Annotated in this window: 54 protein-coding genes, 2 tRNA genes and 4 pseudogenes; 27 read left to right on the top strand and 33 right to left on the bottom strand. The window is 68.1% G+C overall.

The features are described from left to right. Positions 1 to 73: transfer RNA gene (locus ACTOQ2_RS36740), tRNA-Arg, on the bottom strand. A 1,113-nt stretch (positions 74 to 1,186) separates the two neighbouring features. Between ACTOQ2_RS36740 and ACTOQ2_RS36735 the strand changes: the two genes are divergently transcribed. Further along, positions 1,187 to 2,266, top strand: coding sequence for a D-alanyl-D-alanine carboxypeptidase family protein (locus ACTOQ2_RS36735; RefSeq protein ID WP_440105517.1), 1,080 nt, complete (start codon positions 1,187 to 1,189; stop codon positions 2,264 to 2,266). Between the two features lie 55 nt (positions 2,267 to 2,321). Here the strand turns inward: ACTOQ2_RS36735 and ACTOQ2_RS36730 are convergent, their stop codons facing one another. The 5 genes from ACTOQ2_RS36730 to ACTOQ2_RS36710 all read right to left on the bottom strand — a co-directional run bounded on the left by ACTOQ2_RS36730 (position 2,322) and on the right by ACTOQ2_RS36710 (position 4,541). Then, on the bottom strand, positions 2,322 to 2,522 hold the full coding sequence (locus ACTOQ2_RS36730) for a DUF397 domain-containing protein (RefSeq protein ID WP_440105516.1): 201 nt from the start codon (positions 2,520 to 2,522) through the stop codon (positions 2,322 to 2,324). Between the two features lie 27 nt (positions 2,523 to 2,549). Further along, the gene (locus tag ACTOQ2_RS36725; RefSeq protein ID WP_440072472.1) at positions 2,550 to 2,747 is read right to left on the bottom strand and encodes a DUF397 domain-containing protein; all 198 of its coding nucleotides are present in this window, start codon (positions 2,745 to 2,747) and stop codon (positions 2,550 to 2,552) included. 19 nt (positions 2,748 to 2,766) lie between these two features. Then, positions 2,767 to 3,615, bottom strand: a complete 849-nt coding sequence (locus ACTOQ2_RS36720; RefSeq protein WP_440105561.1) for a helix-turn-helix domain-containing protein — start codon at positions 3,613 to 3,615, stop codon at positions 2,767 to 2,769. Between the two features lie 140 nt (positions 3,616 to 3,755). Beyond that, positions 3,756 to 4,019 carry a winged helix-turn-helix domain-containing protein gene (locus tag ACTOQ2_RS36715; RefSeq protein WP_440105514.1) on the bottom strand — a complete coding sequence of 88 codons (264 nt, stop codon included), beginning with the start codon at positions 4,017 to 4,019 and terminating at the stop codon, positions 3,756 to 3,758. 321 nt (positions 4,020 to 4,340) lie between these two features. Continuing rightward, the gene (locus tag ACTOQ2_RS36710; protein ID WP_440105512.1) at positions 4,341 to 4,541 is read right to left on the bottom strand and encodes a hypothetical protein; all 201 of its coding nucleotides are present in this window, start codon (positions 4,539 to 4,541) and stop codon (positions 4,341 to 4,343) included. A gap of 373 nt (positions 4,542 to 4,914) precedes the next feature. On the opposite strand from ACTOQ2_RS36710, the gene ACTOQ2_RS36705 reads away from it, so the two are divergent. Further along, entirely contained in the window at positions 4,915 to 5,154 is a 240-nt protein-coding gene (locus ACTOQ2_RS36705; RefSeq protein ID WP_440105511.1) for a hypothetical protein, read from the top strand. Then, positions 5,151 to 5,468, top strand: a complete 318-nt coding sequence (locus ACTOQ2_RS36700) for a hypothetical protein (RefSeq protein WP_440105509.1) — start codon at positions 5,151 to 5,153, stop codon at positions 5,466 to 5,468. Before ACTOQ2_RS36705 ends, ACTOQ2_RS36700 begins: the two co-directional genes overlap by 4 nt. A 66-nt stretch (positions 5,469 to 5,534) precedes the next feature. Here the strand turns inward: ACTOQ2_RS36700 and ACTOQ2_RS36695 are convergent, their stop codons facing one another. The 5 genes from ACTOQ2_RS36695 to ACTOQ2_RS36675 form a co-directional block, all read right to left on the bottom strand. Further along, complete coding sequence (locus tag ACTOQ2_RS36695; RefSeq protein WP_440105507.1) at positions 5,535 to 6,140, bottom strand: RcpC/CpaB family pilus assembly protein; 606 nt, start codon at positions 6,138 to 6,140, stop codon at positions 5,535 to 5,537. A 373-nt stretch (positions 6,141 to 6,513) separates the two neighbouring features. Beyond that, positions 6,514 to 7,323 carry an S-methyl-5'-thioadenosine phosphorylase gene (locus ACTOQ2_RS36690; protein ID WP_440105505.1) on the bottom strand — a complete coding sequence of 270 codons (810 nt, stop codon included), beginning with the start codon at positions 7,321 to 7,323 and terminating at the stop codon, positions 6,514 to 6,516. Between the two features lie 114 nt (positions 7,324 to 7,437). Further along, entirely contained in the window at positions 7,438 to 7,806 is a 369-nt protein-coding gene (locus ACTOQ2_RS36685) for an FmdB family zinc ribbon protein (RefSeq protein ID WP_440072479.1), read from the bottom strand. 119 nt (positions 7,807 to 7,925) lie between these two features. Then, entirely contained in the window at positions 7,926 to 9,431 is a 1,506-nt protein-coding gene (locus ACTOQ2_RS36680) for a potassium/proton antiporter (RefSeq protein ID WP_440105503.1), read from the bottom strand. 338 nt (positions 9,432 to 9,769) lie between these two features. Then, a complete protein-coding gene (locus ACTOQ2_RS36675; protein ID WP_440105501.1) occupies positions 9,770 to 10,351 on the bottom strand; it encodes a 5-formyltetrahydrofolate cyclo-ligase in 582 nt (193 codons plus the stop codon). 25 nt (positions 10,352 to 10,376) lie between these two features. On the opposite strand from ACTOQ2_RS36675, the gene galU reads away from it, so the two are divergent. The 7 genes from galU to ACTOQ2_RS36640 all read left to right on the top strand — a co-directional run bounded on the left by galU (position 10,377) and on the right by ACTOQ2_RS36640 (position 15,330). Beyond that, a complete protein-coding gene (galU, locus tag ACTOQ2_RS36670) occupies positions 10,377 to 11,276 on the top strand; it encodes a UTP--glucose-1-phosphate uridylyltransferase GalU (RefSeq protein ID WP_440105499.1) in 900 nt (299 codons plus the stop codon). A gap of 5 nt (positions 11,277 to 11,281) precedes the next feature. Continuing rightward, positions 11,282 to 12,469 (top strand): molybdotransferase-like divisome protein Glp, encoded by a 1,188-nt coding sequence (gene glp, locus ACTOQ2_RS36665; protein WP_440105559.1) that lies wholly within the window; start codon positions 11,282 to 11,284, stop codon positions 12,467 to 12,469. Positions 12,470 to 12,474: 5 nt separating this feature from the next. Next, positions 12,475 to 12,969, top strand: coding sequence for a cyclic pyranopterin monophosphate synthase MoaC (moaC, locus tag ACTOQ2_RS36660; RefSeq protein ID WP_440105497.1), 495 nt, complete (start codon positions 12,475 to 12,477; stop codon positions 12,967 to 12,969). 191 nt (positions 12,970 to 13,160) lie between these two features. Next, complete coding sequence (locus ACTOQ2_RS36655; protein WP_440105495.1) at positions 13,161 to 13,634, top strand: MogA/MoaB family molybdenum cofactor biosynthesis protein; 474 nt, start codon at positions 13,161 to 13,163, stop codon at positions 13,632 to 13,634. A 55-nt stretch (positions 13,635 to 13,689) separates the two neighbouring features. Continuing rightward, positions 13,690 to 14,334: a GNAT family N-acetyltransferase gene (locus ACTOQ2_RS36650; protein ID WP_440072485.1), complete on the top strand. Its 645-nt coding sequence runs from the start codon at positions 13,690 to 13,692 to the stop codon at positions 14,332 to 14,334. A gap of 124 nt (positions 14,335 to 14,458) precedes the next feature. After that, the gene (gene sepX, locus ACTOQ2_RS36645) at positions 14,459 to 15,199 is read left to right on the top strand and encodes a divisome protein SepX/GlpR (protein ID WP_440105493.1); all 741 of its coding nucleotides are present in this window, start codon (positions 14,459 to 14,461) and stop codon (positions 15,197 to 15,199) included. A gap of 57 nt (positions 15,200 to 15,256) precedes the next feature. Then, positions 15,257 to 15,330: transfer RNA gene (locus ACTOQ2_RS36640), tRNA-Ala, on the top strand. 747 nt (positions 15,331 to 16,077) lie between these two features. On the opposite strand, the gene ACTOQ2_RS36635 is transcribed toward ACTOQ2_RS36640, so the two are convergent. The 5 genes and pseudogenes from ACTOQ2_RS36635 to ACTOQ2_RS36615 form a co-directional block, all read right to left on the bottom strand. Next, on the bottom strand, positions 16,078 to 16,512 hold the full coding sequence (locus tag ACTOQ2_RS36635) for a VOC family protein (protein ID WP_425964368.1): 435 nt from the start codon (positions 16,510 to 16,512) through the stop codon (positions 16,078 to 16,080). 28 nt (positions 16,513 to 16,540) lie between these two features. Next, positions 16,541 to 16,681: pseudogene (locus tag ACTOQ2_RS36630) on the bottom strand (IS5/IS1182 family transposase); the annotation flags it as partial. Between the two features lie 562 nt (positions 16,682 to 17,243). Beyond that, positions 17,244 to 17,732: a hypothetical protein gene (locus tag ACTOQ2_RS36625; RefSeq protein WP_440105490.1), complete on the bottom strand. Its 489-nt coding sequence runs from the start codon at positions 17,730 to 17,732 to the stop codon at positions 17,244 to 17,246. 165 nt (positions 17,733 to 17,897) lie between these two features. Then, complete coding sequence (locus ACTOQ2_RS36620) at positions 17,898 to 18,443, bottom strand: AraC family ligand binding domain-containing protein (RefSeq protein WP_440105488.1); 546 nt, start codon at positions 18,441 to 18,443, stop codon at positions 17,898 to 17,900. A gap of 334 nt (positions 18,444 to 18,777) precedes the next feature. Continuing rightward, positions 18,778 to 19,605 (bottom strand): alpha/beta fold hydrolase, encoded by an 828-nt coding sequence (locus ACTOQ2_RS36615; protein ID WP_440105486.1) that lies wholly within the window; start codon positions 19,603 to 19,605, stop codon positions 18,778 to 18,780. A 104-nt stretch (positions 19,606 to 19,709) separates the two neighbouring features. Here ACTOQ2_RS36615 and ACTOQ2_RS36610 point away from each other — a divergent pair, with 104 nt between their 5' ends. Next, positions 19,710 to 20,327, top strand: coding sequence for a TetR/AcrR family transcriptional regulator (locus ACTOQ2_RS36610; RefSeq protein ID WP_440105484.1), 618 nt, complete (start codon positions 19,710 to 19,712; stop codon positions 20,325 to 20,327). A 204-nt stretch (positions 20,328 to 20,531) separates the two neighbouring features. Here the strand turns inward: ACTOQ2_RS36610 and ACTOQ2_RS36605 are convergent, their stop codons facing one another. The 4 genes and pseudogenes from ACTOQ2_RS36605 to ACTOQ2_RS36590 all read right to left on the bottom strand — a co-directional run bounded on the left by ACTOQ2_RS36605 (position 20,532) and on the right by ACTOQ2_RS36590 (position 23,984). Beyond that, positions 20,532 to 21,659, bottom strand: coding sequence for a hypothetical protein (locus tag ACTOQ2_RS36605; RefSeq protein WP_440105482.1), 1,128 nt, complete (start codon positions 21,657 to 21,659; stop codon positions 20,532 to 20,534). 643 nt (positions 21,660 to 22,302) lie between these two features. After that, positions 22,303 to 22,911: a hypothetical protein gene (locus ACTOQ2_RS36600; RefSeq protein WP_440105481.1), complete on the bottom strand. Its 609-nt coding sequence runs from the start codon at positions 22,909 to 22,911 to the stop codon at positions 22,303 to 22,305. 46 nt (positions 22,912 to 22,957) lie between these two features. Then, a pseudogene (locus tag ACTOQ2_RS36595) lies at positions 22,958 to 23,101 on the bottom strand (IS701 family transposase); the annotation flags it as partial. A 151-nt stretch (positions 23,102 to 23,252) separates the two neighbouring features. Beyond that, the gene (locus ACTOQ2_RS36590) at positions 23,253 to 23,984 is read right to left on the bottom strand and encodes an N-acetyltransferase family protein (protein WP_440105479.1); all 732 of its coding nucleotides are present in this window, start codon (positions 23,982 to 23,984) and stop codon (positions 23,253 to 23,255) included. A gap of 186 nt (positions 23,985 to 24,170) precedes the next feature. Here ACTOQ2_RS36590 and ACTOQ2_RS36585 point away from each other — a divergent pair. Next, positions 24,171 to 24,440 (top strand): annotated as a pseudogene (locus ACTOQ2_RS36585) (IS701 family transposase); the annotation flags it as partial. Positions 24,441 to 24,535: 95 nt separating this feature from the next. Here the strand turns inward: ACTOQ2_RS36585 and ACTOQ2_RS36580 are convergent. The 4 genes from ACTOQ2_RS36580 to ACTOQ2_RS36565 all read right to left on the bottom strand — a co-directional run bounded on the left by ACTOQ2_RS36580 (position 24,536) and on the right by ACTOQ2_RS36565 (position 30,627). After that, entirely contained in the window at positions 24,536 to 25,711 is a 1,176-nt protein-coding gene (locus ACTOQ2_RS36580) for an ammonium transporter (protein WP_440105477.1), read from the bottom strand. 203 nt (positions 25,712 to 25,914) lie between these two features. Beyond that, positions 25,915 to 26,934, bottom strand: a complete 1,020-nt coding sequence (glnII, locus tag ACTOQ2_RS36575) for a glutamine synthetase (RefSeq protein WP_440105474.1) — start codon at positions 26,932 to 26,934, stop codon at positions 25,915 to 25,917. Positions 26,935 to 27,025: 91 nt separating this feature from the next. Then, entirely contained in the window at positions 27,026 to 28,660 is a 1,635-nt protein-coding gene (glsA, locus tag ACTOQ2_RS36570) for a glutaminase A (RefSeq protein ID WP_440105472.1), read from the bottom strand. A 446-nt stretch (positions 28,661 to 29,106) separates the two neighbouring features. Further along, the gene (locus ACTOQ2_RS36565; RefSeq protein ID WP_440105470.1) at positions 29,107 to 30,627 is read right to left on the bottom strand and encodes a GMC family oxidoreductase; all 1,521 of its coding nucleotides are present in this window, start codon (positions 30,625 to 30,627) and stop codon (positions 29,107 to 29,109) included. A 598-nt stretch (positions 30,628 to 31,225) separates the two neighbouring features. On the opposite strand from ACTOQ2_RS36565, the gene ACTOQ2_RS36560 reads away from it, so the two are divergent. Further along, complete coding sequence (locus tag ACTOQ2_RS36560; RefSeq protein ID WP_440105468.1) at positions 31,226 to 31,702, top strand: transposase family protein; 477 nt, start codon at positions 31,226 to 31,228, stop codon at positions 31,700 to 31,702. Positions 31,703 to 31,759: 57 nt separating this feature from the next. Next, complete coding sequence (locus tag ACTOQ2_RS36555) at positions 31,760 to 31,903, top strand: hypothetical protein (RefSeq protein ID WP_440105557.1); 144 nt, start codon at positions 31,760 to 31,762, stop codon at positions 31,901 to 31,903. Here the strand turns inward: ACTOQ2_RS36555 and ACTOQ2_RS36550 are convergent. Then, entirely contained in the window at positions 31,849 to 32,541 is a 693-nt protein-coding gene (locus tag ACTOQ2_RS36550; protein ID WP_440105466.1) for an ankyrin repeat domain-containing protein, read from the bottom strand. The genes ACTOQ2_RS36555 and ACTOQ2_RS36550 overlap by 55 nt on opposite strands. 119 nt (positions 32,542 to 32,660) lie before the next feature. After that, positions 32,661 to 32,789, bottom strand: a complete 129-nt coding sequence (locus ACTOQ2_RS36545; protein ID WP_440105464.1) for a hypothetical protein — start codon at positions 32,787 to 32,789, stop codon at positions 32,661 to 32,663. Positions 32,790 to 32,965: 176 nt separating this feature from the next. On the opposite strand from ACTOQ2_RS36545, the gene ACTOQ2_RS36540 reads away from it, so the two are divergent. Continuing rightward, the gene (locus tag ACTOQ2_RS36540) at positions 32,966 to 33,952 is read left to right on the top strand and encodes a helix-turn-helix domain-containing protein (RefSeq protein ID WP_440105462.1); all 987 of its coding nucleotides are present in this window, start codon (positions 32,966 to 32,968) and stop codon (positions 33,950 to 33,952) included. Positions 33,953 to 34,032: 80 nt separating this feature from the next. On the opposite strand, the pseudogene ACTOQ2_RS36535 reads toward ACTOQ2_RS36540, so the two are convergent. Beyond that, positions 34,033 to 34,179: pseudogene (locus ACTOQ2_RS36535) on the bottom strand (DUF4158 domain-containing protein); the annotation flags it as partial. A gap of 517 nt (positions 34,180 to 34,696) precedes the next feature. Between ACTOQ2_RS36535 and ACTOQ2_RS36530 the strand changes: the two are divergent. The 8 genes from ACTOQ2_RS36530 to ACTOQ2_RS36495 all read left to right on the top strand — a co-directional run bounded on the left by ACTOQ2_RS36530 (position 34,697) and on the right by ACTOQ2_RS36495 (position 46,610). Further along, positions 34,697 to 35,755, top strand: coding sequence for a LacI family DNA-binding transcriptional regulator (locus ACTOQ2_RS36530; RefSeq protein ID WP_440105460.1), 1,059 nt, complete (start codon positions 34,697 to 34,699; stop codon positions 35,753 to 35,755). A 61-nt stretch (positions 35,756 to 35,816) separates the two neighbouring features. Further along, the gene (locus ACTOQ2_RS36525) at positions 35,817 to 37,157 is read left to right on the top strand and encodes an ABC transporter substrate-binding protein (protein ID WP_440105458.1); all 1,341 of its coding nucleotides are present in this window, start codon (positions 35,817 to 35,819) and stop codon (positions 37,155 to 37,157) included. A gap of 12 nt (positions 37,158 to 37,169) precedes the next feature. Continuing rightward, a complete protein-coding gene (locus tag ACTOQ2_RS36520) occupies positions 37,170 to 38,084 on the top strand; it encodes a carbohydrate ABC transporter permease (protein WP_440105456.1) in 915 nt (304 codons plus the stop codon). Between the two features lie 14 nt (positions 38,085 to 38,098). Further along, positions 38,099 to 38,986, top strand: coding sequence for a carbohydrate ABC transporter permease (locus tag ACTOQ2_RS36515; RefSeq protein ID WP_440105454.1), 888 nt, complete (start codon positions 38,099 to 38,101; stop codon positions 38,984 to 38,986). A gap of 27 nt (positions 38,987 to 39,013) precedes the next feature. Next, entirely contained in the window at positions 39,014 to 40,720 is a 1,707-nt protein-coding gene (locus tag ACTOQ2_RS36510) for an FAD-dependent oxidoreductase (RefSeq protein WP_440105452.1), read from the top strand. Next, positions 40,717 to 43,224, top strand: coding sequence for a glycoside hydrolase family 2 protein (locus ACTOQ2_RS36505; protein ID WP_440105450.1), 2,508 nt, complete (start codon positions 40,717 to 40,719; stop codon positions 43,222 to 43,224). Before ACTOQ2_RS36510 ends, ACTOQ2_RS36505 begins: the two co-directional genes overlap by 4 nt. A gap of 145 nt (positions 43,225 to 43,369) precedes the next feature. Then, a complete protein-coding gene (locus ACTOQ2_RS36500) occupies positions 43,370 to 45,586 on the top strand; it encodes a hypothetical protein (protein ID WP_440105448.1) in 2,217 nt (738 codons plus the stop codon). 823 nt (positions 45,587 to 46,409) lie between these two features. Continuing rightward, positions 46,410 to 46,610: a hypothetical protein gene (locus tag ACTOQ2_RS36495; protein ID WP_440105555.1), complete on the top strand. Its 201-nt coding sequence runs from the start codon at positions 46,410 to 46,412 to the stop codon at positions 46,608 to 46,610. Positions 46,611 to 46,869: 259 nt separating this feature from the next. Here ACTOQ2_RS36495 and ACTOQ2_RS36490 read toward each other — a convergent pair whose 3' ends face one another. Together ACTOQ2_RS36490 and ACTOQ2_RS36485 are read right to left on the bottom strand one after the other, a co-directional pair. Further along, positions 46,870 to 47,556, bottom strand: a complete 687-nt coding sequence (locus tag ACTOQ2_RS36490; RefSeq protein ID WP_440072509.1) for an SDR family oxidoreductase — start codon at positions 47,554 to 47,556, stop codon at positions 46,870 to 46,872. Then, positions 47,553 to 48,194, bottom strand: coding sequence for a hemerythrin domain-containing protein (locus ACTOQ2_RS36485; RefSeq protein ID WP_440072511.1), 642 nt, complete (start codon positions 48,192 to 48,194; stop codon positions 47,553 to 47,555). Before ACTOQ2_RS36485 ends, ACTOQ2_RS36490 begins: the two co-directional genes overlap by 4 nt. Before the next feature lie 78 nt (positions 48,195 to 48,272). Here ACTOQ2_RS36485 and ACTOQ2_RS36480 point away from each other — a divergent pair, with 78 nt between their 5' ends. Continuing rightward, positions 48,273 to 48,881 (top strand): TetR/AcrR family transcriptional regulator, encoded by a 609-nt coding sequence (locus tag ACTOQ2_RS36480; protein ID WP_440105446.1) that lies wholly within the window; start codon positions 48,273 to 48,275, stop codon positions 48,879 to 48,881. Positions 48,882 to 49,237: 356 nt separating this feature from the next. Here the strand turns inward: ACTOQ2_RS36480 and ACTOQ2_RS36475 are convergent, their stop codons facing one another. Further along, on the bottom strand, positions 49,238 to 50,197 hold the full coding sequence (locus ACTOQ2_RS36475; RefSeq protein ID WP_440105444.1) for an NADP-dependent oxidoreductase: 960 nt from the start codon (positions 50,195 to 50,197) through the stop codon (positions 49,238 to 49,240). Between the two features lie 103 nt (positions 50,198 to 50,300). Here ACTOQ2_RS36475 and ACTOQ2_RS36470 point away from each other — a divergent pair, with 103 nt between their 5' ends. Beyond that, the gene (locus tag ACTOQ2_RS36470) at positions 50,301 to 50,834 is read left to right on the top strand and encodes a MarR family winged helix-turn-helix transcriptional regulator (protein WP_440105442.1); all 534 of its coding nucleotides are present in this window, start codon (positions 50,301 to 50,303) and stop codon (positions 50,832 to 50,834) included. Between the two features lie 342 nt (positions 50,835 to 51,176). Here the strand turns inward: ACTOQ2_RS36470 and ACTOQ2_RS36465 are convergent, their stop codons facing one another. After that, a complete protein-coding gene (locus tag ACTOQ2_RS36465) occupies positions 51,177 to 52,193 on the bottom strand; it encodes an FAD-binding oxidoreductase (RefSeq protein WP_440105440.1) in 1,017 nt (338 codons plus the stop codon). Between the two features lie 70 nt (positions 52,194 to 52,263). On the opposite strand from ACTOQ2_RS36465, the gene ACTOQ2_RS36460 reads away from it, so the two are divergent. Next, entirely contained in the window at positions 52,264 to 53,130 is an 867-nt protein-coding gene (locus tag ACTOQ2_RS36460) for an NmrA/HSCARG family protein (RefSeq protein WP_440105438.1), read from the top strand. 9 nt (positions 53,131 to 53,139) lie between these two features. Here ACTOQ2_RS36460 and ACTOQ2_RS36455 read toward each other — a convergent pair whose 3' ends face one another. Next, positions 53,140 to 53,712 carry a TetR/AcrR family transcriptional regulator gene (locus ACTOQ2_RS36455; protein WP_440105436.1) on the bottom strand — a complete coding sequence of 191 codons (573 nt, stop codon included), beginning with the start codon at positions 53,710 to 53,712 and terminating at the stop codon, positions 53,140 to 53,142. 84 nt (positions 53,713 to 53,796) lie between these two features. On the opposite strand from ACTOQ2_RS36455, the gene ACTOQ2_RS36450 reads away from it, so the two are divergent. Then, positions 53,797 to 53,922 carry a hypothetical protein gene (locus ACTOQ2_RS36450; protein WP_440105434.1) on the top strand — a complete coding sequence of 42 codons (126 nt, stop codon included), beginning with the start codon at positions 53,797 to 53,799 and terminating at the stop codon, positions 53,920 to 53,922. Between the two features lie 450 nt (positions 53,923 to 54,372). Here ACTOQ2_RS36450 and ACTOQ2_RS36445 read toward each other — a convergent pair whose 3' ends face one another. Further along, positions 54,373 to 54,966 carry a hypothetical protein gene (locus tag ACTOQ2_RS36445; protein WP_440105432.1) on the bottom strand — a complete coding sequence of 198 codons (594 nt, stop codon included), beginning with the start codon at positions 54,964 to 54,966 and terminating at the stop codon, positions 54,373 to 54,375. Positions 54,967 to 55,205: the final 239 nt, after the last annotated feature.

The raw sequence follows: 55,205 nt of genomic DNA, 5'->3' as shown, positions 1-55,205 counted from the left end.
TGCCCCCGGCATGATTCGAACATGCGACACCCGCTTTAGGAGAGCGGTGCTCTATCCCCTGAGCTACGGAGGCAGGGGCTCCTAGTAAGAGTAGCGAAAGTGGCGAGTGGTTGCGCGCCCTGAGGGGGAGTTGGGGGCAGAGGGTGGGTTATCGCTTCGCTGGCCTGGAGTAAAAGGGCGGCAAGTGGGCGGGTGTGGGCTGGTGGGCGAGGTTAGCGTCACGTTCCGTGATCGACAGGCGACGGAAGCGCATTCGCGGGCATCGCGCCCTGCGACCGGTGGTGCTGTGTGGTGCGATGCTGGCGCCCGCGCTTCTGGCCGGGGGGTTACTGGTGGCCGAGCTCACCGGCTACGAGGCTGCCGTTCAGATGACCGACGCCGATGGGGAGCCTGAGGGGCCTGGAGAGGCCGAAGGGCACGGAAAAGCCGAAAAGGCCAGGGAAGCCGCACAGGCGGAAGAGACGGAAGAGCTCGAAAGGTCCGAGGAAGCCGAGCTGCTTCGCGACGACGGAGGTCTCTGGGCGAAGGGCGGGGAGCGGCGGGGCTCCCCGGAGAGTGGGGGAGCTTGGACCGGTGTGGCGTCCCGGCTGGGGGCCGGGGGGCCTGGCGGGTCACCGGACGAGGAGCCGCCGGGGGACGCGGTGGCCGTGGTGCCGGTCGTAATCGGGCCCGTACGGAGCCGGATGTTCGAGGCGAGGCTGGTGCCTCCGCCATTGCGGCCGGAGCGGGTGTACGGGGGATGGGTACCCGTCGCGGCGAAATCGGGAGTGCGTCGCGCGGAGGAGGGCCCGAGTGGGTCCGGCCAGTTGGATGGTGCCCATGAGTCGAATGGGACGGATGGTGTGGATGAGCCAGATGTGGTCGTTCCCATAAAGACCCGCCCGCAAGGCTCCAGAGGGCCACGGAAGGTGGCATTGCCGCCCTCTGTGGCACCTGAGCCTCGGGGGGAGCGGACGCCGCCACTCGCGCCACCTGAGCCCCGCGACGGGTGTTCGGCGGAGTGGAAGGGGACGTGGCTCTGGGAGGTCTGCAAGAAGCGCGGGCGGCAAGAAGTCTGACTTGTCCGGTCCCAAAATGGGGTGTTCGGCGCATAACGGCTGTGGGGAGTCTGGCCCGTGCACTTGGTCAGCTGTAGTAGCGTGCGTGCCTGACCCAGGTCACGAGTTCGCAAACGGAGGGGTCGAACGTGCCACCTCGTCGATCAGCGGGTCTGATCGCCGTCGTCGCGACGATGACTTCCTTCCTGCCGGGAGCCGCTGCCGCGCAGCGGGCGCCGGCGGAGGTTCAGGCCGTCGTCGCCGCGGAGCCGGTGAATCTCACAGAACTGCGTCGCGAGGCGGAGAAGGCCGCCAAGGATCTTGAGGCCGCGACCAAGGCGCTGGAGCAGAGGCGGACCCAGATCCGCACCTCGGAGAAGGAGCTCTCCACCAAACTGCGGGAGCTGCAGGTGGCCGAGAGGGCCTTCGCTCAGGTACGGCAGCCGCTGTCGGACCTCGTCGGGGTCCTCTACCAGCAGCCGACCGGTGGGGACGTGGCCGGTTTCCTGTCCGGTGAGTCCGACACCGACACCCTGCGTGCGATGGCCGGTCTCACCCAGATCGTCGCCGAGCGCGACCTGATCCTTGAGGACAGCAGCCGCCTGCAGCTGGAACGGGAGCGCCTGGCGGGCGAGGCGCAGGAACTCCGGGCGAGCAACCTCCTCGCGGAGGCGCAGATGGGCGCCGAGATCGAGACGCTCAGGGTGCGCTCGCAGAAGATCGTGCAGTCCCTGACCAAGGCCCTGGTGAAGCTGGGCGTCAAGATCAACAAGAAGGGGCAGCCGGCGGCCGGGTGCGACCCGACCAGGGCGACCTCGATGAGCGAGTTCCCCAACGGGCTCATCCCGCAGGCGTACCTCTGCCCCCTCCAGCAGCGGGGCAACCAGCTGCGGGGGGACGCCGCGCTCGCGTTCATCAGCCTCAACGAGGCGTACAAGCGGCAGTTCGGCAGGCCGATGTGCGTGACCGACAGCTACCGGAGCCTGGCCGAGCAGCAGTCGGTCTACTACACCCGTCCAGGCCTGGCGGCGATCCCGGGCCGCAGCAACCACGGCCTGGGACTCGCCGTCGACCTGTGCGGGGGCGTCGAGCGCTTCCGCTCGGCCGAGTTCAACTGGCTGGAGACCAACGGCAAGAAGTTCGGCTGGATTCACCCCAAGTGGGCCTACGTCAGCCCCTTCGAACCCTGGCACTGGGAGTACGACCCCAAGATCGGCTCCCTGCTGTAAGGGCTTGGTCGCGGTCTCGCGGGCGCTGTACCTGCGGCCAGTGATCGGTGTCGGGTCAGAGTTCTCCGGTGCGGATGCCTGTCAGGAAGTTGTTCCAGGCCGCGGGGGTGAAGGTCAGTGCAGGACCGTATGGGTCCTTGCTGTCGCGTACGGCGACGAGTCCCGGCAGATTGGTGGCCACCTCGACGCAATCGTTGTTGGGGCCGCTGAGGGTGGAGGTGCGGAACTCGGCGCCGGACAGGTCAGGGGAGATCATGGTTGCTCCTCAACGCTCGTCGCCGGGTCAGATCTCTCCGCTGCGGATGCCTGTCAGGAAGTCGTCCCAGGCCGTCGGAGAGAAGGTCAGCACAGGGCCGAACGGGTCCTTGCTGTCGCGTACGGCGATGAGCGCCGGCAGGTTGGTGGCCACTTCGACGCAGCCGTTGCCGCCGTCGCTGAGGGTGGATTTGCGCCACGCGGGGGTAACTGCCAGGTCCGGCATCTCGGCATCCTCCGTACGTTCAGGTTGCGGTCGCAATGGCACGGAGAAAGGTGAGGGAATCATCGGGATTAAGTGCCATCGCGCATAGATGGTTGAAAACCAGGTTGTACTGGTGCACTTCGGTATCTGCTTCGATGTAGATGCTACTCGCCAGCGTCTCGATATAAACGACGTCTGGTTGGGTGCCAGGAAGGTTCAGGATTGCGAAGGGACCAACGACGGCGGGATGCGCTCCAGCATCATGCGGTAGGACCTGAATCGTCACGTGCGGCTGCCGAGCCTGAGTAAGCAGGTGGGCGCATTGCTTGCTCATCACTTCGGGATCGCCCATTACGCGGCGGAGCGCGGCCTCGTCGATGATTGAATGGATGTGCAGGGGCTCGGGTTTGCCCAACGCGGCCTGGCGGGTCATCCGAACCTCGACGCGCCGGTCGATCTCCTCGGCCGGTTTCTGAGACATCATCGTCGCCTTGATGACAGCTCGTGCGTACTCCTCGGTCTGGAGTAGCCCGTGTACGAGCTGCATGCTGTAGCACCTGATCGCGGTGGCGTCGGACTCCAGGCCGATGTAGCCCGCGTAGTCGGATGGCAGGTCATCGTAGACGTCCCACCATCCGTGCTCACGAGCTGACGCCTGCAAGGTGATCAGACTCTGACGTACTTTCCCTGATACTCCGTAAGTGTCCAGCAGGGTGATCAAGTCGGCGGCCTTCACCCGGGATGCGCAGTGCTCGATACGGCTGATCTTGGATGGCTGCCATCCGACTCGTCGCGCCGCTTGCTCCCCGGTAAGTCCTTGGAGCTCACGAAGCCTGCGCAACTCTGATGCCAGTCGGCGCTGCCGTACCGTCGGACCCGAGCCAGCCATCATGATCCAGTCTTCCGTGAAAAATAGAAGTTTCTAAAATTCTTCCGGAAATCCTAGCGTCCTGTTGTCATCGGGAGAGATGATGCCTGCGATGTAAGAATCGCGCGACGGCTGGAGGACCACTGATGCCCCCTGTCTCGTCACCCTTCCGGGCTATGTGCGTTATGTCGCCATTCGTGCTGTGGGCGTACGTACGTTCCCTTGCCGGGGATGGTGCGAATCAGGGATTCGTCTTTCAGGATGCGCAAGACCTTCTGGATCGTGGTCCTGGCGACGCCGAACTCCTGTTCCAGCTGGGTAAGGCTAGGAATAACGGATCTTTCCCGATATTGACCACTTACTATGCGCTCACGAAGGGTGCTGTAAAGCTGCTCCCAGATTGTGCGATCTTCGTCCCACTCCATGATCCGTACCGTAAAGGGCTGCACTTTGCCCTACTCAACCTGCTCAGTCTCTACCCTGCTCCACTGTGGTGCACCAGGGTAGAGCCTGCTGCTCCTTCTGCTCGTGCCTAGTAACACGAGACCCGTCCGGCGCTGCAACGACCGGACGGGTCCTTGATCAGGAAGTGAGTCCTGACCCGTGAACAACCCTAGTGCTCCGGTTCTCGACCGGGCCACGGCGAGCGGCTGCGCCTGTTTCGCCGACGTACCGCCGTTGCCGATGGGGTGTGCCGCCTGCGGGCACGCCCCCTACGCGCACGGTTGCCCCGACCAGCCCGCCGATCATGAGCACGAGTACGCGCAGCCCTCGGGCGCCTTGATGGCCATCCGTCTGGAGGCCCGCCGCACCGGGAATCGCTCCCTGTCCTGCTTCGAGCCGCTCGCCCCCGCGCGCCGGGCCGAGGCGATCTCCCCGGTGCCCGCCCAGCGGTCCGCGGAGCAGGCCCAGGTCCAGGCCCAGTCCCATGTCCAGGCCCAGGTCACTAAGGTCTCGCCGGTGCCCGTTCTGCGTCCTCCCCGGCGGGCTCGGACCGTACCGGCGCCGTCACCGTGCCGGGTGCGCGGCCGTCGTCGCCCGCCGCTCCCATCCAGGGTCGTTCTGACCCGGCCACCCCGGCCCGGTACCGGGCGTCATCGCGCGCCCCACCCAACCCGGCCACTTCGGTCCCGGGGCATCGGGCACCACCTTGGGCGAACAACCGCCCGCATCCCGTGCCGCGCGGTGCTCACTCCAGCTCCGTACCGGCCGTCCGGCCCGTACGGTCCACCCCTCCATGTCCTTCCCCGCTTCACAAGGCGGGCCCGTCCACCGCTACCAACGACCGGACGGGCCCTTGATCGGATGGAGGTCCAATCAATGGACGATGGTAAATCCAGCACACCCGAACAGGCCATCCCCGGCTGGCGGCTGATTCTCAGTGACGCCGGGCGGCTGTGGGCCAGCCGGGAGGAGCCCTTCTCGCCGGTCGCGTTCGAGGCCGGAGCCGAACGGACCGTCGACGCCGACACTTTCGATGCACTCCGGGCTGAGACCGACCGGCAGGAGACCGTCGCCAGGGAGGCCCAGGAGCAGGCCGCGGGGCGGGTGATCTCGTGATCCGCCGCGTTCCGATCAGGCGGGCCTCCGCTCGCGGGCGCCACCGCGACGGCCTGGCCACCGCCGCCGTACCCCACTACACCTGGGATCACGAGGCCCGCGCTGAGGCTGCCCTGCTGCAGATCACCTGGCCGGGGTGGGCCGTGCTCTACGGCACTGGCAGCCGCCTCTTCCACGCCATCGCCACCTGGCCCACCCCGGAACCGCTGCTGCTCTGCGACCGGACCGTCGAGGGCCTGAAAACCCAGATGCGCGAGGCCGAGATGACCGCGATCACTCGGCGTTGGGCGCTCACCGGGACCGATCGTCCCTGAGCGGGAGGTACGGCGGCCAGAGCTTCCCGGCTCAGGTCGCCGTGCCCTCACCGGTCGTCGTGAGATTCATCCCCCGCGAGGGCCGATCGTGATGGAGAGTCGCCCGCCGGCTTGGGCGGAGGCCAGCTCGGTCGCCTGGGCCGACGTGGTGGCGAGCACGACGAGCGCGCCCCGCTCCGACTCTCCGCCCGGGGTGGCCAGGACCGTGACGTCCTTGGCCGCGATGGTCGCCGGAGCATTGCCGTCCCACGTCGAGGTGGCGGCGAGCACGTCCACCACGTCACCCGGGGAGAGCAGGCGCGCGGTCTCGGGATCGGCGACGCGTACCGGGGTGGCGACCGTCCCCTCGCCGTGGGCGGCCAACAGGCCGGGGCCGAGCAGGCGGACGTCGGTCAGCGGCTCCCCGCGCCGCGCCGGACCCGTCAGGATCTTTCCCGCGTACGGCGTGCCGGGCGTCAGGGCGCCGTCGGGGACCGTACCGGGTCTCAATGGGGCCGGTGTCAGGTCGGCCGGCTCCAGCACGCCTCCGGGAAGATCCCTGGCGGCGGTCAGGACGGTCACCGAGGCGGTGTCCGGGCGCAGCGTCAGCACGGCGCATCCCATCGCCAGGGCGGCGACGGCGGTGGCGATGAGACGGTGACGGCGGTCGAGGAAGCGGCGCAGAGCGCGCATGGCTGACTCCAAGGGTGGGAGTCGGGCGGCGCGGTGCCCGTGATGGGTGGGACATTCCCGCCGAGTGGCAGGGCGGTGCCCGTGATGGGTGGGACATCCCCGCCGAGTGGTGGCGTGGTGCCCGTGGCGGGTGGGATGCCCCGCCGAGTGGCGGGGCGGTGCCTGGGGTGGGTGGGATGCCCCGCCGAGTGGCGGGGCGGTGCCTGGGGTGGGTGGGACGCCCCGCCGAGTGGCGGGGCGGGGCGGGGCGGGGCGGGGTGGATCGAGGATTCTCGACGGATCCGGGTGGCGTGGCCGGGGGAGCGGGATTCGGCCCTTCGGGGTTCGCCGGGTGATTCACCTGGCGGTGACGCCGGGGGCGCCGGCCACAGGATCAGCCGGGGAGGTCGAAGGGGAGCTTGAGGCCGTCCAGGGCGTTCTGGCAGGGGCAGGTGCGCTCTTCGGGGAGGGCGGCGACGATGTCGCCGATGAGGGAGCGCATGCGGCCGACGTTGGTGGCGAAGAAGGCGAGGACCTCGTCGTGGGTGACCCCCTCGCCCGCCTCGACCCCGGCGTCGTGGTCGGTGACGAGGGAGACCGAGGTGTAGCAGAGGGCGAGCTCGCGGGCGAGGACGGCCTCGGGGGAGGCGGTCATGCCGATGATCGACCAGCCGTTGCCGCTGAACCAGCGGGACTCGGCGCGGGTCGAGAAGCGCGGGCCCTCGATGACCACGAGGGCGCCGCCGTCGGTCACCTCCCAGTCGGCGGAACGCGCGGTGGAGACGGCCGCCGCACGGCCCGAGGGGCAGTAGGGGTCGGCGAAGGCGACGTGGACGACGCCGTCCGCGTCGTAGTAGGTCTGCACCCGGCCCGAGGTGCGGTCGACGATCTGGTCGGGGACGACCAGGGCGCCGGGGCCGATCTCGGCGCGCAGGGAGCCGACCGCGCTGGGGGCGAGGACCTGGCGGACGCCGAGGGAACGCAGTGCCCACAGGTTCGCCCGGTAGGGGATCCGGTGCGGGGGGAAGCGGTGGTCGCGGCCGTGGCGGGGCACGAAGGCGACCGAGCGCGACCCGATCCGGCCGACGGTGACGACGTCACTGGGAGGGCCGTACGGCGTGGTGATCTCGACCTCTGTGGCGTCGTCGAGCAGGGAGTAGAAACCTGAGCCGCCGATGACTCCGATGTCCGCGCGATTGACCATGGAGCCGAGGTTAGCGCCACGGGCCGGTCCCTGAGGAGCCAGGGTGACGGCCTGTGGATAACCGCGTCCCGGGGTAGCCGCTCGATCGCTTTCGGTGAACCCGGGAGACGCGGCTCAGGAGGCCGCGGCGGCCGTGCTGCTCGCGGTCTTCGTCGACGTGGAGTCCGACGAGGACGAGGAGCTCGACGACTTCGACGAGGACGAGTCGGACGAGCTCGACGAGTCGGACGACTTCGAACCGGAGGAGTCCGACGAACTCGACGAGCTCGACGAACCGTTCGCGGACGTCACCGTGCTCGACGACGAGGACCGGCTGTCGGTCCGGTAGAAGCCCGAGCCCTTGAAGACGATGCCGACCGCGGAGAACACCTTGCGCAGGTCGCCCGCGCAGCTCGGGCACTCGGTGAGAGCGTCGTCGGAGAACTTCTGGACGATTTCGAACTGGTTGTTACAGGCTGTGCAGGCGTACTGGTAGGTGGGCACGCGCTCCTCCTCGTAATGATCCGCGCCGATTGGCACTCTAGTGGCGCGACTGCTAATGGTACGCAGCCGACAAGCTTAAACGCGAGTCGGAGTCCTCGCATTCCGTAGCTGAATCCCGGTCAGGTGCCGCGTTCGCCGAACCAGCCCGCGAGCTTGCCCTTGCGGCTGATCGCGCGCATCCGGCGTTCGACCGTGTCGCGGCAGGCGGCCGTGGTCACCACCAGCAACTGATCGTCGGTCCTGATCCTCGTGGAGTCGGTGGGGACGAACGTCCGGCCGTCTCTGACGATCAACGTCACCTGGGCGTCCGTGGGCAGCCGCAGCTCGAAGATCTCCACGCCGTGCAGCTTGGACGTCGGCGGCACCCTGACCTGGAGCAGGTCGGCGTTGAGCTCCTCCAGCGGCGCCGACTCGACCTCCAGGTCGCGGGCCTCGTCAGGGGTGGACAGCTTGAGGAGCTTCGCCACGAACGGCAGCGTCGGCCCCTGCAGCAGGGTGTAGACGATGACGATCACGAAGACCTCGTTGAACACGAACTTGGCGGTGCCGTCCGGAACGGAGGTGGCGGCCCAGGGAATGGTCGCGAGCACGATGGGCACCGCGCCGCGCAGCCCGGCCCACGACAGGAAGGCCTGCTCCCGCCAGCCCAGCCGGTCGATGCGCATCAGCCGGACCAGCAGCGAGGAAACCATGATCGACAAAGGGCGGGCCACCGCGACCAGGATCAGCCCGGCCACCAGGCCGGGCACGATCGCGGCCGGCATCTCCGACGGGCTGGCCAGCATGCCGAGCATGACGAACAGGCCGATCTGCGCCAGCCAGGCCACGCCCTCGGCGAAACCCCGCGAGGACGCGCGGTGCGGCATCCGGGAGTTGCCCATGACCAGTGCCGCGAGGTAGATCGCGAGGAAGCCGCTGCCGTGCAGCAGCGTGGCTCCCGCGTAGGCGACGAACGCGAGCGCGAGCACCGCGATGGGGTACAGGCCGGAGACGGGCAGCGCGATGCGGCGCAGCGCGTACGCGCCGAGCGGGGCGACCGCCAGGCCGACGGCCGCGCCCACCACGAGTTCCAGGAGCACCTCGAACAGCGCCATCCCCAGGCTGGGCGAGGTGGCGGCACTCAGCAGCATGACGGCGATCACCGTGGGCGCGTCGTTGAGGCCCGACTCGGCCTCCAGGATGCCCGCGAGGCGCGAGGGCAGGGGCAGGCGGCGCAGTACGGAGAAGACGGCGGCGGCGTCGGTGGAGGCGAGGATCGCGCCGAGCAGGAGCGCGGTCCGCCAGTCCATGCCGAGGATGAGGTGCACCGGGATCGCGACGGCCGCGATGCTCACCCCCACGCCGGCAGTGGCGAGCACCAGGGCGGTGGGAATGGCGCCCTTGACGTGGCTCCAGGTGGTGGTCAGGCCACCCTCGGCCAGGATGATCGCCAGTGCGATCAGACCTATCTCCTGCGCGAGCTGAGGGTTGTCGAACTGCAACCCGAACCCGGACTCGCCGACGAGCAACCCGAAACCCAGGAAGATCAGGAGGCTGGGCAGCCCGCTCCGATGGGCGACACGTACTGCGACGATGGCCGCGATGACGATTCCGGCACCGAGAAGCAGCCAGACGTCCAGTCCCATCTGGTCCCCCCTCTGACTCCGGGGACCATTGTGTCGCATTCGAGAGGGGCGCCACGCACGAGCGGCGCGTACTCCCTGTCACGATTCCGACGCCTTCAGCCCCGCGTCCAGCGGCGTTTCCGCCGGTCGGCCATGCCTGCGCCCGCCGGTTGGTCACACCTGCACCCCCGGGTCGGTTACGCCCCGTTCCGCCGGTCGGTCACACCTGTACTCCCCGGTCGGTCACGCCCTGTTCCGCCGGTCGGTCACACCTGCGCCCGCCGGTCGGTCATACCTGCACCCCCCGGTCGGTCACGCTCCGTTCCGCTGGTCGGTCACACCTCCGCGGCGGTGGTCGGTCACACCTCCGCGGCGGTGGTCTTGAAGATCCCCTCGGGGGTCGCCGCGTAGCGGACCGCGAGGTCGTGGGGCTCGGTGGGCACGTCGTCGAGCAGCTCGCCCTCGTGGAGCAGTGCCACCGTCGGCACGTTCGGGCCGACCCTGGCCAGCGCCCGGTCGTAGGAGCCGCCGCCGCGGCCCAGCCGTACCCCGGTGGACCTGTCCACCGCGAGCGCGGGCACGATCACCAGGGCCGCGGTCCTGACGGCGTCGACGCCGCGCCGGGTGTCGACCGGTTCCATGATCCCGAAGCGGCCGGGGGCGAGGGTGTCGGGGCCGTCGTACACCGCCCAGTCGAGATCGTCGTCGTCGCGGAGCACCGGCAGGATCACGGTCGCGCCGTGTTTCCACAGGGCGAAGACCAGCCCGTGGGTCGCCGGCTCCGTACCGATCGACCAGTAGCACGCGACCAGCCCGGCCATCTGGACCCAGGGCCGGTCCAGCAGGGATTCCCTGATCTGGACGGAGGCCGCGTGCCGCTTCTCGCCGGGGATCGAGGCGCGTGCGGCCTCGATCGTGGCACGCAGCGTCAGCTTGTCCACAGGTCCCTCCATTAAGGTTTCGGTTATGGCCGACTTCGAAGCTGTGACGAAAGCAGTCGTTCCCGCGGCGGGTATGGGCACCCGTTTTCTTCCGGCGACCAAGGCGACCCCCAAGGAGATGTTGCCCATCGTCGACAAGCCCGCGATCCAGTATGTCGTCGAGGAGGCCGTCTCCGCCGGGCTGCTCGACGTTCTCATGGTCACCGGGAAGAACAAGCGTTCCATCGAGGATCACTTCGACCGGGCCCACGAGCTTGAGGAGATCCTGGAGGCCAAGGGCGACGACGAGCGCCTCTCCCAGGTGCGGGAGCCCGCCGACCTGGCCACCCTGCACTACGTACGGCAGGGCACGCCGCGCGGCCTCGGCCACGCCGTCCTGTGCGCCAAGCAGCACGTGGGCGACCATCCCTTCGCCTGCCTGCTCGGCGACGACCTCATCGACCACCGCGACGAGCTCCTCAAGCGCATGATCGAGGTACGCGCCACGCACGGCGGCAGCGTCATCGCGCTGATGGAGGTCCCCCAGGAGCAGGTCTCCCTGTACGGCTGCGCCGCCATCGAGCCCACCGGTGAGGACGACGTGGTCAGGGTGACCGACCTGGTGGAGAAGCCCCCCGCCGACGAGGCCCCGTCCAACTGGGCCATCATCGGCCGGTACGTGATCGACCCGGCCGTCTTCGAGGTCCTGGAGAACACCCCGCCGGGACGCGGCAACGAGATCCAGCTCACCGACGCGCTCCGTACCCTCGCCGGGCGCGGCGCCGACCAGGGCGGCCCGGTGCACGGCGTGCTGTTCAGGGGCCGCCGCTACGACACCGGCAACAAGCTCGACTACCTGCGTACGGTGGTGCAGTTCGCCGCCGAGCGTCCCGACCTGGCGCCCGAGTTCATGCCCTGGCTCAAGGAGTTCCTGGCCTCGCGATGAGCTCCCTGAAATCGGTCGACGACCACCTCTCCGACATCCTCCGCACCGTGCGGGTGCTCGCCCCGCTGGAGCTGGAGCTGGAACGGGCGCTGGGCACCACGCTGGCCGAGGAGGTCACGGCCCCGGTCGCGCTGCCGCCCTTCGACAACTCGGCGATGGACGGCTACGCCGTGCGGGCCGAGGACGTCGCGGACGCCCCGGTGACGCTCCCGGTGATCGACGACATCGCGGCCGGAGACGGCCGGTTGCAGGCCATCGGTCCCGGCATGGCGATGCGGATCATGACCGGGGCCCCGCTGCCCGCCGGGGCCGACGCGGTGGTCCCGGTCGAGTGGACCGACGGCGGCACCGCGCAGGTCGCGATCGGCCGCCCGGCGGGGAAGGGCCACGCCATCCGCAGGTCCGGGGAGGACGTGCGGGCGGGCGACGTCGTCCTGCCCGTGGGCACCCCGATCGGCCCCGCGCAGCTCGGGGTGCTGGCGGGTGTCGGCCGCCGCCGGGTTCTCGTACGGCCACGCCCGCGGGTGGTCGTGATCTCCACCGGAGCCGAGCTGGTCGAGCCCGGCCTGCCGTTGGGACCCGGCCAGATCTGGGAGTCCAACAGCTTCGCCCTGATCGCCGGCGTCCGCGAGGCGGGTGGCGAGGGCTACCGGGCGGGGATCGTCGGCGACGACGCCGCGGGGTTCCTCGACCAGCTCGACGCGCAGCTGCTGCGGGCCGACCTCGTGATCACCAGTGGCGGTGTCTCGATGGGCGCGTACGAGCCCGTCAAGGAGGCTCTCGGCCCGCTCGGCACGGTCCGTTTCGAGCGGGTCGCCATGCAGCCGGGCATGCCCCAGGGGTTCGGCGTGGTCGGCGAGGACCAGGTGCCGATCTTCGCGTTGCCCGGCAACCCGGTCTCATCGTTCGTGTCGTTCGTCCTGTTCGTCCGGCCGGCGCTGCGCAGGATGCAGGGCCTGCCCGAGGAGCCCACGCCGACCGTGCGGGCGATCACCACCGGCCCGATCCGCTCGCCAGAGGGCAAGCGCTCCTACCTGCGCGGCGTGCTCGGCCCCGGCGGTACGGTCGGCCCGGTGCGCGGGCAGGGTTCCCACCAGCTCGCCGCCCTGGCCGCGGCCAACGCCCTGATCGTGGTGCCCGAGGACGTCACCGAGCTTCCCGAGGGTACGGACGTGGAGGTCATCCCCCTGTGAACCCTGTGAACGATCGGGACCGGAGCGAAGCGGCCGGATTCACCCACCTCGACGAGACCGGCGCGGCGCGCATGGTGGACGTCTCGGCCAAGGACGTATCCCTCCGTACGGCGACCGCCACCGGCCGGGTGCTGCTGTCCGCCGAGGCCGTGGCGCTGCTGCGGTCGGGGGAGGTCCCCAAGGGCGACGCGATCGGCACCGCGCGGATCGCCGGGATCATGGGCGCCAAGCGGACCCCCGACCTGATCCCGCTCTGCCACCCCATCGCGCTGCACGGGGTCAAGCTCGAGCTGGTCGTGGTCGACGACGGCGTGGAGATCACGGCACGGGTCAAGACCGCCGACCGTACCGGCGTCGAGATGGAGGCGCTGACCGCGGTCTCGGTCGCCGCGCTCGCCCTGATCGACATGGTCAAGGCGGTCGACCCGGCGGCCGTGATCACCGGTGTCCGCGTCGAGGAGAAGACCGGCGGCAAGACGGGGATCTGGACCCGCCCCTGACATCCCGCCCGAGCCATCCCGCTCCGCGATATCCCGCCTCGTGACATCCCGCCCTGGGATGTCACGAGGCGGCGGGAACATCCCGTCACGACGGACGCCTGATCTTCGAGAGACCGAATCCCCGGGAGGCCGGGTCCTCAGCAGGCCGGGTCCTCGAAGACCGGCCCCCGGGAGACTGGGAGGATGAGCCCATGAGAGCTCTGGTGATCACCGCGTCCAACCGGGCCGCGGCGGGGACGTACGAGGACACCTCGGGGAGGCTGCTGGCCGAGCTGCTGGCGGCGGCCGGGTGCGACGTGGACGGCCCGGAGGTGGTCCCCGACGGCGAGCCGGTCGAGGCGGCGCTGCGGTCCGGGGTCGCCGAGGGGTACGACGTGATCGTCACCACCGGCGGCACCGGCCTGACCCCGGCGGACCTCACCCCGGAGATGACCCGGCGGGTGATCGACAGGGAGGTTCCCGGCATCGCCGAGGCCATCCGCCAGGTGAACCGGGACAAAGTACCCACCTCCATCCTGTCCCGCGGGCTCGCCGGGCAAGCGGGCAGCACGTTGATCGTCAATCTGCCGGGTTCCTCGGGAGGGGTGCGCGACGGCATGGGCGTGCTGTCTCCCGTGCTCAGGCATGCCGTGGACCAGATCCGGGGCGGAGATCACCCCCGCTGATCCGCCTCCCCTGCTCCCATGGCACGGCGGGCCTTCTTCGGGAGATGATGAGGGCGTGGATCGACTTCGTGGCTGGCCGGTGACCCTTGCGGAAGGCCCGGTAGGACTTCGGCCGCTGCGGCTGCGGGACGTGCGCGTCTGGCGGGAATCGCGGCTACGCAACGCGAACTGGCTCCGTCCCTGGGAGCCGAGCAATCCCGAGACCCCTCTCTTCAAGACCGGTCTCGGTCCTTACATCTCCATGGCCGGAACCCTGCGCAGGGAGGCCAGGCAGGGTCTCGCGCTGCCGTGGGTCGTCACCTACGAGGGTGCCTTCGCCGGGCAGCTCACCGTGGGCGCCATCGTCTGGGGCTCCGCCAGGTCGGCCCAGATCGGCTACTGGGTGGACGGTGCCCTGGCCGGTCGCGGGATCACCCCCACCGCGGTCGCCATGGCCGTCGACCACTGCTTCTTCACCACCGGGCTGCACCGCGTCGAGGCCAATATCCGCCCAGAGAACCATGCGAGCCGCAGAGTGGTTGAAAAGCTCGGTTTCAGGGAAGAAGGGATCAGACGTCGGCACCTGCACATCGATGGTGCCTGGCGCGACCACATCTGTTACGCACTCACGGTCGAAGACGCCCCGAGGGGGTTGCTCGTACGGTGGCGGCGAGCCCGTGAGGCGGCCGCCCACGGTGGCACTCCGCACGAAGAGGTTTGAAGATCTCGCGACACACCGCATCGAATGCTCGTCAAATAGTGACACGCGGTCTTACGGTGCGTGACATGAGCAGATTGAGGACGCCGGGAGACCATGCGCGTCTTCATGCTGCCCGGAGGTGGCCGTGAGCAGCGGTGTCGTTCTCTACCTGGCCATCGTCGTCATGTGGCTGTGCGTGCTCGTGCCCATGTGGCTGCACCGCGACCGGAACACCCTGGCCGAGACCCACAAGGACATCGAGCCGTACGCCTACGACGAGCGGGCGGTCGACGAGGACTCGGCCGAGACCCTCACCGAGCCCCTGCCCGTCTCCTCCGCCGACCTGCCCGAGCCCTCGCTCTCCCCGGAGGGGGAGGTCCCGTCGCCCGGTGCCGAGGAAGCCTCGCCCGGCGCCCAGGCAGCGTCCGAGACCGGGAGTGAGGCCCAGCCCGCCCGGCCCCCGGCCGGGAAGCCCGCACCCGGCAGGACCGCCGCCGGCAGGGCCGCGTCCGAGCGCCGCCGCGCGGAACTCCGCCGCCGGGGCAAGCAGGTGGCCAAGCGCAGGCGTCTGACGCTCTGGTGCGTGCTGCTCCTGCTCGCCTCCGTGGTGACGGCGGCCGTCCAGGTCATCCCCTGGTGGGGTGTGGCGCCCTCAGTGGTGCTCCTGGGCGCCTACATGGCCGTTCTCAGGGTCACGGTCCAGATCGACGCCGAGCGGCGCGCAGCCATCGTCCAGGCCCGCGCGGAACGTGCCAAGCGCGCCCGCCGCCGTGCCGCCCTGCTGGAGGCCCAGCGCCCCGTGGCCGAGATCATCGACCTGGCCGCGCACCGCGATGAGATCTTCGACCAGTACGCGGAGACGCCCCGCCGCGCGGTCGGCGACTGACCCGCGCTCCAGATGGCGCGAGCGCCCCCGGAAGTTTGCTAATCTAGTCCACGTCTTGGGGATGTAGCGCAGTCCGGTAGCGCACTTCGTTCGCATCGAAGGGGTCAGGGGTTCGAATCCCCTCATCTCCACAAGACGAAAGGCCCGGTTCCAGATCATGGAACCGGGCCTTTTTGCTGCTCAAGTGGTGTGCGGGTCGCCGGTGGCAGGGATCGTGCGGCGCGTTGCCCGTTGCGGGCTTCAGGGGCGAAGTCAGCGAAAAGTCAGCGGACGTTTTCAGAGCGGGTGGGCCGCCGTGTTGTGATGAGGAGATCGGCCGGTTCCCGCGTCAGGCGTCAGGCTTGTTGAGGATGACGACGGGGGCGTCCTCCACATCCGGCCATCCGGTCTCGAGTCTAATACCGGTGGCGGCCTCGATAAAAGCAACACGATGAAGGTGCTTCGCGCGTCTCCTTTGCGCTTCGCGCCTGGACGCTTCGCGTCAAAAGCTGCTGAGAACACCTTGGGGTTGATCATGGGTTGGTGTTATCGCGAACCTGTCCGCACGTCCAAGCTCCAAGGCTCAGCCCTGCTAACGTCACTCCGTTCAGACCTCCACGGAGGGTTAGGCGTGATCAACCCTAGAGTGTTCTCAGCCGCTCTTGACGCGAAGCGCAGGAAAGGACGCGCAGGCGGCGAGATCGTCGAGGTATGCCCACGTTCCATGACCATCGCCGGGACTCTGGACGAATGGCGCAAATGGACCGGCCTCCCTTCGACGCCCCGGGCCTTCAGGATGTCCCGGAAGCGCTCGCCGCCGTCCACGTCGACATCGACCAGAACCACGCGGTTTATGTCGAACCCAATGTTTGGGTACGGCACGGTCTGGCTTAGACCTCTCAGTCCAGACAGAACTCGTTGCCCTCAATGTCCTGCATCACGAGGGTCGACTCGTTTACCCCATCGGCAAGCAGGAGCTCTACGCGGACCGCGCCGAGCGGGATCAGCCGCGCGCATTCGGCCTCAAGGGCCGCCAGACGCTCCGCACCCACGAGCCCGCTGCCGACCCGCACGTCAAGGTGCAGCCGATTCTTGACGACCTTGCCTTCGGGAACGCGCTGGAAGAACAACCGCGGACCCACCCCTGAGGGATCAACGCATGCGGCCCATGAACCCTGATCCTCAGGCGGCAGCGTGCGGTTGAAGTCGTCCCAGGTAGCAAATCCCTCAGGTACCGGCGGTGCGACATACCCCAACACTTCGCACCAAAAACGAGCGACGCGTTCAGGTTCCCCACAGTCGAAAGTGACTTGAAACTGCTTAACGGATGCCATGGGAGAAGCTTTCCATACTGAAGGTATTTCACCGCACCTCGCGAGCTTGCAGGACGAAGATTGCTTTGACGAGTTGACCTGCACGTAGCGGGCAGCAGCGGAGTTTGCGCAGGATCCGCCAGTTCTTCAGGACGGCATTCGCGCGTTCGCCGTGAGCCGGAGGCCTGGCAACTACGCCTGGAGCTGTCCCCGGTGTCCCCGCTGTCCCCCAAAGGGGGTTGACCAGGGAGAACGCCATGAAGAATCGGGGACACTGCCGGGGACAGGCTGTCCCCGCTGTCCCCGACAAGGCCGAAGGGCAGCATAAGAGGCGCTTCTTGCTGGGTTCTGAGTGACCAACTGCGTGACAACCGTAAAGGTCGATCACAGACGTAGATGGACGTTGACGGACGGTCGGGCGCAGGTCGCGAGGGCGAGAACATGATCGGTACATGTGTTCGAATTGCTTCGCATCGAAGGGGTCAGGGGTTCGAATCCCCTCATCTCCACCAGGAGCTGTTCTTGAGTTAGCTCGGGAACAGGTGACGAGATCCCGTCCGATCGCTTGATCGGGCGGGATTTCCTCGTTTCCGAGGCTCTGTGGCCGCTGGGTGGGCTGATTTTGGCTCGTGCGGGGGCCCTGGCGGAGGGCGCTGGTGGTGGTGGATCGCTGTGAGCGCGGGTGGGACCGGCCGGTGGGCGTGCGAAACCCAGCGGTCGTCGTGATGTGGTTCGGTTGGTGGCGGGGCGGATCACTCGCGTGGTGGTGGTCTGCTGTCTGCCTTGGGCGGGGCGGGGTCGTGCTCGTCAGGCGTTGGCGTGTCCTGAGGCGCGGGCTGCTCGGTGTGGTCGTGGGTTTGCCGCCAGCTGAGCAGGATGTGCTGGTTGGCCAGGCAGACCATGAGCGCGGTCAGCAGCGTTTGGGCCACGCGGCCGTGCGCGAGCCGGTTCATCGGGTCGCCGATATCGATGTGGTGGCCCTTGATCCTGCCGTTGACGCCTTCGGTGTTGGCTCGGATGCTCTTGTAGGCGTCCTGCCAGGCAGGAGTGAGGTAGCGCCGGTCTTGACGGAGCTTGTCCTTGATTCCGAGGTCGTCGGGGCGCAGCGTGATGGTCGACTTCTGGCAGATGCGTGGCAGCTCGGCCAGGGGAAGGGGTCGTTTTCTCTCGTTGTCGGGCAGTTGGATCGTGGGTTTGGCGGCCAGGTGGGCGGCGCGCTGGCGGGCGTTGGTCAGATCCACCGCCGCGGGAGAGGCAGGGCGGGGTGGGGCGGGTGCGGTTGAGGCGCGGGCAGGTCACCGAGGGGGAAGGGCCTGCGGCCGGGCATTGCAGTCGTATGCGTCCTTGGGCGTCGACGCTCTGTTTGAGCTTGAGCCAGTAGGGCTCGCGCGCTGCGATCAGCTCGTTCAGTTGCTCGGGCGGGCGGCGGAGTGTTCCTCCAGCATGTCCGCGACCAGCACCCCCAGATCGAGCCGCTGGAGGTCGTCGAGCGGCTCGTCGATGCGGCGCAGCCACGCCCACAGCGGCGAACGCGCCTCGCGCCGCCTCAAGACCGGGTCGGCGACGAACGGCAGCGTCCGCCCGCCCAGCGCCTGCTGCACGAGGTACGGATCGACGTAGAGGATCCGGTAGCCGAAGCCCTCGTCCATGCCCGGCCTGCCGTCGTGCACCTCGTCGGGATGCAGGACGTGCCAGTCACCGGGCAGGCAGTGGCGCGGCTCACCCCGGTAGCGGAACGTCTGCACGCCCGCCAGGGTTACCCCGATCGCGTAGGTGTCGTGCCGGTGCGGCGCGAACTCCGCACCGACCAGCGATGCCTCAAGACGCTCGATCCCCGCGGCGCCGGAGCCGAACCGCAGCCGATGCCCGCCCGCTCCCGCGGCCAGATGGCCCCGGAGCCCGTCGAGGCCGCCCGCCCGGCCGCCGCCGTCGTCACGACACCGCCCCGTCATCGGCCCAGGTTAACCCCCCGGCCGCCCCCGGCGCCCGGCAGGCGGGCGCCAGTGCGGTGACCGGAGACGTTTGCCGGTCCCGCGTGTAGCCGCCGGCATCGACTGGATGTCTCTTGCAGGTCCGGCTGATGCGAGAAGGCGCGGTGGCGGAACCGGTCAGGGTACGACGACCGACGGACGCCGGAGGGCAGAGGCCGCAGCGGATCGTGCGCCGGGGCGGCACCGGCTCGGTGCGCCCCCGGCGGGCGATGACCGCGCAGGCTTCCGCCGGGGGCGACACCGTACCGATTCGTTTAGCCAGGCCGTGGCTCGGCGGGAGGCTGCGAGTGGGTGGCTACTTGGTGATGAAGGGCACGAGGACGGCGTTGACCTCCTCGGCGTGGGTCCAGAGCATGCCGTGCGGCGCACCGTCGATCTCCACATACTCGGCCTCGGGGAACGCTGCGTGGAACGGACGGCCGGTGGCGTCGATGGGCAGGATGTTGTCCGCGGTGCCGTGGGCGATCAGCGCCGGCTTGCCGCTCGCGCGCACCGCCTCGACATCGGCAGCGAAGTCCTCGATCCAGCTCGACACGACCGCGTACGCGGCGACAGGCGCGCTGCCGGAGGCGGTGTTCCAGCTCGCCGTCACCGCCTCCTGCGAGATGCGGGTGCCGAGGTTCTCGTCGAGGTTGTAGAAGTTCTTGTAGAACTCGGTGAACCAGGCGAACCGGTCGGCCTTCGCGGAAGCCTCGATGCCGTCGAAGAGCGACTGCGGCACGCCCTGACCGAGCATCCCGGGCTCGAGCGACGCCAGGAAGGCGAACTTCGCCACCCGGTCGGTGCCGAACAGCTTCGCGTAGCGCGCCAGCTCCCCGGTGCCCATCGAGAATCCGACGAGGATGACGTCGGTCAGGTCCAGCTCCGTGAGCAGCGTGTTCAGGTCACCGGCGAAGGTGTCGTAGTCGTAGCCGGCCTCGACCTTCGAGGACTTGCCGAACCCGCGGCGGTCATAGGTGATGACCCGGTGACCCGCGGCGCGGATCTCACGCGCCTGACGCTCCCAGGACGACCCGTCCAGCGGATAGCCGTGGATCAGCACGACCGGCTGGCCGGTGCCGTGGTCTTCGTAATACAGCTCGATCGGCGTGGAGTTCTCCTGCCCGACGGTGATGTAACCCATGATGACCTCTCTCGCCCATTCCGCTGAGAACGTTCGTTCTCAGCGCGTGGCCATTACACTAGAGAACGATGGTTCTCAGCGCAAGTCGGGGAGATGAACACCGGATGCCCAGCCAGCAGACGATCGGAACGGCGGGCACCGAGCACGAGCGCATCGTGCGGGTCGCCGACCAGCTCTTCTACGAGTGCGGCATCCAGGCCGTCGGCATGGATGCGATCAGAACGGCGGCCGGCGTTCCCCTGAAGCGGCTCTACGCCCAGTTCCCATCGAAAGCCGCTCTCCTGGCCGAGGTGCTGCGGTACCGCTCCGGCATCTGGGATGCCGGCATCTCCGCGGCCGCCGCCGACGCCGACACTCCACGCGACAAGCTGCTGGCCGTCTACGACTTCCTCGACGCCTGGTTCCGCACGGACGACTTCCGTGGCTGCGGATTCATCAACGCTTTCGGCGAAATGAGCGCCGTCTCGCCCGAAGTCGCGGCGATCGCACGTGACCACAAGAAGCGTTTCCAGCTCTACGTCTCCACCCTCGTCGACGACCTCGGCGCTCCACCGCACCTCGCCGACCAGCTCTCCATCCTCGCCGAGGGCGCCCAGACCACCGCCGCCATCAGCGGCGTCCCGGCGGCGGCCGCCCACGCTCGCGCCGCAGCCGCGACCCTGATCGATGCGGCCATCTCGATGTCGCCGGATGAGCGCAGCACGACCTCAACCAGGAACTGATCTCAAAGCGGTTCCTTCGGGGGCGTGCATCTGACACCCCGGTTCGCCAGGCCACCCGCCGGTAACGTGCGCGACCGCTCTGGGCAGCCAGGTCTTTCAGCGAGGACGCGGCGGTGCGGTAACCGCCGGCTGCGCTGATCGCGAGCAGGATAGTTGTCTCAGCATTCGATCAGGCTGGCGGTGAGGCGCCCGTCGGCTGCCCGGTCATCGACCGGCCGCCGGCGGCCGGTCCAGGGGCGGGCTGCTGAGCCAGGTGGTCCAGGCGGGCACATCGGCGTAGCGCTCCGGCGCGATGCCGAGATCGGCCAGTGCTCCGGGATAGGCCCCCTCATAGGCGGCCGCCCACCCGATCGCCGTGCGCGGGCCGGCCAGCAGCCACATCGCGGCAGCGTCGTCGAGATGCAGGGTGCTGAAAGCCGGCAGGTCAGGGTCCTCCTCCAGGTGACCGGTGACCAGACCGCGGGCGAGCAAGCCGCGCCAGCACGCCAGAAGCTTTGCGGCATCCGGGCCGTCGACAACCTGATACGGCCGGACCTGGAGCGGAAGCGCGGCCTGTTCGACGCTGGCCCAGATACCCGGCAGGTCGGCCAGACGAGCGGCGGTGAGGCGGTGCGCTCCGTTCTCGCCCAGCGTGTAGAGCGGTCCGGCGAAGCCCGCGATACGCATGACCCTGATCGGCTCCTCATCCAGGGCCCAGATTCTCAACGCCTCATCCACCGACGGATTCAACAGCGCGCCGAGCATGGCGGGCACCGTGCCGGGCCGGTGGCTGGCGAAATCGTTCCACCGCCGGTAGCCCACTTCGGCGACGGCGGCCGGATCAATCCACTCGCAGGTGGACATCACGCCCAAGCCGAGCGTGTCGGAGATGCGTGGCCCGATCGTGGAGTGGTGCTCATAGGTGGCCGTCAGCAGTCCGCCGAGGTGCAGCGCGGGCGGGTGGGTGGCGTTGAGCTCGGCGGTGCGTTGTTGCATGAACGCGGCCACCGTGACCTGTTCGGGCCAGGCCTGGCGGACACGGCGCATGTAGGAGGCGAAGCGGGCCCGGTGCTCGTCGAACCCCTCACGCCACAACTCCTCAATCCCAGAATCCTCAGCATTCGGGCGGGGGCTGTCGTTGCCGCAACGGCGGATCCCGGCGATCGTGGTCGCCATCCCGTAGCCGGCACTTGAACCGATGACCAGGGCGACCGGGCGGTGCCCGGCTGTCGTGTCAGGGGTCGCGGTGGCGACACGATTCCACATGTCGTCGACGAACTTGTCGCATCCGCCCGGGTGGGAGTCAAACAGCAGGAACCCACGCCCACAGGGTTCGATGAGTCGTTCCGTCATCGTGTGCCTATCTGGTTAGGTCTGCGGGCAGGTCGGAGCTCGCGAGACGCTGAACGATCGTGACGAGGTCGCAGCCGTGTTGGCCTGGCCGGTGTCCATCCGGGGTGGTCACCTGGGACCGCTTTTCGAAGTCTCGAATCAGTTCCAGCAGCGTGAGGCTATCGATGCCCAGGTCATTTCACAGGCACAGACGCGGATCGGCGCAGTCGCGTGGTGCGCGTTCGGCGGCTTTGGCGACTGCGGCCCTTACCGCCTATTGCGGTGCGAGCTCGTCAGCCACGGCGGCTACCAGCCGCACTGGGACGTGACCATAGGGCGTCGGTGGGTATGAACGGCAAACCCAGACCTTCGGGGCCGGGTTTGCCGGCTGTTTGGTAGCGAGGTATCGCATCTTCAGGCAGCGGGGTTCTTGTGGATCCCGCGCCTCGGGTCTGCGGCCGTGGCCAGCCGAGGCCCGAGGCGCGCGGTTCTGCCTGGCAGACCCCAACTGCCCCAGGAGCCAAAGCCGGTCAGCGCGGGGACGGGGATCTGCCAGAGCCAGTCGGCCGGGAGCCCGCGGGGCGGGCTCTCGGCGTGCTCGCCCTTGAAACCACATCACCGAGCGAAGACCTGGCTACGGCACTCAAGGGACCTTTGCTGGTGATCAGATGTTGCGGTAGACCACCCGGGAGAGGTCTGCTGCCGCGACGCGAGCACGGCCTGCGCGTTCCTCTCTCGGCGCGGTCTCAGCCTTGGCCAGGCGAGACAGCGTCCACAGCGCGCTCAGAGCTGTCACTGCCTTCTCCGGCGCCTGCCGCCAGGCGGGTACCTCACCCAGCAGCTTCTCAACCTGCTCCGGGGTGTGACCTGCTTGAACGAGGCGGGGAGCGAACCCGCACAGATCGATCCAGCCAGTTCCGCGTACTGCCCGAGACCAGTTGAAAATGTGTGCCCGGTTGTCACGGGCGATCCGAAAGTGACGCCGTTGGGGGTCATAGTGCAGCAGTGTGTCACCGCTCAGCTGATCGGGCGTGAAGCCCTTCAACGCCCCTTTGAACATCACTCGGTCGCTGCGATCGAGAAGGGTGCCGTTGAAGAAGGAGGCGGCTTCGCTCTGGAGCAGGGCGACGCTCTTGTTGATATCCGAGACCTGGCCGGAAGCAGGACACGGCGCGAGCGCTTCAGCCAGGACGGTCAAGGTGTTCAGCGTGAGCAACACACCCGGCGAGTGGGGCGACAAGTCGACGCGCTGGCTGTCGAGGTGCTCATGCACCAGCGTGAACCATCCGCCCTGATTGCTGCTCCACCGCAGCTGTGGCGTCGGCCAGCAGGGCGCGCACCAGGTCAGTGAAGGCCTGTCGCGGCTCGGGGCGGGTGAACAGGGGGTCGGCGATGCGCGTGGTCAGCGCCGTCAGTTCCGCATCCCAGCACACGACGCGATCGTCGGTCAGAGCGTACGTCACGCACCAACGATGACCCGACTACATCCCGTGGCGGAGCCAAACGAATCAAGACCTGCGAATGTAGTACCGGTGCCGCCCGGCGGCGGGGATGGCCGGTCGCCACGAGGGGAGCGTCAGGCGGAATCGCGCGCTGCGCGCGGCCGCACCATGGTCAGACTGTGGCGGCGAGAGGCAGGCGAGCCTCGACGACCCCGGGGTCGTCGGTGGGGCCGACGGTGGAGCCGAGACCGACCATGAGGCGGCGCATGCGCTGGTTGTTCCACAGAATGATGGCGTGGACCTCGGTGAGACCGCGGTCGCGGGCGACGCCGACGAGAATGCGGGCGAGCTCGGCGCCCAGGCCGCGCCCCTGCCAGTCGTCCTCGACGAGGAGGGCGAGCTCGGCCGCGCCGGGGTCGGCGCAGTATATGAGGTTGGCCATGGCGCGGACCTGGCCGTTGTGGCAGGCGATGACGGACTCGCCCCGGTCGCGGTCGCAGAGCCGGTCGAACATGTGCCGGGGCAGGGCCGGCATGGCGGTGAAGTAGCGGAACCAGCGCGAACCGGGGCTGCAGCGCTCGTGCAGGCCACGGACCGCTTCCTCGGAATCGGACGTCAGGGCGCGGACGAGGACCTCGGTGCCGTCCGTCAGGCACAGGGTGCGCTCGCCGACGGCCGGTCCTGCCGGGGACCGGGTGCGGCGGGCGAAGGCGGCGGCGCGGGCGGCCTCGACGTCGTCGGCCGCGGCGGAGGTCCCGGCCGCGAACCCGTGCGCCTCGCCCCCGGTGCCGGACCGGACGAACAGGCCGATGATTCCACTTCCCCGCCGGGTCAGGGCGGACGCGAGGGAGGCGAGGTGGCCGGGCCGCCTGTCGACGGTGGTGCGGATGCGCACGAAGGACATGAGGTGCTTCCTCCTGTTTCAGTGCCGTACTCGAACGTCTCAGACGCTAGAGGGAGGCGCTGTCCCGCTGTACGTATAACGACATACAGTGCGATATATCTATAAAAGTTCATATACAGGTACTACATTCGCAGGCCTTGATTCGTTTGGCTCCGCCACGGGATGTAGTCGGGTCATCGTTGGTGCGTGACGTACGCTCTGACCGACGATCGCGTCGTGTGCTGGGATGCGGAACTGACGGCGCTGACCACGCGCATCGCCGACCCCCTGTTCACCCGCCCCGAGCCGCGACAGGCCTTCACCGACCTGGTGCGCGCCCTGCTGGCCGACGTGCCGCGTAAGAACTCCTGGCAGCTGGCCGACCACATCGGCCATCGCACCGCCCACCGGTTCGAGCACCTGCTGGACCGCGCGAAATGGGACGTCAACGCCCTGCACGACGAAGTCCGCTCCTATGACGGAGCAGTGATCACCATCAGGTGATCCTTGTAGTTCTTGATCATGTTGGTCGTGTCATGTCGTCGCGGCGGCGGTGACGTCGTTTCGGGCGCTCAGTGCGCGGACGCGGTCGGGGAGACCGGTTCGAGGTCCTTGATGGTGAAGTCGTAGGCGCTCTCAGCGTGGACGACCTGGTCGATGCCGGCGACCTCGTGGTCGGGTGCGACGCGGAAGCCGATGGTGACGTCGATCGCCTTGGCCAGCACCCAGGACACCATCAGGGAGTACGCCGCGACGGCGAAGGCGCCGACTGCCTGTTTACCCAGTTGCCCGGAGCCCGCGCCGGCGACGAGGCCGTCGGTGGTATCGAAGACGCCGATGAGGAGGGTGCCGACGAGGCCGCCGACCGCGTGGACGCCCACGACGTCGAGGGAGTCGTCGTAGTCGAGGCGGTCCTTCAGACCCACGGCCCAGGCGCAGGCGACACCCGCGATCATGCCGATGGCAATGGCACCCCAGGAGTTCACCGCAGCGCACGCCGGGGTGATGGCGACCAAGCCCGCGACTGCGCCGGACGCCGCGCCCAGGGAGGTGAAGCTGCCGCTCCTCAGACGCTCCCAAGCGAGCCAGCCCAGCATGGCCGTACCCGTGGCGACCTGGGTGTTGAGGAAGGCGACGCCGGCGGTGCCGTTGGCGGCCAGGGCCGAGCCGGCGTTGAAACCGAACCAGCCGAACCACAACAGCCCGGAGCCGAGCATGACCAACGGCAGGCTGTGCGGGCGCATCGGCTCCTTCTTGAATCCGACGCGCTTGCCGAGGACCAGGAGCGCCCCGAGGGCGGCCATACCTGCGTTGATGTGCACGGCCGTGCCGCCCGCGAAGTCCTTGACGCCGAACTTGTAGATCCAACCGCCGGACTGGAACACCCAGTGAGCCACGGGGAAGTAGACCAGGGTCACCCACAGCACGATGAACAACATCCACGCACCGAACTTGGCACGGTCGGCGATCGCGCCGCTGATCAGGGCCGGGGTGATGACAGCGAACATCAGCTGGAAGGCGGCGAAGGCGAACACCGGGATCGTGCCCACCAGGCTGGAGTCCGTGATGCCCTGCATGCCAGCGAAACCGAGGTACCCGATCAGGCCGCCGCCCGCGTCTTCACCGAAAGTGAGCGAGTAGCCGTAGGCCACCCACAGCACGCTGACGATGCCGAGACTGATGAAGCTCATCAGGAGCATGTTCAGCACGCTCTTGACGCGGACCATCCCGCCGTAGAAGAAAGCCAAGCCAGGCCAGGCGTCATCAGCATGACCAGCGCGGCGCTGATGAGTACGAACGACGTGTCGCCCGCGTCGAAGCCTTTCGGCATCGAAGTCTCCCTTTGTATGGAAGCCGCTGCCGAGCAGCGGAATTGCACGGTTGGGATCCATGAGGGACGGACCGGCGCGCCTGCTGCGGAGCCGGGCATGCCGGTCCGTCACGGCCGTCCTCAGACGAGGTTGGCCCTTTCCAGGGCGGTGCAGCAGGTGTCGACGATGAGGCGGGTGACGGTGTAGGGGTCGACGTTGGCGTTGGGGCGGCGGTCTTCGATGTAGCCCTTCTTGTCGACTTCGACCTGCCAGGGGATGCGGACCGAGGCGCCGCGGTTGGAGACGCCGTAGCTGTACTCGCTCCAGGGGGCGGTCTCGTGGGCCCCGGTGAGGCGGTCCTCGACACCGACGCCGTAGTGCTTGATGTGCTCCAGGGGCTTGTCGTCGCGGCCGAGGGACTCGGCCGCCTCGATGATCGCGTCGTAGCCCTCGCGCATGGCGTTGGTGGAGAAGTTGGTGTGGGCGCCGGCGCCGTTCCAGTCGCCCCTGGCCGGCTTGGGGTCCAAGGTCGCGGAGATGCCGTGGTCCTCGGCGGTGCGGTAGAGCAGCCAGCGCGCGATCCACAGTTGGTCGGCGACCTCCAACGGGGAGAGCGGGCCGACCTGGAACTCCCACTGGCCGGGCATGACTTCGGCGTTGATGCCCGAGATGCCCAGACCTGCCTTCAGGCAGTTGTCCAGATGGGCCTCGACGATCTCACGACCGTAGATCTCGTCGGCGCCCACCCCGCAGTAGTAGCCGCCCTGGGGGGCGGGGAAGCCGCCTTCGGGGAAGCCGAGGGGGCGCGAGCCCTGGAAAAAGGTGTATTCCTGCTCGATGCCGAACAGGGGCTCCTGGGCGGCGAACTTCTCGGCGACCGGGCGGAGCAGGGCGCGGGTGTTCGACTCGTGCGGGGTGCCGTCGATGTTGAAGACCTCGCACAGCACGAGGATGTCGTCACTGCTGCGGATGGGATCCCGGTAGACGGCCACCGGCTTCAGTACGCGGTCCGAGGCGTGGCCCTCGGCCTGGTTGGTGCTGGAACCGTCGAAGCCCCAGATGCCCGGCTCGGCGCCGTCGGCGAGGATCTTGGTCTTCGAGCGCAACTTCGCGGTCGGCTCGGTACCGTCGATCCAGATGTACTCGGCCTTGTAAGCCACTTGTGTCTTCTCCTTCGGATGGCCTGCCGTGGGTCGGCAGGACGTGGGTGGTGGAGGTGGAACGTGCCGCCGCAGACGGACGGGTGAGCGGCTAGCCCGCAACGGCCGGACTGGGCGTGAGGAGCTTCACGATGCGCTCGTGAGCTCCCCGTTCGGCGTCGGAGCGCGCGGTCCCGCCCCAGCGGTCGTTGATCTTCGGGTCAGCGCCTTGGTTCAGGAGGTACTGGACGGCCTCGAGGTGTCCCTCGGAGGCGGCCAGGTGGAGCGCGGTCCGCTTGTCGTAGTCGGTGGAGTTCGGGTCCTTCCCCGTCGCCAGCGCGATGCGGATGTCGTCCAGGTCGCCCTGGCTGGCCGCCCACAGCAGGCGCATCGTCGAGGTGATCTCCTCCTCGTTCTTGCCGCGGCGCGGATCGCGCTTGCCGGAGATCTCTCCGGCGGCGAAGGAGTCGTAGACGTGGAAGTTGAAGCGGCCCACCAGTTCCTTGCAGAAGGCGACACCGCGCACGGAGTTGCCCAGCGCGTCCAGCCGCGGCGACCAGACGCAGATGCCCATGACGCCGGGGACCACGATCATCAGACCGCCGGAGACGCCGCTCTTGGCCGGCAGCCCGATGGTGAAAGCGAACTCGCCGGAGTAGTCGTACATCCCGCACGAGGACATCAGCGACAGGCACTTGCGTACGGTGTCGGCGGAGAAAACACGTTCCCCGGTGAGCGGGTTGACCCCGCCGTTGGCCAGCGCGGCCGCCACGACCGACAGCGACCGTGCGTCGACCTCGATCGAGCAGCACTGGAAGTAGAACTCCAGCGTCTCGACCAGGTCGGTGCCCTCGGGGAAGGAGCCGTGCTCCCGCATGAAGTAGCCCAGGGCGAAGTTCCGGTCTGCGGTGCGGCGCTCGGAGAGGTAGACGGCGTTGTTGAAGCCGACGGTGCCGCCCCCGGCGAGTCTGCGCCAAGTCTCGGCGACGTATTCGAAGCGGTCGGCTGTGTCGTGCTTCGGACGGATGAGCGAGCACGACATGATGGCGCCGGAGTTGATCATCGGGTTGTGCGGCAGGCCGTCACTGTTCAGCGTCAGCTCGTTGAAGCCGCGGCCGCTGGGCTCCCGCCCCACGTGCCGGTGCACGACGTCCGCGCCGTGCTCCTCCAGCGTCAGGCAGTAGTTGATCGGCTTGCACACCGACTGCACGCAAAACATGGTGTCCGCGTCACCGACCGCGAAACGCTGCCCGTCGGTCGTGCAGAGTGCGATCCCGAAATTCTCCGGATCGACGCGGCCGAGTTGCGGAATGTAGTCGGCGACATGTCCTGCGTCGACGCGCCGCAGGCTTTCGTAGATCCCGGCTATCTCCGTCTGGAGCGCAGCGAAGTCGGGTATGACGAAGTCTCCCCTGATGGACTTCGCGACGACGCTGCCGCCCTTCTGGCACAGGCTGATGAAACGATCCAGGTCGATCCGGGATTGCCCCTCGATGTCGATTCCCCGGCGTAGTGCCGCCCACACTTCCGTGACCCGTGGATCGGTTTCTGAGATACCGGACTCCCGAAGCCGTGTGGCCAACTCCGAAGCGGTGATCCGGCCGTCCGCGTCGACACCGAATGACTTGAAGAGCTTGTAGTAATACCCGGTTCCCAAATCGCCCTCCGCGACTTTCGTGCCGGGCCCTGGGGAAAGTTCGTTATTTGTGTTTTGTAGCCGGGGTCCGGCTTTCTTGGCCGTGGGCATGGCTTAACTTCCCATTCTCCGTGGGTAAAAAGATCAATAGCCTGTCACAAACGCCGGCGGATTTCGGCCTCCTGAGGGAGGCACTTTCTCCCGGCGTCCGGGAAAAGCATTCCGTGCTATGAGGAATGCAAGGCACTATCTTCCGGAGATCGACGTCGGTTGACGGAGGGTCAATTCCGGTCCCCCCCGGGGGGCGCACGGGTGTGCCGGGCCTGTGCGAGGGGCGCATGGACCGTTCCACGTCGTTGGTTACGTCCGGTGAGAACCCGTTCGAGTAGTCGGCCGGCCGGAACACCGGTCCGAGGGCCGAACCACTGATCAGTTCCAGGGCGCGGTCTGGGGGCACCTGTGAGGCGGTCGTCGACGCCGACACCGGGCTGCGGTGTTAACCTTCACCGGCCGCGAACCCCAGCGTCAACAAACGACGTCGGAGGCCGCTACCGATGTCATGCAGCGGAGTCTTCCCGAATCAGGTCGGCAGCTCTTTCACCGATCATGATGGTGGTCGCGTTGGTGTTCACACACACGATGGATGGCATCACTGATGCATCGGCTACGCGCAGACCGTGCAGTCCATGGACTGCAAGTCGAGAGTCGACCACGGCCATGTCGTCGACGCCCATCTTGCAACTGCCGACTGGGTGGTAGTAAGTTCCGGTGCCGCGAGCCACGAACTCACGAAGTCTCGCCTCATCCCGGATGTCGCTCTCGGGAAGGACATCGTTCTTCCGCCAGGCGGCGAACGCGCTCGTTGCGTTCAGCTCTCGTGCCCTTTCAAGACCGAGCAGCAGACGCCGTACGTCGTCCTCGTCATCGAGGTAGTTCGGGTTGATCAATGGCGGCTGATCCGGGTCGGCGCTCGCGAGCTTGATCCAACCACGGCTCCGCGGAACGGCAGCGATGCCGAACGTGTAACTGTTCGCCGGCGCCTGCATCGTAGGCGGGTGGAAGGGGACGTGAATGAACATGAACTGCATGTCCGGCCCAGGGAGCCCTGGATCGCTTCTCCAGAGCATCGACACCTCAGCATGGTTTGCCGTACCGGGCGGGATCTCCCGACTGGACTCCACGACATACCCGAGCAGGGGATGATCGTGCAAATTCATTCCCACCCCGGGGAGGTCATGAATTGCCTCGATGTCAACTTCCCGCAGGTGATCGGCTGGCCCGACACCAGACGCCAGAAGCAGCCGCGGTGATTCAATCGCACCCGCGCAGAGTATTACCTCGGCATCGGCCCTTGCGCTGCCCAACTCCCCGTCACGCTGATACTCGACGCCGATGCAGCGTCGCCGCCCTTGAAAGAGGAGGCGACGCGCCCGCGTGCCGGTGAGGATCGTGAGATTCGGGCGGTCCGCAATCGGGTGTAGATACGCACCAGCCGTGCTGATCCGCTTGCCTTCAGAAATCGTCAGTTCATGCCATCCGGCACCCTCTTGGGCCGAACCGTTGAAGTCTGCGGTGATCGGGTAGTGCAACTCCTCGGCGGCCTCCAAAAAAACAGAGGACAGAGGGTTCGGATGGACAGCAGTACTGGGACGTATCGGGCCGCCACTACCTCGATAGTCCGGCTCACGCCCCTCTACGTGTTCCATGCGGCGAAAGTACGGCAATACATCTGCGTAGCCCCAGCCTGAAGCGCCTCCCTGCTCCCACTGGTGGAAGTCCTTACGGTGTCCTCGGAGGTAAACCATCGCGTTGATGCTGCTGGAGCCGCCGATCACCTTCCCGCGCGGCCACGCGTGAACGGATCCAGCCGTGCCGCGCTGCGGTTCCGTACTGTAATTCCAATCGACTTCAGTGCCCCACAGCCCAGGCCACGCCGGCGGTACGTGGATGAGTTCCGAAGAATCCTGTCCGCCTGCTTCGAGGAGCAATACTCGCGTATTCGGATCTTCGGAGAGCCTTGCCGCCACAACACAACCCGCTGACCCGGCGCCCACCACAATATAGTCGTACCTTTTCACCACGAGTACCTTTCTCTCTACCCTTCACCGTGTCCGGTTCACTCCGATCAACTACAGAGCGGTCTGAACGGCGGAGGCTTCTCTGTCTTTCTTCGGGCGGGGCTGGGTTGAGGGTCGGCGACCCATCGCATCGCCGGCCCCGGGGGGAAGGGGGTTGTTCCGGGCTCGGAGCACCCGCCTGTTGACGCCACCGGTGGCTCACTACACCAACCCAGTATGCAATATATTGCACGCGATATGTGGAGGTGTCAAACAGGACCGCACGTGGGAAGCGGCAGGTCAGAGTGATCGCCACGCCTGCGACGGCCGCTGGAGCGAGCTGCAGCCGTCCGTCTCCAGCAGGCTCAGCCTTGCTGACTTCGGCAAGACGTTCCGCGTACGGCCGAGGCCGGACACCGGCTTCTGTCCCGTCCCTCAGCCGGCGCCAGCTGATCGCGCCCGAGCAGCCCACCTGGCTGCTGGAACGCCGCCGGACCAAGCAAGCCCGCCCTGACCGACATGAACGGGACTGTACGGTTTTCGGCTCTGGCACGAATCCGGTGGTGACGGAGTGTACGGGCCGGCAAGGTGACCTTGGTGTGCCTCGACAGTCTTGAAGATGCTGTTCCCGCAGTTGGCCGGCGTGGTCCTCGAGCAGGTGATCACAGAGCAGCAGATCGTGCGGGTACGAGCCCGAACACGATCGGTAGCAGCATCCTGTCCCGCCTGTGGAGTTCCGGCCCGGCGAGTGCACGCCTACCACACGCGGCGTCTGGCGGATGTGCCGGTCGGCAGCCGCACCGTGGTCGTTGACCTGCGCGTACGCCGACTGGTGTGTGAGGCCCGCGGTTGTGTGCGGCGGACGTTTCGTGAACAGGTTCGGCAGGTGGCGGCTCGTTATGCGCGTCGTACTGTGGGGCTGGCAGCGCTGATCGTGGACCTGGCGGTGGTGCTGGCCGGTCGCGCCGGGGCGGCTGTGCTGCCCCGGCTGGCGGTGAAGGTCTCGCGGACCACGGTGCTGCGCTTGTTGATGAGCGTTCCTGCCCCAGCCGGGCCGGTGCCCGCGGTGCTGAGCGTGGACGACTTCGCGCTGTGACGAGGCAACCGCTACGCGACCTTGCTCATCGACGCGGTCACTCACCGCCGCATCGATGTGCTGCCCGATCGCAAGGCCGCCACCTTGATCGCATGGTTACGCGAGCATCCCGGCGCCCAGGTCGTGTGCCGTGACGGCTCGGCCGCCTACGCCGAAGCCATCCGCCAGGGAGCACCGGACGCGGTGTATCCACACGGCTGAAAGACGACGCATCCGCCGGGCACGTCGGTGACACCGATGACGGACAAGGCGGCGTCGACGTCCGCCCAGGGATCCTCCATGATCTCTTCAACGTCGGCGTCGTCGGCCGGTACGGCCTCCAGACGCCGCATCGCCTCGGCGGCGGTGATGCCGGCGACGCAGGCGAGGCTGTGGCCGTCGTCGTCGAAGCGCCCCAACGCGGCGGTTAGGCGTCTGGCCTCTGCCACGGCGGCGGCCTCGGCGGCGGACAGGCCGGCCTGCCCGTCGGGGAGGGGGACCAGCTCGGGGGTGGGAGTGGCCAGTCTGAGCCGTCCGGGGGACCAGCCGTTCATCATCGGCCGCCACGGGTCCGCTCCGGCGGCGACCAGGGCGCGGGCGTTGCCGGGGCGGTTGTTGAAGACGGCAAGCCAGAGCGCGGTACGGCCCTCGTCCTCCGCGTCGACGTCATCGACGCGCCGGGCCAGTTCCGCGACCACCTCGGGTGAGCCGCGCTCGGCCGCCGCGTGAAGCGGCCGTCCATGGAAGGACACCCCTGAGTTCGGGTCGGCTCCCGCGTCGAGCCGGGCGCGGATCAGGCCGAGGTTCGTCCAGCCGTCCCAGCCGATGCCGGACCATCCGGATCCGTCGTTGACGGCCATGGTTCTCCTTGAGGAAACGCGCGGGTTATATGGACGCCGATCATGGCGTACGAGGCCGACAGATTCAGGTCGCGGCCGCAGCCGGTCCAGGAGAGGGCCATATCCTCTGGTGGTCGTGGTCATGCCGGCTGGCGAGAGGCGTCCTGAGGCGCGGGCTGCTCGGTGCGGTCGTGGACTTGCCGCCAGCTGAGCAGGATGTGCTGGTTGGCCAGGCAGACCATGAGCGCCGTCAGAGGCGTTCGGGCCACGCGGCCGTGCGCGAGCCGGTTCAATCGGCGGACGCGCGTGCGGTGGCTTCGGCATGACAATCCCCCTGAGATCATCATGACCCCAGTTCAGCAGGGATCTTTGACTCCATTCAGGAACGCGGCATCAGGAGCTTGCATCTCAAGCCGCTTGAGGTTGCATAGTGAGCGTCGTGGACATGAACGAGTTTTATGCCATCGGAGATGTCGCCCGGCGGACCGGTCTGAGCGTCAGCGCCGTCCGGTACTACGCGGACGTCGGTGTCGTCACGCCGGCCGCCAGCACCCCGGCCGGCCACCGCCTGTACGACGTGTCGGCCATCGCCCGGCTGGAACTGGTCCGGACGCTACGGGAACTCGACGCCGGCCTGGACGAGATCCGGCGGGTGCTGGTCGGCGAGGCGACGCTGCGCGAGCTGGCCACCACCCACCTGGCCCTGCTGGCACGGCAGGAGGCACGGCTGCACAGCCGTCGCGCGGTATTGTCGGCCATCCTGCGACAGGACTCCACGGCCGAGCAGGTCACGCTGATGCACAAGCTTGTCGGCATGCCGGACGAGGAGCGCGACCGGCTGATCGACGAGTTCTGGACCGAGGTCTCCACCGGCTGGGAGCCACCGGAGCGGATGGTCGAGTGGTGGCGGGCGGCCCAGCCGGAGCTGCCCGAACATCCCACCGCGGCCCAGCTGGAGGCGTGGATCGAGCTGGCCGAGATGGTCCGGGACACCGAGGCCCGGCAGGCCGTGCGCCATGAGTTGTACGAGGTGTGCACCACCGGGGCCGGACCGCTGATGACCTCGTCGCCGATGCTGGACAGCCTGGAGGCGGCCACGCCGATCGGCCAGGCGGCGATGGACGCGGCGCGGGAGCAGGTGCCGCCGGACTCACCGCGAGGGCGGGAGATCGCCGACCGGTGGATCGGGTGGCTGACCGGTGTTTTCGCGACACCGGACAACCCTGGGATGCCGGACACGCCCGAGTTCCGGATTCAGACGGCCGACCACATGCTGGTGGGCGCGGAGTGGGACCGCACGCCGCCGGAGCCGGAGGGACCGCTCGACCGGTACATGGCACTGGTCACCGCCGTGAACAACGCGCCACCGGAGCGGTTCCCCTTCGAATGGCTGGCCGCGGCACTGCGCGCGTCCGCCCTACCGGCTCGCTGATTGATTCGCCCCGAAGAACACGACGACCACATCGGGCCCGGTGCCACCGCCGACATCACCGATCTTCCTAGACGAGTGGTTCCGAAGTCGTGGTGCTCCAGCAGCTCGCGGATCTGCCAGGCGTGCTCGTAGGGGGTCTTGGGCCGCTGCCCGTAATCGGCCGGACAGGCCGGATCCAGGTCCGACTGCTCCGCAACGAAGGTCACCGTGCCGGGTGGGACCGCCAGGGGGGTCCTCGGTCAGGAACACCCCGAGTGTCCTCCGCACCGTGCTCCACTGCACCGCCCACCCCGGCTTGGCGGCCGGGCGGCGCTTGTCGACCAGTGCGGCCAGTGCGGCCAGTGCGGCCAGCGCGGTCAGTGCGGCCAGTGCCGCGCGATCCGGGCGAAAGAACCGCTCCGGCTCCGCCGCCGAGGGATCGGGGGGGAACGGCCATGGCGGGCGCCCTGCTGGTCGGAGAGAAATTCGAATGGCATGGGCCAGGAACGTATGCCCGGTGAGCAGGGCAAACAGATGCCGTCACCGAACCGGTACGAAGATCACGGTTTCTGCGCAGCCTTTTCTGAGGCCGTCAGGCGGCTCATCGAGAGCCTGCGGAGCCGACGGCGGTTGCGGGCCACCTCACCGGGACAGTGGCTCCTCACATGGTTGCTAATTCGTATGAGTAACTGATATCAACTGAGGTGGGGAGCCGGTGAGATTGAAGCGGGCTCAATGGGATGACCTCGAGACTGAGAGACAGTGATGGCCAAGAGGACGCGAGCTCCCAGGCAGAGCGACATCGCGCGGCTCGCCGGCGTGACTCAGTCCACGGTCTCGCTCGTGCTCAATGGCCGCGCGGCGGCGGAGTCCATTCCGCAGGCGACGCAGGATCGCGTCCACGCGGCCGTCAAGGAGCTCCAGTACGTCCCGAACGTCGCGGCCACCTCGCTGCGCGGGGGGCGCAACGGCCTGATCGGAGTCCACACCTTCGAGCCGGTGTTCCCCGTGGCCTCCGACGACTACTACCACCCGTTCCTGGTGGGGATCGAAGAACAGGCCGTCGAGCTCAAGGTCGACCTCGTGCTGTTCGCGTCCACGCAGGGCGACGACGGGATCCGCAGGATCTACGCCAATGGGGCCAACCGGCTTCGTCTGGCCGACGGCGCGGTGATGCTGGGTATGGAGCAGAACGAGGAGGAACTGGTCCGCCTCGCCTCCGAACAGTACCCGTTCGTGTTCATCGGGCGACGAGACGGCGCGAGCGCGCAGCTCCCGTATGTGGCCCCCGATTACCACCAGGCGCTCGCCTTGGTCCTCGAGCCCCTCGCCGAGGCCGGCCACCGCCGCATCGCCTATCTCGGAGAGACCGCGCGCAGGAACCCGCAGGAGGCGCGCCATGAGAGCTTCCGTGCGCATGTCGCCCGTCTGGGCCTCGGCTCGGGCGACCCGCTCTTCATCGCGCCGGACGAGCTGAACGCCGAGGTTTTCCACGGGATCCTCCGCGAGGGCTCCACCGCGCTGTTGATCGAGAACCACGGCTCCGCGACGATACTGGCCGCCATCGCGCAGGCCGCCGGGCTCGACATTCCCCGCGACCTCTCGGTCGTGGTGCTCGACACCGTGCCCGACGTGTCGCCCGCGCACACCTGGAGCCAGATCCGGGTGCCGCGCCGCGCACTCGGTCGTCGCGCCATCTCCGTGCTCATGGAGCTGCTCGACGGGACCATCCCGAACACCTACCACGAGTTGCTCCCGGTCGAGCCGCCCTCGACGGCGACCATCACCAGCCCACACACGTCCCCCCCGGCCATCTCGACCTGAGCGGGCCGCACCCCCCCATCAAGACCGAATGGTTTTCTACTCATACGAAAAAGGAGGTCCGATGAAGGCTCATGCTCCACGGCGCGCCCAGCGCTGGGCCGGCGTCACCGCGCTGGCGGTCGGCGCGGTCCTGCTCGCCGGATGCACCTCAGCGCCGACCGACGACGCATCGCCGAGCGGCGACGGGTTCAAGGGGAAGACTCTGACCGTCTGGTTCCCCGGAACCAACCAGACCGAGATCGACCTCGTCACCGGACCGATCGCCAAGGCGTTCGAGGAGGAGACAGGCGCGAAGCTCGATGTCACCTTCGTCGACTGGGGCGACCTGTCCACGAAGCTGAACGCCGCGTTCGCCGCGGGGACCGCCCCGGACGTGTTCGGACACGGTCCGGCCGCGATCGCCGACTTCGTCGTCAACGACCGGCTCGAGCCCCTCGACGACTATCTTGCCAAGCTCGACTCGGCAGACCGAGAGGACATGGCCGCCGCCCTGCCGGGCGGACAGGTCGACGGCGTGCATTACCTGATGCCGCTGTCCATGCAGGGCAGCTTGATCGTGTACGACGCGGCCGACTTCACCGCCGCCGGGCTCGACCCCGACGCGCCGCCGAAGACATGGGAAGAAGTGCGCGCCGCCGCGGAGAAGCTCACGGTGCGTGACGGCGACACCATCACCCGCTCCGGGCTGCTGGTGCCCAGCCAGGCGATCGGCCGACAGCAGACGTTTGCCACACTGCTGGGATCGGCGCGGGGATCCCAGTTGAACGAGCAGGGCACCGAGGCCACGTTCAACTCCAAGCAGGGTGTCCAGGCGCTCGAGTTCTTCACCGATCTGTTCGCCGGTCCCGACGCGGTCTCGGCGAACCTCGGCGCGGACTACATCAACGCGCCCGCCGCGCAGCAGCCGATCGTTCTGGACACGGCGGCGATGGAGATCCAGTCGGCCAGCGGCGCGAACCAGATCGTCGCCGCAGCCCCCGACCTGGACCTTCGTGTGATGCCCGCCCTGCCCTTCGAAGGACAGGATGAGGGCTCCGCTCTGGGAGGATCGGGCCCCGGCCTGATGATCAACACCGACAGCAAGGTGAAGGACCTCGCGTGGGCATTCATCTCGTACATGCTCGGTCCTAAGGTCAGCGCCGAGTACACCCGGGGCATCGGCGCTGTTCCGGTACGCGCGTCCGCGGCTGAGACGGCCTACGTGAAGGACAACCCAGTGCTCCAGGCGTTCGTGGCGAACGCGCCGAACTTCACGCCCAACCCGAATGTTCCGGGCTGGGTGCAGGCGCGAGACACGCTGGACAAGCACCTCGAGCAGGCGCTGAACGGCGTCGTGCCCGCGCAGAACGCACTGGACCAGGCGAAGGTCGAGGTCGACAAGGTCCTCAAGCAGAGCCGGTAGGAGCCTCTCATCGTGTCGACCAGCACCCCCCGCACCACTTCGCCCCGCCCCGGACACCGTCGCTGGAATCGCATACAGCTCATCGGTCTGCTGTTCGTGCTTCCCGCGGTCCTGTACATCCTGATCTTCCAGATGATCCCGGTCGTCTACGGGTTCATTCTCAGCTTCACCGACTACAACCCCATCCGCCGGGGCGGCCCCGAGTTCACCGGCTTCGACAACTACGCCGAACTCATCAGCAATCCCGAGTTCGGCAACGCGCTGCTGGTCACCGGGCGGTATGTGCTGCAGGTCCTGCCGCTGACGGTCGTCATCGCCCTCGTTCTCGCGATGCTGGTGAACCGGCCGTTTCGCGGAGTCGGCCTTTTCCGCTCCGCGCTCTACCTTCCGCACATCGTCTCCCTGACCGTCGTGAGTCTGGTCTGGCTGTGGATGTACTCTCCGAACGGCCTGTTCAACGACATCCTCGCCACGTTCGGCCTTCCCCAGCAGAAGTGGCTGCTGGATGCCGACACAGCGCTCAACGCCGCCTCGGCCATGCGGATCTGGAAGGCGCTCGGCAGCAACATGGTCCTCCTGCTGGCCGGTTTGCAGTCCATCCCCCGCGACCTGTACGAGGCCGCCCGCGTCGATGGCGCCGGTCGCTGGAACACCTTCCGCTACGTCACGCTCCCAGGGCTGCGGCCGATGCTCGTCTACGTCGTGACGATGGACATCATCTTCCTCGCGCAGGGATTCGCCGAGATCTATGTCCTCACCAAGGGCGGGCCTCTGGGGTCGACCACGACCGTGAACTACCTGATCTACACCGAGGCGTTCCAGTACAACCAGCTCGGGTCGGCGTCGGCGATGGCGTTCGTGCTGTTCGCGTTCATCGTCGGGTTCTCTGTGCTCTCCGTCCGCTCGCTCGTTGGGAGACAGAAGTGACCGTCACTCGACCTATGGCGACCACGTCACGACGCACGACGAGGATCAAGGGCACGTCGCGCGTGCCGGCCATGCTCTTCCTCTACGTCTTGTCGTTCCTGATTGTCATGCCTTTCCTGTGGATGATCAGCCTGGCCTTCACGCCGAACAACGAAGCGTTCGGTTCCGTCTCGCTGATCCCCGCCAACCCCACACTGGAGAACTTCGGCACGGCGTGGACGGACGCCAACATCGTGCGGGCCATGCTCAACTCGACGATCGTCGCCGTCGCTGTCGTGGCATGCAACAGCGTCTTCTCGGTCCTCGCCGGCTACGCGTTCGCACTGATGCCGTTCCCCGGCAGCTTCGGCATCTTCGTCGGGATCGTCGCCACCACAGCGATCCCCGTCTCCGTGACTCTCATACCGCTGTTCCTGATGGCGCGCGGGATACCGCTGGCGGGCGGCAACGACATTCTCGGGCAAGGCGGCAGCGGGCTCCTCGACACCCTTGCCGGGGTCATGCTCCCGTACCTGATCCTGCCGATGAACATCTTCCTCGCTCGTCAGTACTTCAGCACGGCACCCCCTGAGCTCGCCGAGGCAGCACGCATCGACGGCGCCGGCGAGTGGCGAATCTTCCGCTCCATCTACCTGCCGCTGGCGAAGCCGCTGGTCGCCGTCGTCGCGATCTTCTCCTTCGTCGGCGTCTGGGACGACTTCCTCTGGCCGCTGGTGGTGACCAACACGGAGAGCTCCCAGACCGTGCAGCTGGCGCTGGCGCGATTCCTCGCCAGCGGCAACATCCAGTACGGCCCACTGATGGCCGGCGCGGTCATCTCGACCATCCCCGTCGTCGTCCTCTTCCTGTTCAACCAGCGCGCGTTCGTGGCCGGACTGGCCGACGGCAGCGTCAAGGGCTGACCGGCCCGACCTCTCGAAAGGAATCCTTTGCGCATTTCCGCCATCTCCACAGATCTCCTCGTCGTCGGCGGAGGGCTCGGAGGCGTCGCGGCGGCGCTCACCGCCGCGAAGCTCGGATGCCGGGTCGTCCTCGCCGAACGCTCGACGTGGCTGGGCGGACAGCTGTCCACGCAGGCTGTGCCGCCTGACGAGCACCAGTGGATCGAGACCTCCCTGACCTCGCCCAGCTATCGGGCGCTGCGGGAGGCGATCCGCGGTCACTACCGGCGCGCGTACCCGCTCACCGAGGACGCCGCCGGGATCGAGCATCTCAATCCCGGGATGGGCTTCGTCTCACGGGTCTGCCACGAACCACGCGTCGGGGCCCTGGCGGTGGAGGAGATCCTCTCGGCGCATATCGCATCCGGGGCGATCACCTTGCTGCGCGAGCACACCGCGGTCGACGTGCGCCGGGAGGGGCGACGGATCACGTCGGTGACGCTTCGCGCGCCGAACGGCGATCAAGTCGAGGTGCGCGCGACCCTGGTCGCCGATGCGACGGAGGAGGGCGACCTCATCGAGCCGGCCGGACTGCCGGTGGTCATCGGCGCGGAGGGGAAGGACGAGACCGGGGAGCTGCACGCCCCCGACGTCGCCGACGTCCACGACCAGCAGGCGGTCAGCTGGTGCGTCGCCCTGGAGTACCGCCCGGGGGAGGATCACACCATCCCCCGGCCCGATCGCTACGAGCACTGGCGCGACACCATCGACCCGCGCTGGCCCGCCTCCCAGCTGTCCTGGGAGGACGTGGTCCCCGACACCCTGCAGCCGCGGGTGCGCCCGTTGTTCGCGCAGTCCCCGCAAGAGGCGATCCACACGCGTGCGGACGATCTCTGGCAGTACCGGCGGATCCTCTCCAGGCAACTGCTGGACCCGGCCTTCACCGGCGGGGAGATCACCCTGGTCAACTGGCCGCAGATCGACTACTGGGAGCTGCCGCTGCACGGCGTGAGCCCGCAGGCCCGTGAGAAGGCGCTGGAGGGCGCACGTTCTCTCACCCGCAGCTTCGTGCACTGGATGCAGACCGAGGCGCCTCGCCACGACGGCGGGTTCGGCTACCCGGAGCTGCGTCCCCGCGGGGACGTCACGGGCACGGCCGACGGTCTCGCGAAGGAGGTGTACATCCGGGAGTCGCGGCGCATCCGCGCCCTGTTCACCGTCACCGAGGGACACATCGGCCGCGAGATGCGTGGTGCCGACGCGGGAAGCGCGATCTTCGCGGACAGCGTCGGCATCGGCTACTACCGCATCGACCTGCACCCCAGCACGTCGGGGCGCAACTACGTCGACATCGACTGCTTTCCCTTCCAGATCCCCCTCGGCGCGCTGATCGCGGCCGACGCCGACAACTTCGTCGCCGCGAACAAGAACATCGGCACCACCCACATCACCAACGGCGCATACCGGCTGCACCCGGTGGAGTGGTCGATCGGCGAAGCCGTCGGCGCCCTGGCCGCGCGCGTCGTGGAGACCGGTCTGGACCCGGCGCGGATCCGTGAGGACCCGCGGCAGCTGACGCAGCTGCAGCAGGTGCTCTCCGAGGATCTCGGGGTGTCCCTGGCCTGGCCGGAGCAGATCCGCACCGGCGGGGCTGCGTTCGACCGTGTCCCGATGCCGACTGATGACGCGGCGTCGGCTCCCGCGCTGCGCGCCGTCTTCGACCGCACCAACGGGATTGGGAGGAGCAAGAGATGAGACTGCGACGAACCGACGTGCGCGACGGCTGGACCCTCCTCCACCTGGAAGGAAGGGCGCCCGTCGGATTGGGTGGCGTGCGCGTCCCGGCCGAGGTCCCCGGCACCGTGCACACCGCGTTGCACGCCGCCGGCATCACCGAGGATCCCTACCTGGACGATCAGGAGTCCGCTCAGGCGTGGATCGGTCGGTCACGGTGGCGATACCGCACCGACTTCGATCTGGACGATCTCGGCCCCGGACTTGACCTCGTCTTCGACGGCATCGACACGGTTGCCACGGTTCGGCTGAACGGTCACGAGCTCGGCCGCTCCGAGAACATGCACCGCAGCTACCGGTACGACATCCGAGCCGCCGCGCGGCGCGGATCGAACGCCCTGGAGGTCGACCTCGAGTCGCCCGTCCGCGAGGCCGACCGCCGCTCGCTGGAGCTGGGATACCGGCCGCATGTGAACTCCCACCCGTTCAACGCGCTGCGCAAGATGGCATCCAGCTTCGGCTGGGACTGGGGAATCGACACGGCCAGCGTGGGCATCTGGCGTCCGGTGCGGGTGGAGCGGTGGACCGCGCGGCTGAGCGACGTGCGCCCCGTCGTCACCGTGGAGGGTTCGCTCGGGCTGCTTGCTTTGCACATCGATGTCGCCCGCACCGATCGCGATCGGCGCCTTGCCGTCTTGGTGACGATCGGGGGCCGAACGATCCGCGCCGATCTGGGTCGGGACACCGACCGGATCGTGGTCGACGCGGAGGTTCCCGACGTGCGGCTGTGGTGGCCTCGCGGGCACGGCGACCCCGCGCTCTACGACGTCACGGTCGCCCTGATCGATGTCAGCGACCCCGCATCCGAGGCGGTGCTCGATGAGCGCGACCAGCGCATCGGGTTCCGCACGGTTCACCTCGACACGACACCCGACGAGCACGGCACTCCGTTCACGGTCCGGATCAACGGTCGCCGCATCGAGGTCCGCGGTGCGAACTGGATCCCCGACGACGCGTTCCCGCACCGGGTCACCCGTGACCGCTACGCCGCACGCATCGGTCAGGCCACGTTCGCCGGGCTGAACCTGCTGCGCGTCTGGGGAGGTGGCATCTACGAGTCCGACGACTTCTACGATCTCTGCGACGAGCGGGGGATCCTCGTGATGCAGGACTTCCTGTTCGCGTGTGCCGCCTACGCCGAGGAGGAGCCGCTGCGCGGCGAGGTCGAGGCGGAAGCGCGTGAAGCGGTCACCCGCCTCGCCGGGCATCCGTCGCTGGTGATCCTCAACGGCAACAACGAGAACCTCTGGGGTCTTCACGAGTGGGGCTACCTCTCGCGGCTGGACGGCGCCACGTGGGGGGCGTGGTACTACCACGACCTCCTGCCCAGGATCGTCGAGGAACTCGCGCCGCACATCGGATACACCCCCGGAAGCCCGTTCACCCCCGCCGGCAGCGGGCTCGGCGACGACCCGGATCACAACGACCCGCGTCACGGCAGCATCCACATCTGGGATGTGTGGAACGAGAAGGACTACCTCCACTACCTCGACTACACGCCGAGGTTCGTCGCGGAGTTCGGCTGGCAGGCGCCACCGGCCTGGGCGACGCTGACGCGTGCCGTCTCCGATGACCCGCTCACGCCGGAGTCTCCGGGCATGGTCGTCCACCAGAAGGCCGTCAACGGCAACGACAAGCTCACCGACGGGCTGCTCCCGCACCTGCGGCTGCCGAACGACATGTCGGACTGGCACTGGGCGATGCAGCTCAATCAGGCGGCCGCGATCCGCACCGGGATCGGATGGTTCCGCTCCCGCGCGCCGATCTGCTCCGGCACCATCGTCTGGCAGCTCAACGACTGCTGGCCGGTGACCTCCTGGTCGGCCGTCGACGGTGACGGGCGCGCGAAGCCGATGCTCTATGCGCTGCGACACATCAACCGGGAACAGCTGGTCACGATCCAACCCGCTCCGGACGGTCTCGAGGCGGCGGTCCTCAACGACACCGACCGGCGATGGGACGGCGAGCTGCTGCTGGAACGCAGAGACTACGAGGGCGCGATCCTGGCAGAGGCCACCATCGCGGTCGCCGTCGGACCCCGCGGCGCGCAGCGCGTCCGGATCCCCGACGAGATCGGCACCGCCTCCTCCCCGGAACGAGAACTGGTCGTCGCGGCCCTCCACGGCGTCCGCGCCCTCTGGTTCTTCGCCGAGTACCGAGACAGCGCGCTCGCGTCGGCGTCGTTCCGCGCCGAGGTGAGCAGGATCCCGGAGGGATACGAGCTGACCGTCCAGGCCAGAACGCTGATCCGGGATCTCACCCTCCTCATCGACAAGGCCGATCCGGCGGGGTTCGTCGACGACGCCCTCGTCACGCTGCTGCCCGGGGAGCAGACCACGCTGCGGATCCACAGCACCGAGGAGCTGGACCTTGAGACCCTCAGCGCGCCCGACGTGCTCCGATCCGCGAACCAGCTCGTTCCGTCAGTCCAGGTGATGCCCCGACGAGCACAGGTAAGGGCGTAGCCCGCGCGGTCCCGGAGACCGTCCGGCACAACTTCGTAGAGCTCACTTCTATGCACGCCGATCCCCCAGGAGGTTGATCATGGAAGATCAGTCCGTTCCCTCAGTGTTTCGTCTGTCCCTCTCCCGTCGGCAGGCCCTCATCGGCATGGCCACGGGAACAGCGGTGTTCACCCTGGCGCTGAACACGGCAAGGCCCGCGCTCGCCGCGACATCCGAGATCGGCGGTCCGCTGGCCGATGTCACCGCGTTGCCACCCGGTGCCCCCGACCGCGGTCTCTTCGCCGCGGCCGAGCAACGACTGGCTCCGTATCTGGCCGTGCTCGCGCCCTTGGCGAACGGGGTGGAGGATGAGGACCCGAACACGTACGGGTTCATGAGGGGCGGGTTCTGGCGGTCGCCGGCCGAACCGTTCAACGCCCGGGTGCAGGAGAACGTCTTCACCCTGTCGTGGTTCCACGCGAACGCCCGGAGCTGGAACCCCTATGCCGGTGACCCCGCGCTGCTGGCGCGCCTGGACGCCGCCATCGGCCACTACCTCAAGCTGCAGAAGCCGCAGGGCTGCTGGCCGGAGTACTCCGCCGGAGAGCTGTCACGACCCGCGACGGGCTTCGCGCTCGGCTTCCTCACCGTCACGCTCGTGGAGCTCCAACGCACCGGCGCACTGCCCGAGACCCAGAGCAAGATCATCGCCGCCCTCCGCAAGGCCGCGGACTGGTTTCTGGACCCGGCCAACCCGCTGGTCTGGTCGAACCCGATCCCGTACACCAATCAGGTCGCAGGGGGCCTTCTGGGGATCGCGGAAGCACTGCCGTTGCTCGGCGATCCCACCCTGGCCACCCGTCTCAACGAGCGGATCGACGTGCTCGCCCGGGACGGACTGAGCCCCGTCGGCTATTTCTACGAGCAGAACGGGAACGACCTGGGGTACTCGCTCGGTGTCATGACGCCCGACCTGGCGGCGCTCTACGAGACCACCGGCTCGCCCGTCGTGAAGCGGATGCAGGAGACGTACTACGAGTGGATCCGGTACAACTTCGTGCGTGAACCCGACGGCGCCGGCTGGTTCTGCAACGTCGCGACGTCATCGCGCACCTCTCTCCACATCCTCGATGACGTGAAGGACGACAGCTACAAGGCGGACATCAACTCCCTGTGGACGCCCAGCATCCCCGTCTCGGCGGCCTTCACGACGGCTCAGGAGGACAAGGCGGCGCTGAGGGCGGAATGGGCGGCGTCGACCGAACCGGTGCCGCAGCCGCCGGCAGGCCAGGTCGATCCGCAGGTGGTGCGCCTCTCCACCTACCCCGAGAAATTCCCCACCCGTGCTGACAAGGATGCCGCGATCAGCACCATGCCCTACCTGACCTCCGACAGCTTCGTGGAGTTCCGGACCGATCCGCGCGGGCAGCAGTTCCTCTTCGTCCGAAAGCCCCCCTACTACTTCGGGGGCCTGTTCGGCATCCGTGCCACATCCCGGGTCCAGAGCGGGCTGAGTTTCCTCTGGCACCCGGATGCCGGCATGCTGCTCTACAGTACGAACAACTCCGTGGAAGGGTGCTGGGGCACGCATCGTTCCGCCCAGTTCACCAGCATCGACTCCAATGGGAACCTGCTCGCCCGATACTTCCGGGGCGATCCGGCCCAAAACGATGAACTTGCGCTCGACGAGGTGAGCTCAGCCGAGCATCTCGGCATCCGCTACACGACGCCGGACGGTCGACTCACGAAGGACGTCGATCTCCGCGCCGATGCCCTTCGCGTCAAGGTCACCGCGCTCCAGCACTCGACGGAGCGCATGCCTCTCGTGCTGCGCGGCGACGATCGTCTGACGCTGCTCGGTCCGGTGGAGACGGAGTGGACGCCGGGTGTCGACGTCACGGGCGAGGGCACGGGACTGCGCGTCCGGCGTGGTCGCACGGACATGGTCATCGAGTGGAACGCGACGCTGACGGCTCGGGTGGTGCCGAAGACGCAGACGTACTTCAAGGACGCCTCCCGGCGCCAGCACATGCTGCTCCTGCCGTTCGGCACCGAACTGGAGTACACGGTGCGCTTCGCGGACGTCACGGCGCTCGACGTGACGGCAGCGGTCACGTCACGCACGCGCGGCGGGAAGGTGCACTTGTCGGTGGCGGCGACGAACGACAACACCTTCCCGGTGGACGTGGCGATCGCCACCGTCTACGGCGACAAGACGTTCAGGAACGTGGTCCCCGGCAAGACCGTGAGAGCGTCGATCAACACGCGGCTGACCTCCGTCCCCGCAGGCGTGGCCACCGTCACCGCGACAGGCGTCGCGCACGGTGAGACCATCACCGCGACCAGGTCCGCCGACTACGGAGCGTTCCCGGCCGCCTCGTGACTCGCGGCCTCCTGACGCCCTCCATCGTCTCCATACGGATGCCTCCGGAATACGGCAGAAACGGGCCGCGCTCTTGATCACCGGTCGTTGAACTTCTGACTTCACGCTGGTTGGTGATGGTTCCGGAGGGGATGGGTGGCGTCGATCGCGGTACCGCGATGCGCGCCTGACGCCGGCACGAGAACTCCATGACCATGTGTGCTGTCGCCTGCGCGGCGCCCCTGGTGCTCCCATGTTGGTCGGGCTGCGCAGCGAAGATCCTTTTCCTCTTCTCTTCTCGCCGACGATCGGCACCGGCTGATCCTGGGAAACGATCTATCCCATTCCGGGAAGCGATCTTTAAGCGCCCGTTCCATCACAGGTCAGACCCACTCGTGAACACCCCACCAGGGGCCGTTCTTGAAACGGCTGGACTGAGGTTGACGGGATCCCGTCTGATCATCGCGATCAGGCGGGATCTTGTCGTTTCAGGGGCTTCCGAATCGGGTTCGTCCTGGTTTGGGAGCTGCGGAGCAGGGGCCCGGGAAGGCCCGGGTGATGTCAGGGCGCTGGTGGAGGCCGGAGTTCGCGTCGCTGGGCATGGCGATGCCGGCTCCGGGCCGGGTGTTGCGACACGGTGATCTGAAGTGCGGGTTATGGGACGGGTGGTGGCCCGTTCCGGCCCGTGGGCCGCGCGCCGACGCGACGCCGTACGGGATCTCCGACGCCGTGGAGTTCCGGCACCACGTCGTCATGGGGCTCCGATCCACCCTCGCCCGGTACCCGTCCGACCCCGCGGTGACCAAACTCGTCGACGAGCTCCGCGACGCCGGCCCCGAGGTCGCTGGAAGAGGACAAACAAGCCGTCATCGCCGGGCTGACCCTGCCCTGCGGCAACGGCCCCATGGAAGGCGCCAACACCAAGGTCCAGCTCCTGAAACGCCGGATGTACGGCCAAGCCGGCTTCCCCCTACTCCGACAGCGGATCATGCTCTCTTGGCAACGCTCTGTCACCACCGGATTCGTGCCAGAGCCGTTAACCTGACAGACCCGGTCCCGGGCACCGGTGAACGCCGATTGACCGGCGCGTCAATGTCATCGAACGTCTCCGGCGGGGACAACATGCGCCGTTACCCGGCTGGGAACGTGAACACGTTCCCAGCCGGGATCAACTCCAACACACGACCCACACCTCAGGCTTGGTCGCGACCATCCGGCAGTCGACCATGGCCCAAGGCCGAATTCCCGATTCCGGTCCGGAAAGGTCGGCAAAACCTTCCGGACACTCCTGCTCGCAGTGCGGGTCAGGTCACCAGCAGGCCACCGTCGAGGTACAGGTCGTGGGCGTTGATGCCGGTGTTGCGGAGCAGGAAGTCGGTGGCGTCGGCGACCTCGGCCATCGTGACCAGGCGTCCGATCGGCGTCCGGTCCGCATGCGGCGGGTTGGGCACATCGCGCCATTTTGGGCTGTTGCCGATCAGCCCCGGGTGCAGGGCGTTGACACGGTACGGGGCGATCTCGACCGCGAGGGTTCTGACGAGGCCGGTGATTCCTGCGTTGAAGGTCGTGACGATGGTCGAGCCGGGGTATGGACGTTCCTTGGCGAGCCCGCCGAAGAGCACGACGGAGGCGCCGGGGTTGAACCGGTCGCTCAATGCCCGGACGGTCTCGGCGTATCCGACGAGCTTCACGGTCACAGCCGTGACGGCATGGGTGATGTTGAACTGCGCCAGCGAGTTCGCCCCCTCGGGGATCGCTGTGATGACGAGGTTGTCGACGTCCGTCACACCGGCCAGGGAGGTGCTGATCGTCTCTGGCCGGGCGAGGTCAAGGGCCAGTCCTTGGGCGCCGTGGCCGATCCGCGCGGCGACGGTCTCGGCCCGTGCCTTGTCCCTGCTGGTGATGACGACCTCGTCGCCGCGTTCGGCGAAGTGCTGGGCGATGACGCTGCCCAGGCCGCCGGTGCCGCCGACGATGACAGTGCGGGTCATGAGGTGACCGTCCTTTCGCGAAGGCTGTCCAGGGTGGCTCGGGCCTGCTGGCGCATGACCGGGACGAGTTGGAGCACGGGTTGCGGCAGGTTCGCGGTGACCACGGCGAGTTCCGCGGGGGTGCCCACCTGCTCGAAGAAGCCGATGTTGAGGTGGGCGTTCACGGGCGGGGCCGAGGCGATCACCTTCTGGGAGAACGCGGCCCAGGCCAGATCGGACATGTGCGCCGCCAGCACCGGGAACAGCACCGGCTCTTCGTGATCGAGGTGCTCGTGTACCAGGTCACGCACGGCGGTCGCCGCCGCGGCCAGTGCCGGCCGGTCCGCATCGTCGCGCACAGGGGCGGCGGCGAGCGCGTCCAGCCCGGAGTCCAGGGCGTCGTGTTCCCGGTTGAGTGCGGTCAGGCCTGGGCCGGCCGCGGGGTCGGCTGCGATCAACTGCGGCCACAGCTCGTCGTCCTCGCTCTCATGGTGATGGCGCAGCGCCGCCACCAGGAAGTCGCGCAGTTCGCCCAGCATGGGCAGCGGGGCGCTGTCCCGCTGTGCGGCGTCGGCCAGCAGGGAGGTCGCCGCCCGATGCATCTTGTGCAGCAGTCGGGTCTCGGCGACGGCCGCCGGCTCCGGCGGTTTCATGCTCATGACAGGCTCCTTGTCGTCCTTAATGGCCACTTGGCCATTAAGGCTACAGTAGTACAGTGACGACATGCGGGAGCCTCCATGAATGAGCAGGAATCACCCGGGGAGCCACGGCGCAGGCGCCGCGACCCGGAGGGGCATCGAGCGGCCATCCTGGAGGCGGCCCGCCACACCTTCACCGAGCGTGGTTACGCCCGCACCACTCTCAGGGAGGTCGCGCGCCGGGCCGATGTCACCCACGGCCTGATCTCGCGCCACTTCGTCTCCAAGGAACGGCTTTTCCTCGCCGCGATGCCGGGCAACCGTGACCTGGAACAAGTGGCGGCCGGGGACCCGGCGACGCTGCCCGAGCGGATCGCCCACGGGTTCGTCCAGCGCATGGAGACCGACGCCGCCAACGACTCGCTCGTCGCCCTCATGCGTAGCGCCGCGACCGACGAGCAAACGGCAACCCGCCTCCTGGCCGCGATGCAGGAGCGGAGTGTCCGCGTCTACCGCTCGGTGCTCTCGCCCGACGCGTCGGGCGACCCCGGAGCCGACCTGGACGCTCGCGTGGCACTCGTGGGCTCGCAACTGATCGGAGTGACCTTCAGCCGGTACATCGCCCGTGCCGAACCGCTCGCCTCCATGCCATCCGAGCAGCTCACCGAGCACCTGGCGCGGACACTGCGGCACATTCTCTACGGCTGACAACGCGCGTGCCCGCTTCGGCGCGCGGTGTTCGGCGGCTTCCGCGACGTTGGTGAGGAGCATGGCGCGGGACAAGCGATGGACGGATACACTTACGATCTTGAATCCGCCGTACGGGCAGTGCGGCACTTGGCCCAGGCCCGCGTGTGCCCCGCATCAGCTCGTGACCGGGGCACACGCCTTTCCTGCCGTCGGTGCCCGCCTGGACGGCGACGACAAGGCAGCCGGACTGGCGTTCTCACCAGACGGCGTCGTCCTGGCCGTTGACGGCGAGGGGCGCACCACCACACGGTGGGACTTCGCCGCCATCGTGGCCTACCCCGCTGGGTACGCCTGCGCCGCGCTCGGCCACAGCCTCACCCGAGCGGAGTGGGCAGGGTATGCGCAAGGACGACGACCTTGCCGGACACGGCACCGGCGGCGACTTCCGCATGGAAGGCCGGGAGGTCCTTGAGCTGGATACGGCGGCTGATGTCGATGTGAAGTTCGCCTCGGTCGATCGCCTCCACGAGGCCGGCGAGCTGCTTGGCGTCGCTCCGGACGAAGACGTTGAGCCCGCGCACATGGCGTGCTTCGTCGCTCGGCGCCTGCATCCACACCGTGGTGTTGACCACGGTCCCGCCGGACCGCACGAGAGCGGCCTGGGCGGCGAGCTGCGAGGGCTCGATCGGTGCGAGGTTGAGCAAGAGGTCGACCGGCTGGGTCACCGCATCCACCACGTCGGTCGCGGTGTGGTCGAGGACCTCGTCGGCACCGGCGGCCCGGACCCGGTCCGCGCTGCGCGGGCTCGCCGTGGCGATGACGTACGCGCCGGCGTTCTTCGCCAGCTGAACCGCGTAGGCACCGACAGCGCCTCCGGCGCCGGTGATGAGCACGCGTTGCCCGGCGGTGAGCTCACCGAGTTCGAACAGCGCCTGCCATGCGGTCAGGCCCACCAGTGGCAGGGCCGCCGCGTCGGCGAGCGGCACGTTCGAAGGTGCGGCCGCCAGGATCTCGGCGGGCGCGATGACGTACTCAGCGGCTGCGCCGTCACCGATCATCGGGAGGAATCCGACGACCTCGTCACCGACCGCCACCGCATCGACGCCGTCACCGAGCGCGTCGACCGTTCCGGCGACGTCGATACCAGGCGTGTGCGGGAGCGTCACCGGGAACGGGCCCTGGAGACCACCGCTGCGGATACCGGCGTCGACCGGGTTGAACGACGTCGCCGCGACCCGGATGCGAACCTCACCGGCGCTGGGGACAGGCAGCGCCACGTCCTCGTAGCGCAGGACATCGGCGTCACCGTACTCGTGGAATCGCACTGCCTTCATGACGGACTTCTTTCTTCGAGAGAGTCGAAGTGCTTCGGATTCGAAGCACTTCGGTGAAATGAAGCTAGCACTGCTTCGAACTCGAAGCAACTATGATTGCGGCATGACCGAAGAAGCGTCCCCTTCGCCGCTCGATCCCGCCGAACTCGGCGCGTACTTCGCGCTGATCGAGGTGAGCAGCCTGCTGCGCCACACGGTGGAGCAGCAGCTGCGCGACGCCGGCGACCTCAGCTACGTCCAGTTCCAGCTCTTGGCCAGACTCGGGGACACGGCGGACGGCAGCCAGCGCATGACCGAGCTGGCAGACGGGGTCGTGTACAGCCGCAGCGGCCTGACCTACCAGGTGGGCCTGCTGGAGGAGGCCGGACTCGTCGCCCGCAGCCCGTCCGCGCAGGACGACCGGGGCGTGACGGTGACCATCACCGAGGCGGGACGGGACGTGCTCGCCAGGGTGTTCCCCGGTCACATCGACGTCCTGCGGCGACTCTTCCTCGAACCGCTCGCGCGCGCGGACATCGACAGCCTCGCTCGTGTCCTCACCGTCGTCCGCGATCACATGCGCTCCATCCCGCCCCGGTCGGCGAAGCCGCGCCGGAAGAGCGCCGCACGCCAGAGCCCCAATGGCGGCGGAGCCTGATCGCGCCCCGGCCCCGTCGCCGGGTCAACGAGCGCCGCGGGATCATCCGAGCAGGCGCGAGCGGCGGATTCTGGCGTCCGGGTCTACAGCGTCGGAGATCGCCGCGGACCGCTTCCGGACATCCGCCGGCAGCGCATCCGGCACGCCGGCCGCGCCCTCGACCCACGAGCCCGGCGTCGGCGATCGACCACACGGCTCGTGCCCGAGCGAACCCTGCTTCGATCCGTTCACGGGGGAACAGGTTGAGCGGTGCGACCGCGTGGTAGACGAAGTCGCCCGGCGGGGCCACAACGGCCCCGGTGCGCCTGATCGGTGCGCCCGCCGCGTGGCGGATCTCCATCATCACGATCGGGGCGTCGTCTGCCGCGGCTGTCGAGAGGAGCGCTTCGGCGATGACAGGGGTCGATGCGTCGAGCCACCGCGCGTCACCGATGGCCGGGGTCGCCGTGGGTGGATCGAGGTGGATTCGAGCAAGTCCCGCCGCGTCGGTTGGGCCCCAGCTGTCAGAGACAGGATCCGCTGCCGCCCGCGTCGCGTCGAGCAGCGGAGTCGCCGCGACGGGCCCGTCAGGATCGGCGATCGCGAGATGAACCGCGACCTTCCCGTGTAGTTCCTCCGGGAACGGGGGCAGAGGCGGCACGTGGAGCACCGCGATGTTGGAGGAAACGCTGCCGGCGACTGTTGCGATGGTGCTCGACCACGCTTCGACGAGTTTCGGTAGCGCGTCGGCATGCCACAGCAGTGCTCCGGCATGGAGGTCCGCCGCTGGGACGAGGTCGAACTCCAGCGTGTGAGCGATCCCGACTCCCCCGCTCCGTGGAAGGCCCAAATCGCCGCTCGATCGACCTCGTCGGTGGCGTCGTCCGCGGCGGTGCGGGAGCGACCGCCGCCGTCGACGTAGCGGACGGCACGAAGTGCTCCACTGGCGAGTCCATCGCGCCGGACAAGCCAACCGATACCGCCGCCGAAGGTGTGACCGGACACGGACACGCTCGGGGCTGAGCCGGCCAATCCGAGCAAGCCGTGCTGTTCGGCGGCGGCGTTCACCGCGGACCAGGTCGCGCCGGCCCCGACCACGGCGACGCGCGACTCGGGGTCGAACGACACGTCGGTGAGCCTCGACGTGTCGAGGAGGACCGCCCCCTCGCCCACCGGCGCGCCGGCTCCGTGGCCGGTCGCCTGCGGCACGATCTCGAGTGGCGTGCCCGACGACCGCGCAAGCGCAGCCACCTCATCGAGCGCGGGCGCGATGTCCTCCGGACGGGAGACGACTGCGACCCGCGCGGGTCGCTGCTTGATGGACGAGTTGTGAGGTCGGGTGGCGGCGGCGTAACCGTCTGAGTCCGCGTCAACGAGCATGCGCTCATCATGTGGGAATAGCGGAGGATTTCCTCCGCTTTAAATGTCACCTACTCAGATTGGATGACTCATGGCTCATCTTCAGCAGCCCATCGCCGTGATCGGTGCGACCGGACAGCAGGGCGGCAGCGTGGTGGATGCTCTGCTCGCGCAGAAGCAAGCGGTTCGCGCCCTGGTTCGCGACGCCGGAGCCGCGGGCGCACGTGCTCTCCGAGCCCGCGGCGTGGAGGTCGTCGTCGCCGACCAGGAGGACGGCGAATCGCTCCAGCGAGCACTCACCGAGGTCGCGGCACTGTTCTTCATGACGACGTTCGAGGGAGCAGACGGCACGGAGGGCGAGGCGCGCCGCGGTGTGACCGTCGCGGATGCCGCAGCACGCGCGGGCGTGCCGCACGTCGTGTACTCCTCGGTCGGCGGGGCGGAGCGAGCGACGGGGATCCCGCACTTCGAGAGCAAGTACCGGGTCGAACAGCGGCTTGGCGAGGTCGTACCGGCGAAGTTCGTCCGCCCGACGTTCTTCATGGAAAACCTGGCGCCGCAGCTCGCCGACGGCGGGAGTGGGGAACTGGTGCTTCGCCTGCCGGTCGCAGGTGACGTTCCGCTCCAGATGATCGCCGTTCGCGACCTCGGCGCCGCCGCCGCGCGTCTCTTGATCGCCCCTGATGTAATCGACGGTGACGCGGTCGAACTCGCCGGCGATGAGCTCACAATGGCTCAGGTGGCCGACCGGGTCGCATCCGAGCTCGGCCGACCGACGCGGTACGAAGGGCTGCCGATCGACGTGCTCCGTGATGACGAGGACATGCGCGCGATGTTCCAGTGGTTCACCACCGTCCCCGCCTACCAGGCCGACTTCGACGTCACGCGTCACCTCGTCCCCGACGTGCGCGCCTTCGCAGCATGGGTATCCGGCCAGGGCTCCGCGCGCCGGAACTGACGCGTCGAACTAACCGCGATCGGGTGCGATGCCGCGCAGGAACACCGCGCGCAGCTCGGCGGCCGCCTCGGCCCAGCCGGGCACGTTCGACATCGGCTGCGCGAGCATCGCCCCGAAACGCACCACGGTCCCCGCATTCACATCCGTGCGGACCGAACCGTCCTGATGGCCGCGATCGAGGATGGCGCCCATGATTTGCTGCATGCGTGCGCGCAGCTCCGCGGACTCGGTGCCCTCGGTCATGGGCGCTCCGTGGAGTGGAAGCACCAGTTCGTCTCGATGAGCGAAGGTTTGATGGAGGAACCGGCTGATCGAGTCATGACCGGTATCGCCGGACGTCAGCGCGTCCTCGGCCTCGGCCAAGATCAGACGATAGGCGCGGACCGCCATCGCCTCAAGCAGCGCCTCCCGGTTCGGGTAGCGACGGTAGAGCGTCCCGATCCCGACTCCCGCCTCAGCGGCGATCTGCTCCAGCGGAACGAACTTACCCTCGGCCAGCCCCGCACGCACAGCTGCGGCGATCAGTCGCTCAGCGTTCTCCGCCGCATCCTTCCGAAGCTTGCGCGTTCGCGTGGAGGTCATGAACAACACATCCTAGGCGAGCTGGAGTGTCTCATGCACGGCGGATCCGACGATCAAGGAGACGCCAGACGGCCGACACCGTGCGTGCTCCACCTGCTAAGCGACAGCTTCCATCGTGGCCTGCGCGAGCCGGTCGCGCCGCCGTCGAACTCCTACGTCAGCGATACGGCGTACGGCGGCTGTTCGCGGACGAGCAAGATCAGCGGCTGAACCCGCGACTGTCGGCCGAGATCGGGTGGCGAGCCGGTCGTTGGCCGCCTCGATCGACACGGGTGGGCGATCGACCGCGAGCGTGTTGAGACCCTTGATCGGCAGTGCGTCGGAGTGTCGGTGAACGGGCGCGGGCGGCAGCCCCTGGCCGGTCGTCGTCAAGGAAGGTCGCCGGCAGCGAAGATCCCGTCTCGGTGGTTGGTGATGTACGCATGGTGGGGCCCCTCCTCCTTCGCCGACGATGCCAAGGACCGGCACGCATGACAGGCGTAGAAGCGGCAGGTCCATGCCCAGGACTGGGATTGCTCCTGGCTCAGGGCCGGGCGGGTGGTGTCCGTTGAGGGTTCCGGGGGTGGAATCAGCGAAAAGTCAGTGGAATCAGCGAAAGGTCAGCGGACGTCTCCGGGGTGGATGGCTGCCACCGTGGCGAGGAGGCTGGCCGACAACTGGTCAGGCGGCAGGGTTGTCGAGGATGACGACGGGGGCGTCCTCCACATCCGGCAACTCGCTGTCCAGGCACATGCCGGTGGCCGCCTCGATGAAGGCGAACGCCGCACCGCGTTTGCCGCGGTAGTCCTCCGGGTCGAGAGCGTCGAGCATGGTGCGGAAGCCGGCCAGGATGCTCGGGTCACCGTTCTCCACCCTGTGTTCGGTGAAGATGAAGTCGCGCATCCGCGCCCTGATCTCGCCGCCGGCCGCGTAGAGGATCGTGTATCCCCCGTTGAAGTGCCAGGTCACCATCCACACGCGTGACTCCGTGCTGAGGGCGGTGAGGACGCGGTCGGACAGGCCGAAGCCGTAGGCGAGTTCGAGGAAGCCCCAGGTTCCTTCTCCCTCGGAGACGAGGAGGACGGGGCGGTCCTCCTCCCCGGCCTCTTCCCGGGGACACTCCATGACGCGCTGCTCGGGGGCGCGGCCTCCGTTCAGCCGTCGCAGGAGATCGTCCACCGTGATCTCTTCGTTGAGGGGTTGTACGACGGTCCAGGAGAGTCCGTCCTCCAGCCACTGATGCCGCTCGAAGAAATCGCGGTAATAGTCGATCACATGATCATTGTGGCGGAGGTCGAGCCGAAGGATGAAAGCCCGACTCCAGATAGCGGAATCGGGCTTTCTCGTCGTATCTCCGGTTAACTCCACCGGTCTTGTTCGGGCAGCCTCAACCACATGTCGGCCTGGCCGTTGGTCGATCGGGCGTCAGCCGGCCGGTGTCAATCCCCTGAAATCGTGGAGACGGTTTATGCCACAGCGGTCCCCAGCAGGGCCGATGAGGCGTGTCTCTTCTC

Origin of the sequence: Streptosporangium sp. H16, assembly GCF_051918855.1 — a bacterium.
In the GTDB taxonomy this organism is placed as follows: Bacteria; Actinomycetota; Actinomycetes; order Streptosporangiales; family Streptosporangiaceae; genus Streptosporangium.
This window is presented reverse-complemented; position numbering and strand designations above follow the sequence as displayed.

What these genes read in the sequence shown, in the direction of transcription:
- ACTOQ2_RS36460 (WP_440105438.1), top strand. Translation starts at nt 52,264, where the DNA reads ATGGCTCATCTTCAGCAGCCCATCGCCGTGATCGGTGCGACCGGACAG.
- glsA (WP_440105472.1), bottom strand. Translation starts at nt 28,660, where the DNA reads ATGCCCACGGCCAAGAAAGCCGGACCCCGGCTACAAAACACAAATAAC.
- ACTOQ2_RS36480 (WP_440105446.1), top strand. Translation starts at nt 48,273, where the DNA reads ATGAATGAGCAGGAATCACCCGGGGAGCCACGGCGCAGGCGCCGCGAC.
- ACTOQ2_RS36525 (WP_440105458.1), top strand. Translation starts at nt 35,817, where the DNA reads ATGAAGGCTCATGCTCCACGGCGCGCCCAGCGCTGGGCCGGCGTCACC.
- ACTOQ2_RS36490 (WP_440072509.1), bottom strand. Translation starts at nt 47,556, where the DNA reads ATGACCCGCACTGTCATCGTCGGCGGCACCGGCGGCCTGGGCAGCGTC.
- ACTOQ2_RS36590 (WP_440105479.1), bottom strand. Translation starts at nt 23,984, where the DNA reads ATGTCCTTCGTGCGCATCCGCACCACCGTCGACAGGCGGCCCGGCCAC.
- ACTOQ2_RS36470 (WP_440105442.1), top strand. Translation starts at nt 50,301, where the DNA reads ATGACCGAAGAAGCGTCCCCTTCGCCGCTCGATCCCGCCGAACTCGGC.
- ACTOQ2_RS36715 (WP_440105514.1), bottom strand. Translation starts at nt 4,019, where the DNA reads ATGGAGTGGGACGAAGATCGCACAATCTGGGAGCAGCTTTACAGCACC.
- ACTOQ2_RS36485 (WP_440072511.1), bottom strand. Translation starts at nt 48,194, where the DNA reads ATGAGCATGAAACCGCCGGAGCCGGCGGCCGTCGCCGAGACCCGACTG.
- ACTOQ2_RS36550 (WP_440105466.1), bottom strand. Translation starts at nt 32,541, where the DNA reads ATGGCCGTCAACGACGGATCCGGATGGTCCGGCATCGGCTGGGACGGC.
- ACTOQ2_RS36505 (WP_440105450.1), top strand. Translation starts at nt 40,717, where the DNA reads ATGAGACTGCGACGAACCGACGTGCGCGACGGCTGGACCCTCCTCCAC.
- ACTOQ2_RS36475 (WP_440105444.1), bottom strand. Translation starts at nt 50,197, where the DNA reads ATGAAGGCAGTGCGATTCCACGAGTACGGTGACGCCGATGTCCTGCGC.
- ACTOQ2_RS36620 (WP_440105488.1), bottom strand. Translation starts at nt 18,443, where the DNA reads ATGACGGGGCGGTGTCGTGACGACGGCGGCGGCCGGGCGGGCGGCCTC.
- ACTOQ2_RS36695 (WP_440105507.1), bottom strand. Translation starts at nt 6,140, where the DNA reads ATGCGCGCTCTGCGCCGCTTCCTCGACCGCCGTCACCGTCTCATCGCC.
- ACTOQ2_RS36725 (WP_440072472.1), bottom strand. Translation starts at nt 2,747, where the DNA reads ATGCCGGACCTGGCAGTTACCCCCGCGTGGCGCAAATCCACCCTCAGC.
- ACTOQ2_RS36705 (WP_440105511.1), top strand. Translation starts at nt 4,915, where the DNA reads ATGGACGATGGTAAATCCAGCACACCCGAACAGGCCATCCCCGGCTGG.
- ACTOQ2_RS36465 (WP_440105440.1), bottom strand. Translation starts at nt 52,193, where the DNA reads ATGCTCGTTGACGCGGACTCAGACGGTTACGCCGCCGCCACCCGACCT.
- ACTOQ2_RS36610 (WP_440105484.1), top strand. Translation starts at nt 19,710, where the DNA reads ATGCCCAGCCAGCAGACGATCGGAACGGCGGGCACCGAGCACGAGCGC.
- ACTOQ2_RS36615 (WP_440105486.1), bottom strand. Translation starts at nt 19,605, where the DNA reads ATGGGTTACATCACCGTCGGGCAGGAGAACTCCACGCCGATCGAGCTG.
- ACTOQ2_RS36720 (WP_440105561.1), bottom strand. Translation starts at nt 3,615, where the DNA reads ATGGCTGGCTCGGGTCCGACGGTACGGCAGCGCCGACTGGCATCAGAG.
- ACTOQ2_RS36690 (WP_440105505.1), bottom strand. Translation starts at nt 7,323, where the DNA reads ATGGTCAATCGCGCGGACATCGGAGTCATCGGCGGCTCAGGTTTCTAC.
- ACTOQ2_RS36560 (WP_440105468.1), top strand. Translation starts at nt 31,226, where the DNA reads ATGCTGTTCCCGCAGTTGGCCGGCGTGGTCCTCGAGCAGGTGATCACA.
- ACTOQ2_RS36500 (WP_440105448.1), top strand. Translation starts at nt 43,370, where the DNA reads ATGGCCACGGGAACAGCGGTGTTCACCCTGGCGCTGAACACGGCAAGG.
- ACTOQ2_RS36680 (WP_440105503.1), bottom strand. Translation starts at nt 9,431, where the DNA reads ATGGGACTGGACGTCTGGCTGCTTCTCGGTGCCGGAATCGTCATCGCG.
- ACTOQ2_RS36455 (WP_440105436.1), bottom strand. Translation starts at nt 53,712, where the DNA reads ATGACCTCCACGCGAACGCGCAAGCTTCGGAAGGATGCGGCGGAGAAC.
- galU (WP_440105499.1), top strand. Translation starts at nt 10,377, where the DNA reads ATGGCCGACTTCGAAGCTGTGACGAAAGCAGTCGTTCCCGCGGCGGGT.
- ACTOQ2_RS36515 (WP_440105454.1), top strand. Translation starts at nt 38,099, where the DNA reads ATGGCGACCACGTCACGACGCACGACGAGGATCAAGGGCACGTCGCGC.
- ACTOQ2_RS36655 (WP_440105495.1), top strand. Translation starts at nt 13,161, where the DNA reads ATGAGAGCTCTGGTGATCACCGCGTCCAACCGGGCCGCGGCGGGGACG.
- ACTOQ2_RS36540 (WP_440105462.1), top strand. Translation starts at nt 32,966, where the DNA reads ATGAACGAGTTTTATGCCATCGGAGATGTCGCCCGGCGGACCGGTCTG.
- ACTOQ2_RS36635 (WP_425964368.1), bottom strand. Translation starts at nt 16,512, where the DNA reads ATGGCATCCGTTAAGCAGTTTCAAGTCACTTTCGACTGTGGGGAACCT.
- ACTOQ2_RS36530 (WP_440105460.1), top strand. Translation starts at nt 34,697, where the DNA reads ATGGCCAAGAGGACGCGAGCTCCCAGGCAGAGCGACATCGCGCGGCTC.
- ACTOQ2_RS36605 (WP_440105482.1), bottom strand. Translation starts at nt 21,659, where the DNA reads ATGACGGAACGACTCATCGAACCCTGTGGGCGTGGGTTCCTGCTGTTT.
- ACTOQ2_RS36730 (WP_440105516.1), bottom strand. Translation starts at nt 2,522, where the DNA reads ATGATCTCCCCTGACCTGTCCGGCGCCGAGTTCCGCACCTCCACCCTC.